Source organism: Pseudomonas sp. BF-R-30 (genome assembly GCF_019956175.1).
Taxonomy (GTDB): Bacteria; Pseudomonadota; Gammaproteobacteria; order Pseudomonadales; family Pseudomonadaceae; genus Aquipseudomonas; species Aquipseudomonas jessenii.
The window spans coordinates 1-56,642 of the sequence record NZ_JAHBDE010000007.1 but is presented as its reverse complement, the minus strand read 5'-3'; the positions used below and the strand labels follow the sequence as shown (position 1 = coordinate 56,642).

Sequence of the window (56,642 nt, the reverse complement as noted above, 5' to 3'; positions counted from 1 at the left end):
GCAGGATGATCAGGCGCATCATCTGGCCGTAAGACATGCCCAGTGCCTGGGCAGCACCCATCTGGCCCTTGGGAATCGACTGCACACCGGCGCGGACGATTTCGCAGAAGTACGCCGCTTCGAACATCATGAAGGCCACGATGCACGAAGCGAACGCGCCGATCGGCGTGTCTTCGCCGGTGATCCAGCGCAGCACGAACGGTACCGCCAGGTAGAACCAGGTGATCACCAGCAGCAATGGGATCGAGCGGAAATAGTTGACGTACGCGCCGGCGATGTTCGACAGCACTTTGTTGTGGGACAGACGCATCAACGCCAGGATGGTGCCGAGGATGATGCCGCCGATCACGCCCATGGCCATCAGCTTGAGGGTCATGATCATGCCGTTCCACAGGCCCGGCAGGGACGGGATGATGCCCGAGAAGTCGAATTCCATCATTTACCCCCTACGGAAATCAGGCCCGGTACGGCGACTTTCTTCTCGACCACGCGCATCAGCAACATCAGGCTCATGTTCAGGGTGAAGTAGATCAGCGTTGCCAGGGTGAAGGCTTCGAACAGGTTGGCGGAGAACTCGGCGGTCTGCTTGGTCTGCGCGAGCAGCTCCATCAAACCGATCAGCGAGGCCACGGAGGTGTTCTTGAAGACGTTCAGGAATTCCGAGGTAAGCGGCGGAATGATGATCCGGTAGGCCTGGGGCAGCAGCACGTTCCAGTAGATCTGCGGCAGCTTGAAACCCATGGCGCGAGCCGCGGATTCCTGGCCTTTTGGCAGGGCCTGGATACCGGTGCGCACCTGTTCGCAAACCCGGGCGGTAGTGAACAGGCCCAGGCACACGACGACGCTGAGGAAGGCCGAGGTGGTCGGGTTCAGATCCTGCTTGTACCACTCTTGCAGGTCGGCCGGCAGCAGGTCGGGTACCAGGAAGTACCAGATGAACAGCTGAACCAGCAGCGGCACGTTACGGAAGAGTTCGACGTAGCAGGTGGCGATGCCCGATACGATGCGGTTCGGCACGGTACGCATGACGCCCAGGATCGAGCCCAGTGTCAGGGCGATGATCCAGGCCGCGATGGCGATGCCGATGGTCCAGGCCAGACCGGTCACGTACCAGTCGAAATAGGTCTCGCTGCCCACGCCGGTGGACTTGAAGAACACGCCCCAGTCCCAGTTGTAATTCATTAGGGTCTCCCCTCAGTTCAATCGATGTACAAGTGCCCGCTTGGGGGAAGCTCCGTTCCCGCCCGACCTTTACGATCAGGCACACGCTCCCGGCTCGACAGCCACCGGTTCGAGTGTTTCCAAAAAATGCCAGCAGGAAGTGACCACCTCCTGAAAGGGCCAGGGCCCTCTCAGGAGATAAGGTTAGTCAGAAATCAGGACTTCTTGTCGTCAGCCGCTTTATCAGTCGGTTTGGCGATCAGGGCCTTGAGTTCGTCGCTCATCGGGAAGTTCAGGTTCAGGCCTTTTGGCGGGATCGGTTGCATGAACCATTTTTCGTAGATCTTGTTGATCTCGCCCGATGCGTAGGTGGCCTTGATGGCGTCATCCACAGCCTTTTTGAACGGCTCGTCGCCTTTGCGCACCATGCAGCCGTAGATTTCGTAGGACTGTGGAGTGCCGGTAACGGCCCAGTCACTTGCCTTCTTGGCCTTGGCTGCTTCACCGGCCAGCAGGGCGTCGTCCATCATGAAGGCCACTGCGCGGCCGGTTTCCAGCATCTGGAAGGACTCGCCGTGGTCTTTGGCGGAGATGACGTTCATGCCCATCTGCTTGTCGGCGTTCATCGCCTTGAGGATGCGCTCGGACGTGGTGCCAGCGGTGGTCACGACGTTCTTGCCGGCCAGGTCAGGGAAATCCTTGTACTTGGAGTCGGCCTTGGACAGCAGGCGAGTACCGATTTCGAAGATGCCAACGGAGAAGTCAACTTGCTGCTGACGCTCGACGTTGTTGGTGGTGGAGCCGCACTCGAGGTCCACGGTGCCGTTTTGCACCAGAGGGATACGGGTTTGCGAAGTCACCAGGTTGTACTTGACCTGGAGGTTCGGCATGTCGAGGTCTTTTTTCAGCGCTTCGACGACTTTCAGCTGGATGTCGTGGGAGTAGCCGACCGGTTTGCCGGTAGCGTCTGCAATGTAGGAGAACGGAATGGAAGCGTCGCGATGGCCCAGGGTGATGACACCGGACTCTTTGATCTTCTTCAGGGTGCCGGTGAGTTCGGCGGCGAAAACTGGCGTGCTGATCAGAGCGGCAGCAATGGCTGCGCCCAGGATGTGGGGAACGATGCGCATCAAATTTTCCTCGACATTGTTTTTTTTATGGAGCCAGTTCATCGGCCCTTTTGTGCTGCAAAACACCTGAGCGCTACGATGAGTCGGCGCAAAGGACATTCGTCGAAGAAGTGTAGAGCATGACTCGTGCCAGACCAGTCATTATTAGTTACATCATTGATTTGTAAGGAAAAATAATATTTTGTGCGCTGAAATTTCAGTGAAGTGATCCGGTTAACCGAACCGACCGTCAGGTCGCGTTCGGAAAACCGAATGGTGGCGGGGTGCTACCCGGCCATCAGGGGTATTTGCGCTTGTCCGGCGCCGGCGGGAAGTACTGGTACAACCAGGTCTCACTCAGCGTACGGTCGTTGGTGCGGATGAACAGGCGCAGTTCGACGGGTTCCACGCTGTCATTGGTCGGGTACCAGTCAAACAGGATGCGGTAGCCCTTGATGTCATCGAGCTTGAGGACGCTGAAATCCTTGACCTCGCCGTTCGAGCAAGTGACCACCGGCTCGATGCCCGCGCCTTCAGGCAAGCGGTCCAGGCCGCCGCCGGTGAAGTCCACGGCAAAACGACGGGCCCAGACTGGCGGATAGTGTTCGCCCGGCGCCCAGCCCTCAGTGAAGCCGCCCATCCCGGAGCGGGTCGCATTGACCCGTGCCAGCGGCGTTCCGACCGGCGGCAATGCGCTCCAGTACAGCTTGTAGCCGTAGTTCAGCGAGTCGCCGGCCGCCACCGGTTTCTTCGGCGTCCAGAAGGCGACGATGTTGTCCATGGTCTCGCCGGTTGTCGGGATCTCCAGCAGGTCGACCGAGCCTTCGCCCCACGCCGTGGTCGGTTCTACCCACAGGCTCGGGCGACGGCTGTACCAGTCGACGGTGTCCTGATAGCTGGCGAACTCGTGGTCGGTCTGCACCAGGCCGAAGCCCTTCGGGTCGGTATCGGCGAAGGCATTGAATTGCAGGGTGGCCGGGTTGTTCAGCGGGCGGCAGATCCACTCGCCGTTACCGCGCCACATGGCCAGGCGGTCGGAGTCGTGGATTTGCGGGTGAATGGTGTCGCACATCCGGCGCTCGTGGGTGCCGCAACTGAACATGCTGGTCATCGGCGCGATGCCCAACTGGTCGATGGCGGTGCGTGCGTTGACGTGGGCATCGACCTCCATCACCACGCGCTCGGCCTGGCAGTCGATATCGAAGCGGTAGGCACCGGTGGCGCTCGGCGAGTCGAGCAGGGCGTAGACCACGAAGCGGGTGCTGTCCTTGTTCGGTGTCTCGAACCAGAACTTGGTGAAGTCGGGAAATTCTTCGCGTTTCTTGGCGTAGGTGTCGATCGCCAGGCCGCGGGCCGACAAACCATACTGGCCGGTGGCGTCTACCGCACGGAAGTAACTGGCACCGAGGAAGGACACGACGTCGTGCTTGTCCAGTTCCGGGGCCTTGAACAGCTTGAAGCCGGAGAAACCCAGGTCGCCCTTGAGCTGTGCGGTGTCGACCGTGGTGTTTTCATAGTTGAACAGCGACGGGCGGAAATGCACCTCGCGGGCCATCCGGGTTTTCGGATCGACGCTGTACATGCGCACCGGCTGCTTGAACCCCATGCCGACGTGGAAGAACTGCACGTCCAGCTGCCCCTTGTTTTCTTTCCACAACGAATGATTGCCGTCGTAGCGAATCGCATTGAAGTTCTGCGGGGTCATGGTCGCCAGGGTCGGCGGCAACTGTTGCTTGGTGTCCTGGTAGCGATTGCTGGCGAGCTGTTTGGCCTGGAGCTTCAGCGCCTCGAAATCGAACGCGGTGGCCTCGCCATCAGCGGTGCCACCGCTGGCGGCCCAGGCCTTGGCGGCCAACAGGCCCGTGGCGGACAAACCGGTGTAGGCCGCGATGGCCATGGAGGCTTTGAGCAAGTTCCTGCGGTGCATAAATACAACCTGTCGTGAGCAATCCCGCGCCGTTCCTGGCACGTGCTGGATCAGAAATATCGGTTCGGACATGCCTTCGGCCAAACGCAACGGACTTATAAACAGATGCCCGACAGCTTAAACCGTTCGAATGCGGAGCAAAATTGATTGATGGCACTGCGCTGGCTCTGCAATGAAACAAGACATGTCGGGAAACAATTCCGACAGGGGTTTCTGATTTAGAGGGCATTTCTGCTTTTTTCGACTAATTACTCTAAAAACCGCTTTTCAGCGCCCGGATTATTTCTATTCTGTGCACATGACCGGTTTAAGCCCGAAAGACCGGTGCGGTTCAGTCGGCACGATGCGGCTGCCGAAAAGGGGTAGGGCGATGCGGTTTTTTGCAGTTTTCTTTGACGTTTAGAAGGACATCGTCCATGTCGAAAGTACAAGGCATCACCGAAATGTTGGGAATCTTTCCGTGTCTGGCCCTGGGGCGAAGAAGACGCCGGCTCAACAGCGAGGAAATGAAACTGGTGGAACGCTATCGGGAGCTGTCGGAGAGCGACAGGATTGCGATGAGGTATCTGGTGGACGCGATGAGGAGTGTTTCGCGGTTTTGAGTGGACCTGGAGCCGTAATGTAGGAGCGAGCCTGCTCGCGATGGTCGTTAACGATGACGCGTCCGTTCTGGATGTACGCGGTGTCTTTGAGTCCATCGCGAGCAGGCTCGCTCCTACAGTTTCCCTTTTTGATCGGCTCGATTTATCCCTTCAACGGCAAGTGCCCGAGATTGGAAAGGGTCGCTGCACTTGCATCAGTTCAGGCATGTCTCGCCACTTGATCCAGGCGTGGTGTTGGTAATGCAGCAAGGGCACCGAAACTCCGGCCCAATTCAAGGAACTCAGACTTGGCAGGTTTTCCACAGGCTCTGATTTCGCATCACGCAGCGAGGGTATGACTTCGTTGCTCAACCACTGACGCAGATTGCGGTTTTCCGGGACGAAGTGGTGAACCAGCAAGGCGTACACGCCTGATTCGCTGACCATCAGGGTTTCGACCGTTTTGCCGTCTTTGCGAAGCCAGACGGTGCGACGTTGGTCTGCGTCGAGTTTCAGGGTGAGCCGTTCATTCAGGGGTTTGCCCATCAGGCGCCCAAGGTCCTGAACACAGAACCAGGCCTGGTTTTCTTGCATGAAAGCGTGGAGGAAGCGGTTGTGGCGGGTGAAGACAGTGGGATCGAAATAGGGAAGAGGCGAGCCTTGAGGATGCATTGGCATGGCGTGATTTCCGTTTTGGCTTGGAAAGTCGCCACCAACCCTTCGACAGGTTGGGTGGCGGACCGAGTGGCGTTCGAAGTCGGGACACTTCCAAGTCAAAACGGAAGCCGAAAGGCCCGCGCCACACGGCCCGCCATAATGCAGAACTGAAGGCATAAAACAGCCACAGTTCTATGGGGGCACACGAGCACCGTTTTGACTTGTTCCGGCTTCGACTCCGGGCCGCTGATTTGGCAGCGACGGAACAAAGCCTATCGGTCAGGCGCTCGCGGCGCCAAGTCTACTCTGGCGACGCTTGTTGTAGGAATCGAGGGTTTTTCAGGCAGGCTGAATCTGTAGGAGTTTACTGTTTGCAGTGTGGCGGTGGCGCCATCGCGAGCTGGCTCGCTCCTACAGGGGAATGCGTTCCAAATGTGGGAGCAAGCCTGCTCGCGATGCTTTAGTGCTTGAACATCACATGCCGCACAACGGTGTAGTCCTCCAGCCCATACATGGACATGTCCTTGCCATAGCCGGACAGTTTCTGACCGCCGTGGGGCATTTCGCTGACCAGCATGAAGTGCGTGTTGACCCAGGTGCAGCCGTACTGCAAACGCGCTGACAGGCGATGGGCGCGGCCGACGTCGGTGGTCCACACGGAGGAGGCCAGGCCGTAGTCCGAATCGTTGGCCCAGCCCAGCACTTGGGCTTCATCGGTGAATTTGGTTACTGACACCACTGGCCCGAACACTTCGCGGCGCACGATTTCGTCGTCCTGTTGTGCGTCGGCCAGCACGGTCGGTTCGAAGAAGAAACCATCGCCCTCAACCGCCTTGCCGCCAGTGATCAAACGAATGTGTGGCTGGGCGATGGCGCGCTCGACGAAGCCGGCAACACGGTCGCGGTGTTGCGCGGTGATCAGCGGGCCGAGTTCGGTCGACGGATCATCCTGCAAGCCGTACTTGATGCTGCTGACGGCGGCGCCGAGCTTCTCCACGAACTTGTCGTAAATGCCTTCCTGGGCATAGATGCGGCAGGCGGCGGTGCAGTCCTGGCCTGCGTTGTAGAAACCGAAGGTGCGGATGCCTTCGATGGCGGCATCGATGTCGGCGTCGTCGAAGATGATCACCGGGGCTTTGCCGCCCAGTTCCATGTGCATGCGTTTGACGGTGTCGGCGGTGCTGGAGATGATGTTCGAGCCGGTGGCAATCGAACCGGTCAGCGACACCATGCGCACTTTCGGGTGAGTGACCAATGGGCTGCCGACGGTAGGACCACGGCCGAACACCAGGTTGAGTACGCCGGCCGGGAAGATATCCGACGCCAGCTCAGCCAGGCGCAGGGCTGTCAGCGGAGTCTGTTCCGACGGTTTGAGCACCACGGTATTACCGGCGGCGAGGGCCGGGGCGATTTTCCAGGCGACCATCATCAATGGGTAGTTCCACGGCGCAATGGAGGCGATCACGCCCACCGGATCTCGGCGGATCATCGAGGTGTGACCCGGCAAGTACTCACCACCGGTTGAACCACTCATGCAGCGGCTGGCGCCGGCGAAGAAACGGAACACGTCGGCAATTGCCGGGATCTCGTCGTTCAGCGCAGCGCTGTAAGGTTTGCCGCAGTTGTCCGATTCCAGTTTGGCCAGTTCTTCGCCGTGGGCTTCGATGGCATCGGCGAGTTTGAGCAGCAGCAGCGAGCGGTCTTTCGGCGGGGTATGCGACCAGCTGTCGAACGCAGCGTCGGCGGCGCGCACGGCGGCATCGACCTGGGCTTCGCTGGCTTCGTTGATTTCCACCAACACACTACCCAGCGCCGGGTTGAACACAGGTTGGGCGGGGCCTTCGCCGCTTTGCAGTTGGCCGTTGATCAGGAGTTTGGTTTGCATGGCTTTGTCCTCTTCGGAACTGTTGTTTTTTCTCGGTGGAAACCGGCTCTAATTGTGGGAGCGGGCTTGCTCGCGAAAGCGGTGTGTCAGGCACCATCACTGTTGAATGTGATGGCCTCTTCGCGAGCAAGCCCGCTCCCACATTGAATTCGGCTCCTACCGGGAGTAATCGTTGTCAGTTACTTACCACCACTGCCCGCAACGCTCTCACCACCACGGGTCAGGTAATAAGCGCCGAGGATCGGCAGCATGGTCACCAGCATCACCAGCATCGCCACGACGTTGGTCACCGGCACGTCCCGTGGGCGGCTGAGCTGGTTGAGCAGCCACAGCGGCAGGGTGCGTTCATGGCCGGCGGTGAAGGTGGTGACGATGATTTCGTCAAACGACAGGGCGAACGCCAGCATGCCGCCGGCCAGCAATGCCGAGCCGAGGTTCGGCAGGATGATGTAGCGGAAGGTCTGCCAGCCGTCGGCGCCGAGGTCCATCGAGGCCTCGATCAAACTGTGTGAGGTGCGGCGCAAGCGGGCGATGACGTTGTTGTAGACAATCACCACACAGAAGGTCGCGTGGCCGACGATGATGGTGAACATCCCCGGCTCGATTCCCAGGGTCTTGAAAGTCGCCAGCAATGCGATCCCGGTGATGATCCCCGGCAGGGCAATCGGCAGGATCAGCATCAGCGAGATGCCTTGTTTGCCGAAGAAGTCCCGGCGGTACAACGCGGCCGAAGCCAATGTGCCAAGGACCATGGCGATCAGGGTGGCAATCGAGGCGATCTGCAACGACAGCTTGATGGCCTCGAGCACGTCCGGCCGCGAGAACGCCACGCCGATCCACTTCCAGGTGAAACCCTTGGGTGGAAAGCTGAACGCCGCGTCTTCGGTATTGAAGGCGTACAGGAAGATGATCAGGATCGGGAAGTGCAGGAACACCAACCCGCCCCAGGCGGCGAGGCGCAGGCCCAGGGAAGCTTTGTCAGAGTGCATCGAAGGCCCCCAGTCGTTTGACGATGGACAGGTAAATGGCGATCAGCACGATAGGCACCAGGGTGAAAGCAGCGGCCATCGGCATGTTGCCGATCGCGCCTTGCTGGGCATACACCATGCTGCCGACGAAGTAGCCGGGCGGGCCGACCAGTTGCGGCACGATGAAGTCGCCCAGGGTCAGCGAGAAGGTGAAGATGGAACCGGCGGCAATGCCCGGGATCGACAGCGGCAGAATCACTTGCATGAAGGTCTGGCGCGGCTTGGCGCCGAGGTCGGCGGAGGCTTGCAGCAGCGAAGGCGGCAGGCGTTCCAGCGAGGCCTGGATCGGCAGGATCATGAACGGCAGCCAGATGTAGACGAACACCATGAAGCGCCCCAGGTGTGAGGTCGACAAGGTGCTGCCGCCAACTCCCGGAATGCCCAGTACGAACTGCAGGACCGGCTCCAGCCCCAGGTGCTGCACGAACCACTGCGCCACGCCGCCCTTGGCCAGCAGCAGTGTCCAGGCGTAGGCCTTGACGATGTAACTGGCCCACATCGGCATCATCACCGCGATGTAGAAAAACGCCTTGGTCTTGCCGGTGGTGTAGCGCGCCATGTAGTAGGCAATCGGGAACGCGACGATGGCGCTGGCAATCGATACGGCAATCGCCATGCCCAGGGTGCGCAGGATGATGTCGAAGTTCGACGGCTGGAACAGCGCGGTAAAGTTCGCCAGGGTCAGGTCGGGAGTGACCGCCATGGTGAAGTCATCGAAGGTGTAGAAACCTTGCCACAGCAGGACCAGCAATGAACCCAGGTAGATCGCGCCGAACCACAGCAACGGCGGCACCAGCAGTAGCGACAGGTAAAAATTCGGCCGGCGATACAGCAGGTTGGAAAACCTGCGCAGCAGCGAGCCGCTGGCCGGAGATTGAGGGATAGCCACGGTGTTCATCTCACACCCCGCCTGCAACGGTATCGTGCAGCGGAATCATTGCCTCGCGCGCCCAGCGTGCGCTGATGCGCTGCCCGGTCTGGTGCTGTGCACTGGTGTCCAGCCACTGGTTGTTGGCCTTGCTGATGTTCAGGGTCTGGCCGTTTTCCAGTTTCAGCTCATAGCGAGTCGCACTGCCCTGGTACTGGATGTCATGCAGCAAACCGCTGACTTCAATCTCGTGGCTGGCCAGCGGACCTTCGGCGAATCGCACGTGTTCCGGGCGAATCGAGAACGGTTGCGGATTGCCACTCAACTGTTTGGCCAGATCGCCGCGAATCACGTTGGATGTGCCAACGAATTCCGCCACGAAGGTGGTGGCCGGTTTCATGTACAGGTTGCGCGGGCTATCGACTTGTTCGATGCGGCCCTTGTTGAATACGGCCACGCGGTCGGACATCGACAAGGCTTCGGTCTGGTCGTGGGTGACGAAAATGAAGGTGATGCCGAGCTGACGTTGCAGCTTCTTCAGCTCGCCCTGCATTTGCTCGCGCAACTTCAGGTCGAGGGCGCCGAGGGGTTCGTCGAGCAGCAGCACCCGTGGACGATTGACCAGGGCGCGGGCCAGGGCTACACGCTGGCGCTGACCACCGGAGAGCTGCACCGGCTTGCGCTCGCCGTAGCCACCGAGGGCGACCATGTCGAGGGCTTCTTCGGCGCGCTTGAGACGTTCGGCCTTGCCGACGCCTTTGACTTTCAAGCCGTAGGCGACGTTGTCGCGAACGTTCATGTGCGGGAACAACGCGTAATCCTGGAACACGGTGTTCACGTCGCGCTGGTACGGTGGCAGGCCGGCGGCCTCCTCGCCATGAATACGGATGGAGCCCGCGCTCGGTTGTTCAAAACCGGCAATCAGGCGCAAACAGGTGGTCTTGCCCGAGCCGGACGGCCCCAGCATGGAGAAAAACTCGCCGTCCTGGATGTCGATGGAAACCCGGTCTACGGCTTTCACTTCGCCGAATTGACGGGAAACGTTGGTGAACTGGACTGCAAGCGTCATGGTGCGGTGCTCCAAAAAGGCGAAGGCCGTCGCAGCGGCCCTGCCTGGACTTCTGAAAAAACTGAATCGTGTTCGCGCATGTGTGGCTGGAATACTGACTGTGGCGAGGGGGCTTGCCCCCGTTGGGCTGCGCAGCAGCCCTGAAAACGGTGGACGCGGTCTGCCAGACCGCAGTGACGGACTAGGGGAGGGCTTCGCCCTCCAACGGGGGCAAGCCCCCTCGCCACAAAAGCGTTTTTGCCACAGAAACGGTGTGTTACCTGCCGCCCATGATCGCGATGTAATCCTGGGTCCAGCGGCTGTACGGCACGAACTTGCCGCCTTCAGCCTGCGGGGTTTTCCAGAAGGCGATCTTGTCGAAATTGTCGAAACCGTTGGTCTTGCAGCCTTCGGCACCGAGTAATTCACTGCCCTTGCACGCTGCCGGCACTGCTGGCAACGAACCGAACCAGGCCGCTACGTCACCCTGGACTTTCGGTTGCAGCGACCAGTCCATCCACTTGTAGGCGCAATTGGGGTGCTTGGCTTCGGCATGCAGCATGGTGGTGTCGGCCCACCCGGTGGCGCCTTCTTTCGGGATGGTCGAGGCGATTGGCTGCTTCTCGTTCATCAGGCCGTTGACCTGATACGGCCAGGCACCGGAGGCGACCACGCCTTCGTTCTTGAAGTCGCTCATTTGCACGGTGGTGTCGTGCCAGTAGCGGTGGATCAACGGCTGCTGGGCGCGCAGCAGATCGAGCACGGCCTTGTACTGGGCTTCGGTCAGTTCGTACGGGCTCTGGATACCCAGTTCCGGCTTGGCGGACTTCAGGTACAGCGCCGCGTCGGCGATGTAGATCGGGCCGTCATAGGCCTGCACGCGCCCCTTGTTCGGCTTGCCGTCCGGCAGGTTTTCCGCGTTGAACAACACGCCCCAGCTGGTGGGCGCGGTCTTGAACACGTTGGTGTTGTACATCAGCACGTTCGGGCCCCATTGGTACGGGGTGCCGTAGGTCTGCTTGTTGACCACGTACCAGGGTGCATCCTTGAGGCGCGGGTCGAGGTTTTTCCAGTTCGGGATCAACGCGGTGTTGATCGGCTGCACACGCTTGCCGACGATCAGGCGCAGGGAGGCGTCGCCGGACGCGGTCACCAGATCGTAACCGCCCTTGGCCATCAGGCTGACCATTTCATCGGAGGTGGCGGCGGTCTTGACGTTGACCTTGCAGCCGGTTTCCTTCTCGAACCCGGTCACCCAGTCGTAGGCCTTGTCGCTCTCGCCACGTTCGATGTAGCCGGGCCAGGCCACAATATCCAGTTGGCCTTCGCCCGCCCCGACAGCTTTGAGCGGCTCGGCGGCCTGGACACTGGCGCTGGCCAGCAGCGCGGTGGTGATTGCACTGAGCAGTGCGGTCTTGTGCACGAACATTGGAATTCCCTCTTCTTTAAATTATGGTCGGGGCAGTTGTGAACGTGGTGAAGCATGCCGTTGGCGGCTTGTTATTAGCTTAGTCAGAGATGCTCGCCATGGCGGGCCATGATGTGCCGCACCACGCTGTAGTCCTGAAGCGAATCGCTGGACAGGTCCTTGCCGTAGCCCGAACGCTTCAAGCCGCCGTGGGGCATTTCGCTGACCAGCATGAAGTGGCTGTTGATCCAGGTGCAGCCGTACTGCAAGCGCGCCGCGACCTGCATGGCCTTGTCGAGGTTCTGGGTCCAGACCGACGAGGCCAGGCCGTATTCCGAGTCGTTGGCCCAGTCCACCGCTTGTTCCAGCTCATCGAAGCGGGTCACGGTGACCACCGGCCCGAACACTTCGCGCTGGACGATCTCGTCACTTTGCTTGCAACCGGCGAGCAGGGTCGGCTGGTAATAGAAGCCGGCGCCGGAGTGCACCGCTGCGCCGGTTACCCGCTCGATGTGCGGCTGGCCCAAGGCACGTTCGACGAAACTGGCCACGCGGTCGCGTTGGCGGGTGCTGATCAGCGGGCCGATTTCGTTGTCGGCATCGCGCTTGCCGGCGAAACGCAGGCTGCCGACGGCCGCGCCGAGCTCGGCCACCAGGCGGTCATGAATCCCGGCCTGGGCATAAATGCGGCAAGCGGCGGTGCAATCCTGGCCGGCGTTGTAGTAGCCGTAGGTGCGTACGCCTTCGACCACGGCCTGAATGTCGGCATCGTTGCAGACGATCACCGGGGCCTTGCCGCCGAGTTCGAGGTGGGTGCGTTTGAGTGTCTTCGACGCGGCCTGGAGAATCTTTTGGCCGGTGACGATATCGCCGGTCAGCGACACCATGCGCACTTTAGGGTGGCTCACCAGGTGGCTGCCGACGCCTTCGCCGCCACCGCAAATAATGTTGATTACACCGCGCGGCAGGATCTCGGCCAGCGCTGGCGCCAGGGCCAGGATCGACAGCGGCGTGTGTTCCGACGGCTTGAACACCAGGGTGTTGCCAGCGGCGAGGGCCGGGGCGATTTTCCACGCGGCCATCATGATCGGGTAGTTCCACGGCGCAATCGACGCCACGACCCCGATAGGATCGCGCCGGACCATGCTGGTGTAGCCCGGCAGGTATTCGCCGCTGAGCTGGCCGGTCTGGCAACGCACGGCACCGGCGAAGAAGCGGAACACGTCGACCGTGGCATTGAGGTCATCCTGACGGGCCAGGTGCAACGGCTTGCCGCAATTCAGGGCTTCGAGGCGGGCGAGATGGTCGGCGTTTTTTTCGATGGCGTTGGCAATGTCCAACAGCAGGTTTGAGCGCTGTTGTGGCGTGGTCCGCGACCAACCGGCAAAGGCGCGGTGGGCGGCGAGGATGGCTGCTTCGACTTGTTCGGTGCTGGCTTCGGCGATTTGCGTCAGGATTTCGCCGGTGGCCGGATTGATGATGGGTTCGGCAAAGCCTTGCCCTGCGACTATTTCACCATCGATCAACAAGGCGGTGAACAACGGGGTCTGCGCACCAGCCATTTTTCGGGTTCTCGTTTTTTGTGTGGCTTGTTGTGTAGACATGGCAGCGCTCCCTGTGACTGGGGCCCGGCCGTCTTATTAGATGCAACAAGACTAGTTCGCGGACCCGAGGACAACAAATACTAAATACTGAAGGTAGCGTTCGATTAAATAGATGGCTTGCGCCCGCCATGGGGTTGTTCGCGCGCGACCGTGAGGAAGGGGTCCACCAATGCCGGACGAGCGGTGCCGCGACGCCAGGCCAGGCCGACATCCAGGGTCTGGCCGAGGTCGGCGATCGGCCGCGCTTCGATGATGTCGCCCTCCAGTGACCACGGGCGATAGGTCATGTCGGGCTGGATCGATACGCCCAGGCCAGCGGCCACAAGGCTTCGCACCGCTTCGGTCGAGGCCGTGCGCAGGGTGATGCGCGGTTGCAAGGAGGCTGCCGACCACATGCGTTGGGCGTTGCGGTCCATTTCATCGACGTTCAGTTGAATCAATGGCTCGCGGGCCACGTCGGCGAGGTTGATGCTGTCGTGTTCCAGCAGCGGGTGCTGGGCCGGCAGCCATAGCCGGTGCGGCGAGCGGGTCAGCACTTCGGTCTGCAATGCGTGGCGGTCTTCGAGGTTGGACAGGATCAACACGCCGACATCGATCTCGCCGCTGACCAGCAAATGCTCGATGTACGGGCGCTCATCCTCCATCACGCGGATTTCCACGTTGGGGTAGGCGCGCTGGAAACGGGTGAGCAAATCCGCCAGGTAATAACCGGCCACCAGGCTGGTCACGCCGACGATCAGTTGCCCGGCGACCTGGTCGGTGCTCTGTTGCAGGCTGCGCTTGGCGTTATCCACCGTGGCCAGGATCAAGTGCGCCTGACGCAGGAATTGATGCCCCTGGTGGGTCAGGGTCATACCCTTGGCATGGCGGCTGAACAGGCTGACGCCGATTTCCTCCTCCAGTTGCTGGATCGCCAGGGTCAGGGTCGACTGGGAAATGAATGCGGTTTGTGCGGCGGCCGAGATCGAGCCGGTCTCGGCCACGGCGATGAAGTGACGGATCTGACGCAAGGTCATCATGGGGAAGTACCCGGTGGGCTGTTTTTATCGATTGGCGAGAGTGTATATCGTTTTTTCTGATAGGCCGGCGCAAGCGGCAAGTGGCGCATTGAGGGAGTGCAACATCTGGAAGCACTCTCGCCCACGGGGCGTGGGCACTTTCGTTTTAGGCTGGTGGTCTTGGTTTCAGGTTAAACGTCTTGTGGAGGCGGTAAATGAATACCCGTGGATTGCTCGATCAACTACTCAAGTCCGGTCAGGACCTGTTGCAGAACAAGGCCGGCAGCCCGCAGCAAAAGGGTGCGAGCGGTGGCAACGGAGGCCTCGGCAGTTTGCTCTCCGGGGCGAGTGGCGGGGCATTGGCGGCAGGCGCCATGGGCTTGCTGCTCGGCAGCAAAAAGGCCCGTAAAGTCGGGGGCAAGGTCGCGGTCTACGGCGGTCTCGCCGCGTTGGGCGTGCTGGCCTATAAAGCCTACGGTAACTGGCAGGCGCAGCAGGGCGGTGCGGCCGGTGCGCAACCGCAAACCCTGGACCGCGTACCGGACGCGCAAGTCGAGCTGCACAGTCAGGCGATTCTCAAGGCGCTGGTGGCTGCGGCCAAGGCTGACGGTCATGTCGATGAGCGTGAGCGTGCCTTGATCGAAGGCGAATTCACCCGGCTCGACAGCGATCAGGAGCTGCAACACTGGCTGCACGCCGAGCTCAACAAGCCACTGGATCCGAGCGATGTCGCCCGCGCCGCCCGCTCCCCGGAAATCGCCGCCGAGATGTACATCGCCAGCGTGATGATGGTGGACGAGGAAAACTTCATGGAGAAGGCCTATCTCGATGAGCTGGCGCGCCAGCTCAAGCTGGAGCCGGGGTTGAAGGCCGAGCTTGAGAAGCAGGTTCGCCAGGCTTCCCTGTAATCCTTCAGACTGTATTCGCGAGCAGGCTCGCTCCCACATCAGGTCTTCAGTGATCACAGATTCTGCATACACCAGAGACTCAATGTGGGAGCGAGCCTGCTCGCGATGGCGTTTTCAGCCACACCACCTTCCGAATGGTCATTCCACGGCCCCTTTCTGCCCAATCACCCCTGGCACCCATCCCGCCTTTTTTTGACGGGATGAGAAGTAGCGCGCAACCGTCTTATAAATGAAACACCGCCCTCGGCTATACTCCCCGCATTTCGAATCGGCTCCGAGGAATGACTGTGAAGAACTGGACGTTACGCCAACGCATTTTGGCGAGCTTTGCGGTAATTATCGCCATCATGTTGCTGATGGTGGTTGTCTCGTATTCGCGGCTGTTGAAGATCGAAAAAAGCGAGGCCAGCGTGCGTGAGGACGCTCTGCCAGGGTTGTATTACAGCTCGATGGTTCGTGGCGCGTGGTCCGACAGTTATGTACGCATTCAGGCCATGCTCGGCCTGGAGGAAGGGCAGAGCTTCACTGCCGAGGATGCCGCGAGCTTCAAGGGCTACGCCGAGCGGTTGAAAGAGCAGATGGAGCTCTACCGTGGAACGATTGCCGACGAAGAAGACAGAGTCGAGTTCGCCGCGTTCGAAAAGCTTCATGAGGACTACCACCGGATTCTGGCCGCGGTGATCGAGTTGTATAAACGCAACCAGAACGCCGAGGCCGTCAACATGTTCAAGGGTGAACTGACCCCGACCTGGACAGCGGGTCGAATGAAGGTCAATGAAATCCTGCGTCACAACAAGTCTGTGGCGGACACAGACATCGCGGCCATTGACGATGCAGTGCTCACAGCCAAAGTCATCATGGGTATTTCCCTGGTGATCGCGGTGCTGGCGGCCGCTCTCTGTGGTCTGTTGCTGATGCGCGCCATCATGGCGCCGATGAACCGCATCGTGAGAATCCTCGAAATCATGCGCACCGGCGACCTCAGCAGCCGCCTGAACCTGGAGCGCAAGGACGAATTCGGCGCGGTAGAGACCGGGTTCAACGACATGATGACCGAGCTCACTTCTCTGGTGTCCCAGGCCCAACGCTCGTCGGTGCAGGTGACCACGTCGGTGACCGAGATCGCCGCGACGTCCAAGCAGCAACAAGCCACCGCCACCGAAACCGCCGCCACCACCACGGAAATCGGCGCGACCTCCCGTGAGATCGCCGCCACTTCCCGGGATCTGGTGCGCACCATGACCGAGGTCTCCACCGCCGCCGATCAGGCTTCCGTGGCTGCCGGTTCCGGTCAGCAAGGCCTGGCACGCATGGAAGAAACCATGCACTCGGTGATGGGCGCGGCCGATCTGGTCAACGCCAAGCTGGCGATCCTCAACGAGAAGGCCGGCAACATCAATCAGGTGGTGGTGACCATCGTCAAGGTCGCCGACCAGACCAACCTGTTGTCGCTCAACGCCGCCATCGAGGCCGAGAAGGCCGGGGAATACGGGCGCGGCTTTGCCGTGGTTGCCACCGAAGTGCGGCGCCTGGCGGACCAGACGGCCGTGGCCACCTACGACATCGAGCAAATGGTGCGCGAGATCCAGTCAGCGGTGTCGGCCGGGGTCATGGGCATGGACAAGTTTTCCGAAGAGGTGCGTCGCGGGATGTCCGAGGTACAGCAAGTCGGCGAGCAGTTGTCGCAGATCATCCATCAGGTCCAGGCGCTGGCGCCGCGGGTGCTGATGGTCAACGAAGGCATGCAGGCCCAGGCTACCGGCGCCGAGCAGATCAACCATGCGCTGGTGCAGTTGGGTGATGCCAGCAGCCAGACGGTCGAGTCTCTGCGCCAGGCCAGTTTCGCCATCGATGAACTGAGCCAGGTGGCCGTCGGGCTGCGCAGCGGCGTTTCGCGATTCAAAGTCTGATGAGCGAAATCACGGCCAAACGCTCTGCCGTGAAGCAGGCGCTGCATGCCTTGTTTCTGGTGTTTCGCATCGGCAACGAGCGCTATGCCTTGAAGGCTATCGAAGTGGCTGAAGTGCTGCCGTGCCTGCCGTTGAAGCCCATTCCCCATGCCCCCGCCTGGGTCGCCGGGGTGTTCGCCTATCGGGGCACCGTGGTGCCGGTGATCGACTTGAGCGCACTGACCTTTGGCATGCCTGCACAGGCCCGTACCAGCACGCGACTGGTGCTGGTCAACTATCGCCCGGATGAAACCGCCGAGACACAACTGCTCGGGCTGATTCTGGAACAGGCGACTGACACCTTGCGTTGCGATCCGGCGGATTTTCAGCCCTATGGCCTGGACAATCGCCAGACGCCTTACCTCGGGCCGGTGCGCAAGGACGAGCGGGGGTTGCTGCAATGGGTGCGGGTCGGCGATCTGCTGGACGATCAGGTGCGCGCATTGTTGTTTCCCTCGCCGCCAATGGATCCGGCACTGCTGCAGGAGCGGCCATGAACAGCGATCAGCGTTTTTTCGACTTTCTCAAGGAAACCATCGGACTCGACGTGACCTCGGTAGGGCCTGCGATCATCGAGCGAGCGGTGCGCCAGCGCAGCATCGTTTCGCAAGCAGTGTCGGCCGATGAGTATTGGCACACCTTGCAGGGCTCGCGGGACGAGCAGCAGGCCTTGATCGAGGCGGTGATCGTTCCGGAAACCTGGTTCTTCCGCTATCCGGAGTCCTTCGTCACCCTGGCGAAACTGGCGAGCAAGCGTCTGGCCGAAATCAACAACCTGCGCGCCCTGCGAATTCTCAGCCTGCCATGCTCCACGGGCGAAGAACCGTACTCGATCGCCATGGCGTTGCTCGATGCCGGGCTCAAACCGCACCAGTTCAAGGTCGACGGCCTGGACGTCAGCCCGTTGTCAGTGGAAAAAGCCCGTCGGGCGTTGTACGGCAAGAATTCCTTTCGGGGTGACGACATTGCGTTTCGCGACCGTCATTTCATCGCCGAAGGCGAGAGCTATCGCCTCGATCAGCGGGTGCTCGAGCAAGTGCGCCTGCAGGTAGGCAATCTGCTGGATCCGGCCTTGCTGGCCGGTGAACCGCCATTCGATTTCGTGTTTTGTCGCAACCTGCTGATCTACTTCGACCAGCCGACCCAGAAGCTAGTCTTCGAAGTGCTCAAGTGCCTGACCCACGTTGACGGCGTGCTGTTTATCGGCCCGGCCGAAGGCGGTCTGCTGGGGCGTTTGGGGATGCGCTCGATTGGTATCGCGCAGTCCTTCGCGTTCAGTCGACAGGGAACTGCGGACCCTGATCCCTTGCCGACGTTCGTTCCTGCGCCATTGCCGGTGCCGCAACCGTTGCGCAATCCACCACCTGCGCCAGTGCGCAGCCGTCCGTTTGCCCGGGTTGCGCCGCTGCGGCCTGCACCTGCGCCTGCAACCTCCGGCTCCGACACTGCCGCGCTGCTGGCCAATATCGCCGTGCTGGCCGATGAAGGCAAAAGCGCCGAGGCGCGAGCGGCGTGTGAAAGCTACTTGCGCAGCCATGAACCGGTGGCTCAGGTCTTTTATTGGTTGGGGCTGCTCAGCGATGTGGCTGGCAATACCCTTGAAGCACAGGGTTTTTACCGCAAGGCGTTGTACCTGGAACCGCAACATCCTGAAGCGTTGATGCACCTGGCCGGCTTGCTGCAGGCCCAGGGTGACGCGATGGGAGCCAGACGATTGCAGGAGCGTGCCGCCCGCAGCGCACGTTCCGTCGACAGTGAGCGTAAACGATGATCGCCTCCGATACCTTCAGCGTCACCCGGGATGCCCAGGCCATCGACGATTGCTGGAACCGCATTGGTATCCACGGTGACAAGTCCTGCCCGCTGCTCAGCGACCATATTCATTGCCGCAATTGTGCGGTGTATTCGGCGGCCGCCACACGCTTGCTCGATCGTTATGCATTGCAGCAGGAAGATCGCGGGACTGTGTCTGTCGCGGTCGAGAGCGAGGTGAAAACCCGCTCGCTGTTGATGTTCCGTCTGGGTGAAGAGTGGCTGGGACTTGCGACCCGTAGCCTGGTAGAGGTGGCGCCGTTGCAAGCGATTCACTCGTTGCCGCATCAACGTTCCCGGGCCTTGCTCGGCGTGGCGAATGTACGCGGAGCGCTGGTTGCCTGCCTGTCGCTGGTGGAACTGCTCGGGCTCGACGGCGTCAGCAGCGTAGCCACCGGTGCACGGGTCATGCCACGCATGCTGATCATCGCCGCCGACGGCGGGCCGGTGGTGGTGCCGGTGGACGAAGTCGACGGGATTCACGCCATCGACGAGCACATCCTCGATACCGCATCGCGCTCAGGTGCTCAGGCCAGCGCCAAATACACCCGTGGCGTGTTGCAATTCAAAGGTCGCAGCCTGCGTTGGCTGGATGAAGAGCAGCTGTTGTGCGCCGTGACCCGGAGCCTCACATGACCCCCGAGCAAATGCGCGACGCTTCGTTGCTTGAGCTGTTCAGTCTGGAGGCCGAAGCCCAGACCCAAGTCTTGAGCGCCGGCCTGCTGGCGCTTGAGCGCGACCCGACCCAGGCCGATCAACTTGAATCGTGCATGCGTGCCGCGCACTCGCTCAAGGGTGCGGCGCGGATCGTCGGTGTCGACGCCGGAGTCAGCGTCTCCCATGTGATGGAAGATTGTCTGGTCAGCGCCCAGGAAGGCCGCCTGTTGCTGCGCCCCGAGCATATCGATGCGTTGCTGCAAGGCACCGATCTGCTGATGCGCATCGCCACACCGAGCAACAACCCGGAAGTCTCGGACATCGAGGCCTATGTGGCGTTGATGGCGCGGTTGCTGGACCCGGCGGCCCCGCTGGTTGCGCCTGCCGCACCGGTGATGGCCGAACTTCAGCTCGAAGCACCCGCGCCGAAGGTCGAGTCGCCGGCGCCTGTCGTCGAACCGCCATCGGCGCCAGCTCCACACAAGACCAAACGCACCACCGAAAACGGCGAACGTGTGCTGCGTGTCACCGCCGAGCGCCTGAACAGCCTGCTCGATCTGTCGAGCAAATCCCTGGTGGAAACCCTGCGGCTCAAACCGCACCTGGCGACCATGCAGCGACTCAAGCGCATGCAGAGCAACAGCCTGCGCGCACTGGAGAACCTCAATGTGCATCTCAAGGATCACGCCTTGAGCCTGGAAGCCCAGGAAGCCCTTGAGGATGCGCGGCGCTTGCTCGCGCAATCCCAGCAACTGCTCATGGAAAAGAACGCCGAACTCGACGAGTTCGCCTGGCATGCCAGCCAACGGGCGCAGGTGTTGTACGACACGGCGCTGGCCTGTCGCATGCGGCCCTTTGCCGATGTGCTGACCGGGCAAGTGCGGATGGTCCGGGATCTGGGGCGCGATCTGGGCAAACAAGTGCGCCTGGAGATTGAAGGCGAAAAAACCCAGGTCGATCGCGACGTGCTGGAAAAGCTCGAAGCGCCGCTGACTCACCTGTTGCGCAACGCGGTCGACCACGGCATCGAAACCCCGGAGCAGCGCCTGCTGGCCGGCAAGCCGGCTGAAGGTTTGATTCGCCTGCGCGCGTCCCATCAGGCCGGTCTGCTGGTGCTTGAACTGAGCGACGACGGCAACGGCGTGGACCTGGAAAAGCTCCGTCGCAGCATCGTTGAACGAAATTTGTCCCTCGCGGAAACCGCCGCTCAGTTGAGCGAAGAGGAATTGCTGACGTTCCTGTTCCTGCCCGGTTTCAGTCTGCGCGACAAGGTCACCGAGGTGTCCGGTCGCGGCGTCGGCCTGGATGCGGTGCAGCACATGGTCCGGCAGCTGCGCGGCGCGGTGGTGCTGGAGCAGACGGCGGGCGAGGGCAGTCGTTTCCACCTTGAGGTGCCGCTGACCCTGTCGGTGGTGCGCAGCCTGGTGGTGGAAGTCGGCGACGAAGCCTATGCCTTCCCGCTGGCGCACATTGAGCGCATGTGCGACCTGGAGCCGGCGGATATCGTGCAGGTCGAAGGCCGCCAGCATTTCTGGCACGAAGGCCGGCATGTCGGCCTGGTGGCGGCCAGTCAGTTGCTGCAACGTCCGGCCAGCCAGAACAGCGGGCAAACCCTGAAGGTCGTGGTGATTCGCGAGCGCGATGCCATCTACGGCGTGGCCGTGGAGCGGTTCATCGGTGAGCGGACGTTGGTGGTGCTGCCGCTGGACGAGCGTCTGGGCAAGGTGCAGGACATTTCCGCCGGGGCCCTGCTCGACGACGGTTCGGTGGTGCTGATCGTGGATGTCGAAGACATGCTGCGTTCGGTGGAAAAACTGCTCAACACCGGGCGTCTGGAGCGCATTGCCCGTCACAGCAATCAGGTGGTCGAGGCGGCCCGCAAACGAATTCTGGTGGTGGATGATTCCCTGACCGTGCGAGAGTTGCAGCGCAAGCTGTTGCTCAATCGCGGCTATGACGTGGCGGTTGCGGTGGACGGCATGGATGGCTGGAACGCGCTGCGTTCGGAGGATTTCGATCTGCTGATCACCGACATTGATATGCCGCGCATGGACGGCATCGAACTGGTCACGCTGCTGCGTCGGGACAATCGCCTGCAATCGCTGCCGGTGATGGTGGTGTCCTACAAGGATCGTGAAGAGGACCGGCGCCGTGGACTGGATGCCGGGGCCGACTATTATCTAGCCAAGGCCAGTTTTCATGACGACGCCTTGCTCGATGCAGTGGTCGAGCTCATCGGAGGAGCGCGGGCATGAGGATCGCAATCGTCAATGACATGCCCATGGCGGTGGAGGCCCTGCGCCGCGCCCTGGCTTTCGAGCCGGCCCACGAGGTGGTCTGGGTCGCCGGCAATGGTGCCGAGGCGGTGCGCCAGTGCGCGCTGGACACACCGGACCTGATTCTGATGGACCTGATCATGCCGGTGATGGATGGCGTCGAGGCCACGCGGCGGATCATGGCCGAGACCCCGTGTGCCATCGTCATCGTCACCGTGGATCGCCAGCAGAACGTGCACCGGGTGTTCGAGGCCATGGGCTACGGTGCGCTGGACGTGGTCGACACCCCGGCCCTCGGCGCCGGCAATGCCCAGGAAGCGGCGGCGCCGTTGTTGCGCAAGATCTTGAACATCGTCTGGCTGATCGGCGACAAGGGTAACCGCCCACGCCCGGTGCCGGCACCCTTGCGCAGTTCGGGCTCACGCCAGGGCCTGATCGCCATTGGCTCATCCGCCGGTGGGCCGGCAGCGCTGGAAGTCTTGCTCAAGGGGCTGCCGCGTGATTTCTCTCCGGCCATTGTGCTGGTGCAACACGTTGACCAGGTGTTTGCCGCCGGCATGGCTGAATGGCTCGGCACTGCCAGCGGCCTTGATGTGCGCCTGGCCCAGGAGGGCGAGCCGCCGCAAAGCGGCAGGGTATTGCTGGCCGGCACCAATCACCATATTCGCTTGTTGAAAAACGGCACGCTGGCCTACACCGCCGAACCGGTCAACGAAATCTACCGGCCCTCCATCGATGTGTTCTTCGAGAGCGTGGCCAGTTACTGGAGCGGTGACGCCGTGGGGGTTTTGCTCACCGGCATGGGGCGTGATGGCGCCCAAGGGCTTAAACTCATGCGCCAACAGGGCTACCTGACCATCGCACAAGACCAAAACAGCAGTGCGGTGTACGGCATGCCGAAGGCGGCCGCAGCCATCGACGCTGCCGTGGAGATTCGCCCGCTGGACAAGATAGCGCCACGATTGCTGGAGATTTTCGCCAAATGAGCACCTTTTTCCTCATTCCTGGCTCAGGTAGTACTCAGGTGACCGCACATGACTGAATTACAGCTCGACGACTTCAAGACCGACGAAAACGCCGCCATGGTGTTGCTGGTGGACGATCAGGCCATGATCGGCGAAGCCGTGCGTCGCGGCCTGTCGAACGAAGAGAACATTGATTTCCACTTCTGCTCCGACCCGCACCAGGCCATCGCCCACGCGGTGCGCATCAAGCCGACAGTGATCCTGCAGGATCTGGTCATGCCCGGTCTTGACGGTCTGAGCCTGGTGCGCGAATACCGCAATCACCCGGCGACCAAGGACATTCCGATCATCGTTCTGTCGACCAAGGAAGACCCGCTGATCAAGAGCGCGGCCTTTGCGGCCGGGGCCAACGATTATCTGGTCAAGCTGCCGGACAATATCGAACTGGTCGCGCGCATCCGCTACCACTCGCGCTCCTATATGACCCTGCTGCAACGGGATGCGGCGTACCGCGCGTTGCGGGTCAGCCAGCAGCAACTGCTCGACACCAACCTGGTGCTGCAACGCCTGATGAACTCCGATGGCCTGACGGGGTTGTCGAACCGTCGGCACTTCGATGAATACCTGGAACTGGAGTGGCGCCGTTCGCTGCGTGAGCAGAGCCAGTTGTCATTGCTGATGATCGATGTCGACTACTTCAAGGCCTACAACGACAGCTTCGGCCACCTGGAAGGCGATGAAGCCCTGCGCAAGGTCGCCGCGGCGATCAAGGACGCCAGTGCCCGGCCTTCGGACCTGCCGGCCCGCTACGGCGGCGAAGAGTTCGCCCTGGTGCTGCCCAACACCTCCCAGGGCGGTGCACGGTTGGTGGCCGAGAAGCTGCGCCAGACCGTGGCAGCCCTGAAGATCCCGCACAACTCGCCGGCCGAAGGTTCGAGCCTGACCATCAGCATCGGCCTGTCGACTATTACCCCGAAAGCGGGCAGCAACTGCCGCGACCTGATCCTGGCGGCGGACAAGGGGCTGTATTCGGCGAAGAACAATGGGCGTAATCAGGTGGGCATCGGCTGAACAGCCTCCCCCCTGTAGGAGCGAGCCTGCTCGCGATGGTCGTCAACGATGACGATGGCTATCTGAATAAACGCGGTGCCTGAGCGTTTTTCGCGAGCGAGCTCGCTCCTACAAGGGCTTGGCTTTTCGGCCAGGCGGACTGCCGTTTTCGGCTGTTTCCCGGTATACTCGCCGGCTTTCAAAAGTTCGCCAACGAGTGCTGCCCGTCATGGAAATCAACCCGATCCTGAACACCATCAAGGACCTGTCCGAGCGCTCCGAAACTATTCGGGGGTATCTTTGACTACGATCAAAAGCATGAGCGTCTGACCGAAGTCAATCGCGAGCTTGAAGATCCGAGTGTCTGGAACAAACCTGAATACGCCCAGGAACTGGGCCGCGAGCGCGCTGCACTGGCGCAGATCGTCGATACCCTGGACGAGCTGAACACCGGTCTGGCCGATTGCCGCGACCTGCTGGACATGGCCGTCGAAGAGAACGACGAAGGCGCAGTGGGCGATGTCGTCGCCGAGCTGGCCCGTCTCGAGGAAAGTCTGGCCAAGCTGGAATTCCGCCGCATGTTCAGCCACGAAATGGACCCGAACAATGCCTACCTGGACATCCAGGCCGGTTCCGGCGGCACCGAAGCCCAGGACTGGGCCAATATCCTGCTGCGCATGTACCTGCGCTGGGCCGACAAGCGCGGCTTCGACGCGACCATCATGGAACTGTCCGCCGGTGAAGTCGCCGGGATCAAGGGCGCGACCGTGCACATCAAGGGCGAATACGCGTTTGGCTGGTTGCGGACCGAAATCGGCGTGCACCGTCTGGTGCGCAAGAGCCCGTTCGACTCCGGCAACCGTCGCCACACCTCTTTCTCGGCGGTGTTCGTCTCGCCAGAGATCGATGACAAGGTGGAAATCGAGATCAATCCGGCAGACCTGCGAATCGACACCTATCGTTCCTCCGGTGCCGGTGGTCAGCACGTAAACACCACCGACTCGGCCGTACGTATCACCCACGTACCGACCAACACCGTGGTCAGCTGCCAGAACGAACGTTCCCAGCACGCCAACAAGGACACCGCCATGAAAATGCTGCGGGCCAAGTTGTACGAGCAGGAAATGCAGAAGCGCAACGCGGCGTCCCAGGCGCTGGAAGACACCAAGTCCGATATCGGCTGGGGTCATCAGATCCGTTCGTACGTGCTCGATGCTTCGCGCATCAAGGATCTGCGCACCAACATCGAACGCAGCGACTGCGACAAGGTGCTCGACGGCGACATCGACGAATACCTGGAAGCGAGCCTGAAGTCCGGGCTGTAAGCAATGCAATACAGGATCGGCTGACCCGGCGCGATCCTTGTAGGAGCCAGCTTGCTGGCGATCCCCAGGCCGCAGGCCTGGGGGCAACGAACCTGTGATGGAATATTTAAAGACATGAGCGACCTAGAACTCGACCCGCAAGCCCTGCAACAGGAAGAAAACTCCCTGATCGCCCTGCGCAAGGAAAAGCTTGCTGCCGAGCGCGCCAAGGGCAATGCCTTCCCGAACGACTTCCGCCGCGAAAACTACTGCGAACAACTGCAGAAACAGTACGCGGACAAGACCAAGGAAGAGCTGGCAGAGGCTGCGATCCCGGTCAAGGTTGCCGGTCGTATCATGCTCAACCGTGGCTCGTTCATGGTGATCCAGGACATGACCGGTCGTATCCAGGTCTACGTCAACCGCAAAACCCTGTCCGAAGAAACCCTGGCCGCGGTGAAAACCTGGGACATGGGCGACATCATTGCTGCCGAAGGCACCCTGGCCCGTTCCGGCAAGGGCGACCTGTACGTCGAAATGACCAGCGTGCGCCTGCTGACCAAATCCCTGCGCCCGCTGCCGGACAAGCACCACGGCCTGACCGACACCGAACAGCGCTACCGCCAGCGTTACGTCGACCTGATCGTCAACGAAGACGTGCGCCAGACGTTCCGCGTGCGTTCGCAAGTCATCGCCCACATCCGCAGCTTCCTGATGAAGCGTGACTTCCTGGAAGTGGAAACGCCGATGCTGCAGACCATTCCTGGCGGCGCGGCAGCCAAGCCGTTCGAAACCCATCACAATGCGCTGGACATGGGCATGTTCCTGCGTATCGCGCCGGAACTGTACCTCAAGCGCCTGGTTGTTGGCGGGTTCGAGAAAGTGTTCGAGATCAACCGCAACTTCCGTAACGAAGGCGTTTCGACTCGTCACAACCCTGAATTCACCATGTTGGAGTTCTACCAGGCCTACGCCGACTACGAAGACAACATGGACCTGACCGAAGAACTGTTCCGCGAACTGGCGCAGCTGGTTCTGGGCAGCACCGACGTGCCGTACGGCGACAAGGTGTTCCACTTCGGCGAGCCGTTCGTGCGTCTGTCGGTGTTCGACTCGATCCTCAAGTACAACCCTGAGCTGACCGCCGATGATCTGAACGACATCGACAAGGCTCGCGCCATCGCCAAGAAGGCCGGCGCCAAGGTGCTGGGCTTCGAAGGCCTGGGCAAGCTGCAGGTGATGATTTTCGAAGAGCTGGTCGAGCACAAGCTGGAGCAGCCGCATTTCATTACTCAGTACCCGTTCGAAGTGTCGCCGCTGGCCCGTCGTAACGACGACAACCCGAACGTCACCGACCGTTTTGAGCTGTTCATCGGTGGTCGTGAAATCGCCAACGCCTACTCCGAGTTGAACGACGCGGAAGACCAGGCCGAGCGCTTCATGGCTCAGGTGGCCGACAAGGACGCCGGCGACGACGAAGCCATGCACTACGACGCCGACTTCGTTCGTGCGCTGGAGTACGGCATGCCGCCAACGGCGGGTGAAGGCATCGGTATCGACCGTCTGGTGATGCTGCTGACCAACTCCCCGTCGATCCGCGACGTGATCCTGTTCCCGCACATGCGGCCGCAAGCGTAAGTGTTTCAAATAAAAAGCCGCCTTTGAGGCGGCTTTTTATTGCCTGTCTGGTACAAACGTATCAACTTGTTAGTTTCATCTGAGAGGAAATACCTGTCGTGATTCGTGCAATGGCTCAAGAAGGTGCAGCGGGTATCGCCACTGCGGTCGCTGAAAGCGTTCAGTACCAGGGTCGCAAGGCCAGCCGACAGGGCAGTGAACAGCGACGACAGGACATTCTCGACGCCGCGATGCGCATTGTTGTGCGCGATGGCGTGCGTGCCGTCCGGCACCGTGCGGTGGCCGCCGAGGCGCAAGTGCCGTTGTCGGCGACCACTTACTATTTCAAGGATATCGATGACCTGCTCACCGATACCTTCGCCCAATACGTGGAACGCAGTGCGGCGTACATGGGCAAGCTGTGGGTGAACAACGAGGGCCTGCTGCGCGACATGATCGCCAGTGGCGACGGCAGCCCGCAGGCACGCTCGAAACTGGCGGACGACATTGCACGGCTGATGACCGATTACGTTCACCGGCAATTGGTCAATCGTCGCGAACATTTGATGGCCGAGCAGGCGTTCCGTCAGGAGGCGTTGCTCAACCCGCGCCTGGCCGAACTGGTGCGCTCGCATCAGCAAATCCTGCTGCAGGGCTCTTGCCAGCTGTTCCAGGTATTGGGCTCGCGCGAGCCGCATCAGGATGCCAAAGTGTTGACGGCGATTATCGGCCGGATGGAATATCAGGGCCTGCTCAACGTAGACGAGCCTGCCGCCGAAGAGGAAATGCTCGGCATCCTGACGCGCTACATGCACCTGGTGCTGGCGTCGGTGTAGTCCGGCTGGTGCATGACCTGTGGGAGCGGGCTTGCTCGCGAAAGCGGTGTGTCAGTCAAAGTTGATGTCGACTGATGTACCGCCTTCGCGAGCAAGCCCGCTCCCACAGGGTGAAGCCGTGTGATCTTCAAGGGAGTATTGAATGAAAGCCTGGCGTGTCGTTGTGATCGCCTTGTCGTTCCTGCTGCTCAGTGGCTGTCTGGTGACCTTCAAGGAACCGCTGCCCACGAGCGAGCCCGCGCCCAAAGGGTTGCTCGGCAAGTGGACCAGCACCAGCGCCTGGGGCGAGCCCGTCAATCTGGAGTTGACCCGCATCGCCGACAATCGCTACCAGGCCGTCAGCTACTTCAAGGCCAAACCCAAGGAGCGTGAAGCCTACCCCTTTACCGTGTCGCGCCATGGCAACCGTTGGTACTTGTCGGCGAAGGTGCCGGCGCAGTTCGGCGGGTATTTCATCATCGGCGGCTTCGAGCTGACCGACCAGCGTGAACTGGTGCTGTACAACCTCGACCCCGAACAGGTCAACCAGGCGCTGAAGCAAAACGCCCTGAGCGGAGAAGCGTTTCAGACTGACGACGGCGCAGGCGTGCTGATCAACAGCTCCATGGATCAAGTCACCGCCTACCTCGACGACCCGGCCAATTCCGATGTGTTCGTCGAAGCCGTGCGCTACCAGCGTCAGGCCAAAGCCAAATAAGCAGCACAATCAGGTTTCTACAGGAGTTTCGGGTGGACGATTACCAACAGTCGATACGCATTTTGTCCGATCGCATCGTGCTGGCGCAGACGCCGATCCGCGTCCTCGATGCGGTCAAGTGGGACGACAACATTCGTAAGGGCTTCCTCAAGGCCAAAGGCAAGGAAATGCCGGCGGTGGACCGCGACTACTACCTCAACCGGCCGCTGGCGTTCGATTCCAGCAAAGTGAAGCTGGAGTTCCAGAACATAGAGCGCGACATCACCCGCCAGCTCGGCCAGTTCAACCCGGTCGGCCAGATCATGCGTCGCATGTGCAAGGAATACCGCATGGTGGTGCGCATGCTCGAAGCGCGCGGCACCGAGGATTTCGGCCTGATCTCGCAGGAATTGTATGGTGCTGCCTCCGACGCGTTCCACGCCGGCGACCCGACGCTGTCCGACCTGGGTATGATGTTGTCCGAATACCTGAACAACATCGACGGCCGCGGCGACCTCAAGGATGAGCCGAAGACGCTGACGGCCAAGGATGCGGTCGACCTGTTGCAGCATCGCTTGAACAAGGTATTTGGCGAAGCCGAGGAAACCATCCGGGTGTTCGAGTCCGACGGGATCGTCGCCGATGCGGCGGCTGGCGCCGACTACATCAAGATCCGCTCCGATGCGATGTTCAATCAGCGCGATGTGCGCGCCCTGGAGGTCCACGAAGGGCTGGTGCATGTCGGCACCACCCTCAACGGCCTGAACCAGCCGATTTGCACCTTCCTCTCCAAGGGGCCGCCCTCGTCGACGGTGACCCAGGAAGGCCTGGCGATCCTGATGGAAATCATCACCTTCGCCTCGTACCCCAGTCGCCTGCGCAAACTGACCAACCGCACGCGGGCCATTCATATGGTGGAGGAGGGTGCCGACTTCCTGCAGGTGTTCGAGTTCTTCCGCGAGCAAGGCTTCGAAATGCCCGAGAGCTACAGCAACGCCAGTCGCGTTTTCCGCGGCTCGGTGCCGACAGGTCTGCCATTTACCAAAGACTTGTCCTACCTCAAGGGCTTCATCATGATTTACAACTACATTCAACTGGCCGTGCGTAAAGGCAAGCTGGAGCAGATACCGCTGTTGTTCTGCGGCAAGACCACCCTGGAAGACATGCGTACCTTGCGCCAGTTGGTGGATGAAGGTCTGGTGGTTCCGCCCAAGTACCTGCCGGAACAGTTCCGCGACATGAACGCGCTGTCGGCGTGGATGTGCTTCTCCAACTTCCTCAACCACCTGAGCCTGGACCGGATCGAGGCGGATTACTCGAACATCCTTTAAGGATCACGCGGACTCAATGTGGGAGCGGGCTTGCTCGCGAAAGCGGTGTATCAGATAGCAGAGATGGTGAATGTCAGTCCGCATTCGCGAGCAAGCCCGCTCCCACATTGGGTCGTATTCCAATCCCATTTTCGCGAGGTTTCAACGGATGAGAATCCTCGGCATCGTCTGCCTTCTCCTGGCCCTGAGCGGTTGCAGCTCCTTGCTGTTTTATCCCGAACCCGGCCAGTTGTTCACGCCGGAAAAGGCCGGGCTCGAATACCGCACCGTCACCTTGAACACCGCCGATGGTCTCAAGCTGAACGCGTGGTGGCTGCCGGTGAAGCCGGGTGTCGAGGTCAAAGGCACGGTGCTGCACCTGCACGGTAACGGCGGCAATCTGCCAATGCATCTGGGCGGGAGTTGGTGGTTGCCGGAACAGGGCTATCAAGTGCTGCTGGTGGACTATCGCGGTTATGGCTTGTCCGAAGGCAAACCGAGCCTGCCGGCGATCTATCAGGACATCGATGCGGCGTTCAAATGGCTCGACCAGGCCCCCGAGGTCAAGGGCAAGCCGCTGATCCTGCTCGGCCAAAGCCTTGGCGGTTCGATGGCTGTCCACTACCTCGTTCAACACCCCGAGCGGCAGAAACAACTCAAGGCTGTTGTCCTCGACGGCGTGCCCGCCAGTTATCGCAGTGTCGGCCGGTATGCGCTGAGTAATTCATGGGTGTTCTGGACGTTCCAGGTGCCGCTGTCGTGGCTGGTGCCGGACGGCGACAGCGCGATCAACTCCATGACGCAACTCAAGGACGTGCCGAAACTGATCTACCACAGCATCGACGATCCGATCGTGCCTCTTTCCAACGGCATCCGACTGTATCAAGCTGCGCCGCCGCCGCGGGTGCTGCAACTGACCCGTGGCGGTCATGTGCAGACGTTCGCCGACCCGGTCTGGCGCAAGGTCATGCTGCGTTATCTCGATGACCCGCAACATTTCAACGGCCTGCGCCGCCTGGGTGAAATCCCCAACTACCCGGCGCCCCCGAATTCAGAAGATGAACCACCAGAGAGTCCGCAATGAGTGAAGAACGTAACGCCATCCCGCTGATCATCACCGGTATCTGCAGCATCCTCGGCACCGTCGGTGCCCTGTGGTGGTACGGCTACCTGCACTTCGCCAAGCCCGAGGATGCGTTGCTGCTCAGCGACTTCACCATGCTCAAGACCGTGCCGGGCGAGGACTACAAGGTTTCCCTGGCGCCGGCGGCCCAAGTGGCCCAGTGCATCGATGGCGTGCTGGTGCTGTTCGACACCGAACAGAAAGGCCTGACCGGCGTGCTGGTCGACAGCAAGAAAAAAGCCGTGCGCTGCATGGGGCAGGAGACGCCGCAGAAGCTGGAGCCGTAAACCGGTTCTAACTAACAACACAGATCCAATGTGGGAGCGGGCTTGCTCGCGAAAGCGGTTTAACTTTCAACAATAATGTTGACTGATACACCGCCTTCGCGAGCAAGCCCGCTCCCACATTGGTTTGTGTTGTGGATTACTGGGTGTATGAACTCACCGCCGAACGCGGCATTACCGGCTGATTGTCATTGGAGATGGTCACCTCCACCCGACGGTTCATCGCCCGGCCCGAAGTGCTGCTGTTATCCGCCACCGGATATTCCTTGCCGTAACCCTGGGCGACGATACGCGCAGGATCAACGCCCATCTTCACCAGTGCCGCACGCACGGAACCCGCGCGACGTTCCGACAGCGACTGGTTGTGCGACGCCGTACCGGTGCTGTCGGTATAGCCCTCGACAATCACTTTGCGCTCGGGGTTTTCCTGTAGGTACTGCGCCAGTTTGTTGATGTTCGCCAGGCCGTTGGATTTCAGCTCGGCCTTGTCGGTGGCGAACAGCACATCACCGAAGGTCACCAGCGTCCCGCGATCGGTCTGCCTGGCGTTGAGGCTGTCCTTCAACTGTTTGATCTGCTGATCACGGGCGTCAAGGCGCGCCTGAGCCCGTTGCGCCGAGGCATCTTTCAGGCTGGCCTCGGCGGTGCGCAGGGCGATGGTCTGCTTGGCCACTTCGACGCGCTGGTTGGTCAAATAGGCAAGCTGGTCGACAGTGGCCACGTCCTCCTTGTCCCTGTAGGCCTTATCGGCCTTGTCCAGATAGTCGCTGGCTTCCTTGGTTTCCAGGGCCGCAATCTTGGACGCTTGCGGATCGGATTGCAGGCCGGTGTAGTTGGTGCGGGCCTGTTCGAGGTTGGCGTTCGGTGGTGTGGAGCAGGCTGCCAGGGTTACGGTGACAGCCAGCAGGGCAGGGATCATCAATTGACTGGATTTCATGATTTCGTCCTTTTAGTCGAGTGGGAATGCGTAGTGCCGCGCCGCTTACTGCACGGTGCGCTGGCTTTCCTGACGCAATTCCTGAACGCCTTTCTGCGCGTCCTTCACTGATTGTTCGGCCTTCATCGCCTGGGCCTTGCGCTCGGCCACGCGAGCGTCCCACTCGGCCTGTTCGGCGAGCATCCGGGCCTGGTCGTATTTTTTGTCGTGCATGGCGATTTCGGCTTGCTTGAGCTTGTCCTGGGCCGACTTCATTTCCACGGCGGCGAACTCGGTGCCGCCGGCGCTCACGGCGTCGTTGACGGCCGATTGGGTGACAGCGTACTGCTCGGTCGGCGGGTTACCAGCGCAGCCGGCCAGGACCAGGCTGCTGCCCAGAGCCAACGCCGCCAGTTTGAGGCTACGCGAACAGGTGAATGAGGGACTTCCGATTCGGGTTTTCATGGTCTTCAACTCCATTGGGCCAGTTCCTGAAAAACGTCGAAGTCCACCCTGGGCAGGGCGCTGAAACCATCAATTGCGGGGTATTTTGAAACGCTCGTCCCAGGCGTGGTTACTTGGGTTGACCCGAGGCTTTTTTTGAAAGTTCAGAGAATTTAGCCGGCTATCGAAAAACCTGGATCGAGTCGACAGCGCCCTATAGGGCAGGACAAGCGCAATTTTTTGAATTGGCACACGGGCTGATGTGGGAGCGGGCTTGCTCGCGAAAGCGGTCTATCAGTCAACGTAGATGTCGAATGTTAAACCGCTTTCGCGAGCAAGCCCGCTCCCACAAGTTCTGTGGAAAATCAGTGTTTCTGTTTGTCCTCAGGCACCGACAAATCGTGCAAATGCCGACGGGACAGCGCCAGAAAGCGCGGGGTCGGCCCAATGTCTTCATACAGTGGATCGCCTTCTTCATCGGTGGCGACCACGGTTGTGCCCTTGACGTACGGGAAGCTTCTTTCCAGCTCTTCCAGCGCGGCGCCGATCAGATCGCCGAGCAGTTCTTCAGGATGCCGCTTGGGATACATCTCGACGAGCGCGGCCAGGCGTGCGGCAGACTCCACGTCCAGATGAATCGAGTAGCCGGTGTCGGTCAGGCGACCCTTGGCGTTTTCTTCCCAGTGGTGGGCAAGCTCGCGGATTTTCATATTGACCTCATTGCGCTCCCGCTCGTGGCAGGCAGGGTGAGTGTGCGGCATTGGCCGGCGATAGCCGTTGTACGGTTAATCTTCAGACTAGCTTCAACAGGCAAGGTTTAAAGGCCCTTCGTCGTCTTGCTTGTAAGAACCTGTCTGGGGCGGCACTCTCTTGTTTCTTAGCCGTCCGGATTTTTTGCTGGAGACCTGCTGATGACCGATATTGATGCACGCTTGCGCGAGGACGTTCACCTGTTGGGTGAGCTGTTGGGCAACACCATTCGTGAACAATATGGCGACGGTTTTCTCGACAAGATCGAGCAGATCCGCAAAGGCGCCAAGGCTGACCGGCGCGGCTCCATGGACGCCGAGCTCAGCGCCAGCCTCAACCAGTTGACCGAAGACGAGTTGCTGCCGGTGGCGCGGGCGTTCAACCAGTTCCTCAACCTGGCCAACATCGCCGAGCAATATCAGTTGATTCACCGTCGCGAGGAATCCCGGGAGGCGCCGTTCGAAGCCCGGGTGCTGCCGGAGTTGCTCGCGCGCCTGCGCGCCGAAGGGCATGGCGCCGACGCGTTGGCCCGGCAACTGGGTCGGCTGGAGATCGAGCTGGTACTCACTGCGCACCCTACCGAAGTTGCACGCCGCACACTGATCCAGAAGTACGACGCCATCGCCGCGCAACTGGCGGCTCAGGATCACCGTGATCTGACCAGTACCGAGCGCGAGCAGATCAAGACCACCTTGCAACGCCTGATCGCCGAAGCCTGGCACACCGAGGAGATCCGCCGCACGCGCCCGACGCCGGTGGACGAAGCCAAGTGGGGTTTCGCGGTGATCGAGCATTCGCTTTGGCAAGCCATTCCCAATTATCTGCGCAAGGCCGATCAGGCCCTGTACGCCGCCACCGGCCTGCGCCTGCCACTGGAGGCAGCACCGATTCGCTTTGCCTCGTGGATGGGCGGCGACCGCGACGGCAACCCGAACGTGACGGCGGCGGTGACCCGAGAGGTTTTATTGTTGGCGCGCTGGATGGCGGCCGATTTGTACCTGCGCGATGTCGATCGCCTGGCCGCTGAGCTGTCGATGCAGCAGGCCAGCGATGAGTTGAAGGCCAGGGCGGGAGACAGCGCCGAGCCGTACCGGGCAGTGCTCAAACACCTGCGCGAACGCCTGCGGGCAACGCGTAACTGGGCACATGCCGCCTTGTCGACGTCCGCGCCGGCACCGATCGATGTGCTGCAGGACAACCGCGAACTGCTTGATCCACTGGAGCTTTGCTACCGCTCCCTGCACGAGTGCGGCATGGGCGTGATCGCCGATGGGCCGTTGCTCGATTGCCTGCGTCGGGCAGTGACATTCGGTCTGTTCCTGGTTCGTCTGGATGTACGCCAGGACTCGTCGCGGCACACCGCCGCAATGACTGAAATCACCGACTATCTTGGCCTCGGCCGCTACGAAGACTGGAGCGAAGAAGAGCGCATCGCCTTCCTGATGCGCGAATTGAGCAATCGTCGGCCCTTGTTGCCGAACTACTTCAAACCTTGCGCCGACACCGCCGAGGTGCTGGCGACCTGCCGGGAAATCGCCGCTGCGCCGCCTGCATCCCTCGGTTCCTATGTGATCTCCATGGCCGGTGCGGCTTCTGATGTACTCGCCGTGCAGTTGCTGCTCAAAGAGTCCGGCGTGTTGCGGCCGATGCGTGTGGTGCCGCTGTTCGAAACCCTGGCCGACCTCGACAACGCGGGGCCGGTGATCGAGAAGCTGCTGCTGTTGCCGGGCTATCGCGCGCGCCTGCAAGGGCCGCAGGAAGTGATGATCGGCTACTCCGACTCGGCCAAGGACGCCGGCACCACCGCGGCGGCCTGGGCGCAGTACCGGGCGCAGGAGCGACTGGTGGATATCTGCCGCGAGCAACAAGTCGAGCTGCTGTTGTTCCACGGTCGCGGCGGCACGGTGGGGCGTGGCGGCGGCCCGGCCCACGCGGCGATCCTGTCGCAGCCGCCGGGTTCGGTGGCGGGGCGTTTCCGCACCACCGAGCAGGGCGAAATGATTCGATTCAAATTCGGCCTGCCGGACATCGCCGAGCAAAACCTCAATCTGTATCTGGCCGCCGTGCTTGAGGCGACCTTGCTGCCTCCGCCGCCACCTACGCCCGAGTGGCGCCATTTGATGGACGAACTGGCTGCGGATGGTGTCAGCGCCTACCGTGCCGTGGTGCGGGAAAACCCGCAGTTCGTGGAGTATTTCCGCCAGTCCACGCCGGAGCAGGAGCTCGGCCGTTTGCCGCTGGGCAGTCGTCCGGCCAAGCGCCGGGCCGGGGGGATCGAAAGCCTGCGGGCGATCCCATGGATTTTCGGCTGGACCCAGACGCGCCTGATGCTGCCGGCCTGGCTGGGTTGGGAAGCGGCCCTGAGCAAGGCGCTGGAGCGTGGCGAAGGCGAACTGCTGGGGCAAATGCGCGAGCAGTGGCCGTTCTTCCGCACCCGCATCGACATGCTGGAAATGGTCCTGGCCAAGGCCGATGCCGACATTGCACAGTCCTACGATGAGCGTCTGGTAGAGCCGAATCTGTTGCCATTGGGTGCGCACTTACGCGACCTATTGTCGCAGGCGTGCACCATCGTTCTCGGCCTGACCGGGCAGTCGCAGCTACTGGCACATAGCCCAGCGACCCTTGAGTTCATCCGCTTGCGCAACACCTACCTCGACCCGCTTCATCTATTGCAGGCCGAGTTGCTGGCCCGTTCAAGAGTGCAGGACGTGGCGCAGGGCAGCCCGGTAGAACAGGCCTTGCTGGTGTCTGTGGCGGGGATTGCCGCCGGTTTGCGCAACACCGGCTAAGGTCTTTGCCATGGGGTCAGGCATCCGGCAGGTGAGCCGGATGCCGCCGTTTGACGGGTGCAAAAGTGCTGCCAGGCGACAGTTAATGACGGGGTTGCGACTTGGGAAACTGTGCGCAATGGTCGCAGGAGGCAGCGGTTTCTCCGACTTTTGGCGTCTTGTGTGGGCGCAGCCTGCTGTGTATCTTGATCAGCCTTTGACCGTTTGGGCGGTCACGACCCTATTTTTGAGATTGGCCCCACGAGGCGAATCTGACGTTATCCATATAAAAAATTGAGGAGCACATCGATGCGCGTCATTCTGCTGGGAGCTCCCGGGGCCGGTAAAGGTACTCAGGCACAGTTCATCACCGAAAAATTCGGCATTCCACAAATCTCCACCGGCGACATGTTGCGTGCAGCGGTCAAGGCCGGCACCGAGCTGGGCATCAAGGCCAAGAGCATCATGGATGCCGGTGGCCTGGTGTCCGATGACCTGATCATCGCACTGGTCAAGGACCGCATCGCCCAGTCCGACTGCGCCAACGGTTTCCTGTTCGATGGCTTCCCGCGCACCATTCCCCAGGCTGAAGCCCTGGTGACTGCAGGCGTCGAGCTCGATGCCGTGGTTGAAATCGCCGTTGAAGACGAAGAAATCGTCCAGCGTATCGCCGGTCGCCGTGTTCACGAGGCCAGCGGCCGCGTGTACCACATCGTCTACAACCCGCCGAAAGTGGCTGGTATTGACGACGTCACCGGTGAAGAGCTGGTACAGCGCAAGGACGACACCGAAGAAACCGTGCGTCATCGCCTGTCGGTCTACCACTCCCAGACCAAGCCGCTGGTGGACTTCTACCAGAAGCTGTCGGCTGCCAATGGCAAGCCGAAGTACAGCCACATCGAAGGCGTTGGCTCGGTTGAAGCGATCACCGCCAAGGTGCTTGCAGCCCTGAGCTGAAAAGTCTGACCCGCTGCATCATCCACGGCCCGCTTGCGGGCCGTAGTTGTTTATACTGACGCACTTTTTTCTGATCTCTCTTGTGGATACATCGATGAGCACCTTGCTGGCCCTGGACACCGCGACTGAAGCTTGCTCCGTTGCCTTGCTGCATGACGGCAAGGTCACGAGCCATTACGAGGTGATCCCGCGCCTGCACGCGCAGAAGCTGTTGCCGATGATCAAGCAATTGCTGGCCGATGCGGGCACCACGCTGCAAGCGGTCGATGCCATTGCCTTCGGCCGTGGCCCGGGCGCCTTCACCGGTGTGCGCATCGCCATCGGCGTGGTGCAAGGCCTGGCGTTTGCCCTGGATCGCCCGGTGCTGCCGGTGTCGAACCTGGCCGTGCTGGCGCAACGTGCGCTGCGCGAACACGGCGCCACTCAGGTCGCCGCCGCCATCGATGCGCGTATGGATGAAGTGTATTGGGGTTGCTACCGCGAAACGGCCGGGGAGATGCGCCTGGTGGGGGCGGAAGCGGTACTGCCGCCGGAGTCCGCTGCATTGCCGGCCGATGTCGGCGGCGAATGGTTCGGCGCAGGCACCGGTTGGGGCTATGGCGAGCGTATCGCCGTCAGCCTGAGCGGGCAGGACGCGGGCATGTTGCCCCACGCGCAAGACTTGCTGACACTGGCGCGATTTGCCTGGGCGCGCGGCGAGGCGATCGTGGCCGATGAGGCGCAGCCGGTGTATCTGCGCGATAAAGTGGCGACGCCCAAGGCGCGTTGATTCACGCAGTACCTGTGGGAGCGGGCTTGCTCGCGAAGGCGGTATAACATTCAACATTTCTGTTGCCTGGCACACCGTCTTCGCGAGCAAGCCCGCTCCCACAGGGTTAGTGTTCTGCACCAGTTCTGCCAATCGTCATTTTCTAACCCCAGCTTTTAAACCTTTTGCCTTTTATGTGTTCTAGTTATCACTCGGCGGTTTGCGAAGTGGATTTTGCGCCACTAAACTGCCATCACTGATTCCGAGTATGCACTTATGCGTATAGACGGCGTTTCCTCTCAGTCCTACCCCATCAAGCGCAAACCCCGCAAAGGCCGCGTGGTGGAAGACGACGCCATTGATATCGAAGGCGAGCTGGAATTCCCGACTGAAGAGCAATTGGCTGCCCGCGCCGCTAAAGCCTCTGCGCAAAAACTGAGCAATCTTCCCGCCCGTCAGCAAGACATGATTTACCACCGTGCCATGAGCAAAAGCGTAGCGACAGCCCTGGCCAGCTACCTGAGCACCGCCGGTTTCGTCGATTGGGAAGCGGATGTGCTGGGTCTCGACCTGTACATCTGATGGTGCTGCCGTATTACCTCGGTTGCCCATCCTGGAGCGAAAACGCCTGGCGCGACTACCTGTATCCGCCGGACGCCAAATCCGCCGACTTTCTTGATCTCTATTGCCAGGTTTTCAATGCCGTGGAAGGCAACACGACCTTCTACGCGAGCCCGGCTGCCAGCACCGTGCAGCGTTGGGCCGAAACCATGCCCGAACATTTTCGTTTCACTGCCAAGTTTCCCGGTGAGATCAGCCACGGTGGCGATCTGCGCGAGCAACTGACCGCCGCCGAAACCTTTCTGCAATTGCTCGGCCCTCTGGGTGAACGGGTGTCGCCGTTGTGGTTGCAGTTGTCGAAAAGCTTCACGCCCCAACGTTTGCCTGAGCTGGCCGGGTTTATCGATGCCCTGCAGCGACCACTGGCCGTTGAAGTGCGGCATGACGAGTTTTTCGCCAAGGGTGACAGCGAACGAATGCTCAACCGGCTGTTGCTGGATCGCGGTGTCGAACGCATCTGTCTCGATCCCCGTGCGCTGTTCAGTTGCACCTCGACCGAGCCTTCGGTGCTCCACGCCCAGTCGAAGAAACCCCGTGTGCCACCGCGGCCGGCGGCATTCACGCAATTTCCGCAGGTGCGTTTTATCGGCCATCCGACGCTTGAGGCCAACGATACGTTCCTGGAACCATGGGTCGAGAAAATCGCGTTATGGATCGAAGAAGGTCGTACGCCGTACATCTTCCTGCACACGGCCGACAACCTGCTGGCCGCGAAACTGGCGCAGCGTTTTCACGCCCGGCTGATGCTGCGTTTGCCTGGCTTGCCAGCGCTGCCTGAGCTATACAGAGAACCCGTCGCCGAGCAACTTGGCCTGCTCTGAGGCGGATTCTTTCCCCTCTTCAGGAGCCTGCCCAATGGATGCGCAAACCCTTCGAGCCCAGGCGTTCAAAGCCCTTCACGAACGCCTCGGGGCATTTGTGATTCCCAATCCGTGGGATGCCGGTTCGGCAAAAATGCTTGCCAGCCTCGGCTTCGAGGCGCTGGCGACTACCAGTGCCGGTTATGCCTTTTCCCAGGGGCGTGCCGATGGCGGATTGACCCTCGACGATACCCTGATGAACGTTCAGGCGATTGTCGCCGCCACCGACCTGCCGGTTGCCGTCGACCTGGAAAACGGTTTTGCCGACAACCCGGCTGATTGCGCCAAAAGTATCTTGCGCGCGGCAGAGGTCGGAGCGGTCGGCGGTTCGATCGAAGATGCCACCGGCCGCGAAGAAGGCCCGATCTACTGTTTTGAACACGCCGTGGCGCGCATCGAAGCTGCTGTGGCTGCCGCTCGCAGTCTGCCGTTCCACTTTACGTTGACTGCCCGGGCGGAAAACTTTCTGCACGGCAATCCCGATCTGGCCGACACCATCCGCCGTTTGCAGGCATTCGCCGAGGCCGGTGCCGATGTGCTCTACGCACCGGGCTTGCGCAGTGCCGAGGATGTGCTGGCGGTGGTGCGCGCCGTGGCACCAAAACCGGTGAATGTGTTGATGTCGGGCGGCTTGAAGCTGACGGTCGCGCAGTTGGGTGAAATGGGCGTCAAACGTATCAGCGTCGGTTCGGCGCTGGCCTTGGCGGCCTATGGCGAATTCTTCCGCGCCGCCGAAGAAATCCAGACCTCAGGCACGTTCGGTTTCACGTCCCGGTCGATGCCGTATCAGAAGGCGAATCAGTTTTTCAAAGGTTGAGGGAAGAGGGCGCGGCTGAGGATCAGGCGGCGATGCGCAGGTTCTGCAGGATGATCGGGCGCGCCCAGCCATTGTCGAAATCGAGTTGTTTCTGCTGCTCCACCCGTTCTTCTGGCGAGAACGGCGGGAACGGCTTGTCGAGCAGCTCGAGTTCGAACTCGGCGATGGGCAGGTGCAGCGGACGCGGTTGCAGGGCAGGGCCAGCTTCTGGCAGCGGTTGACCGGCGTTCAATACGATCGGGCGAACCCAGCCGCTTTCGAAGTCCTGCTGTTTTTGCTGGGCGACGATTTCGTCCGCCGGGAACGGTGGGAACGGCTTGTCCGCCAGGTCCATTTCGAATTCGGCAATCGGCAGGAACAGCGGCTCGGGCGGGCGGATTATGTTGTCCTTCACGTCGCATTCACGCTGGGACACGATGTGGGCCAGCAGGTCGCTGCCGACCGTGGGTTCGACTGGGCTTTCGAGATCGACCGGTGGAAAATTCAGAGACTCAGGTAGCACTTCACCCGACTGTTCGGCCAGCGCTCGGGCAAAGAAATCCTGCCAGATGTGGCTGACGCCGCTCAGTGCCTGGGTGTTTCGCAGGTTGTAGTCGCCGTAGGGCGAGATAAAACCTGTGATTGTGGGTTGAATGTCTGACATTTCTCTCGGTAGACGCTCAGCTCTGGCAAAATGCTCGATAGTTTTGTTATCGGCAGTTTTTGCCGATCATTAATTTTTTGAGCGTGTTTTCCGATGATTGATCAACCTGCGGCCTGCCGCATCCATGTTCAGGCCCTCGACGCGGCTTTCGAGCCACAAGCCGAGCAATGGGCCGAGCGCCTGGGCTTGCCAATGCAAGTAGCGGACGGCGAATTTGCCTTGCAGGTGGGTGACATGGGCTTGCAGCTGCAACAGCTGGGGCCGGATGCGCCGGGGCCGGTGCGGGTGGACTTCGTCGAGGGTGGTGCGGCCCATCGCCGACTGTACGGCGGCGGCAGCGGGCAGATGATCGCCAAGGCTGTTGGCGTCGCCCAAGGCGTGCGCCCACGGGTGCTGGATGCCACGGCGGGGCTGGGCAAGGATGCGTTCGTGCTGGCCAGCCTCGGTTGCGAGATGAGCCTGATCGAGCGTCAGCCGCTGATCGGTGCCTTGCTGGAAGACGGCCTGGCCCGTGGCGCGGAAGATTTCGACGTGGCCCCGATCGTGGCGCGCATGCGCTTGCTCAAGGGCAATTCGATCGAGGTCATGCGCAACTGGGAGGGCGAACCGCCCCAGGTGATCTACCTCGACCCGATGTTCCCGCACCGCGAGAAAACCGCGCTGGTGAAGAAGGAAATGCGCCTGTTCCGGCCGCTGGTGGGCGATGATCCGGATGCGCCGGCATTGCTCGAAGCCGCGCTGGCCCTGGCCAGCCACAGGGTGGTGGTCAAGCGCCCGCGCAAGGCGCCTTGCATTGAAGGGCCGAAGCCGAGTCATGCGCTGGATGGCAAGTCCAGTCGGTATGACATCTATCCGAAGAAGGCGCTCAAGCCTTAAGACCGCAGCGCCTGCTTTCGCGAGCAAGCCCGCTCCCACATTCGACCGCGTACTGTCTGACGGAACCAGGTCACCTGTGGGAGCGGGCTTGCTCGCGAAAGCGTCAGTATAAACGCTGCAAGTTCATCTGCCTCAATCAGGCCGATAAGCCCGCATAAACAACCCCACCACCTCCCGCACATGGCTCTCCGCCTCTTCGCCAACCGGTGGCTCGCCGCAGCCATACAGCAAACGGAAATTCCCGGCGCCCTTGAGCAGGCAGAAGAAGTGCTCGGCCGCGTTGTGCGGCTTGTCGATGCGCAGCACACCACTTTCATCGATCTTGCTCAGCAGGCGCTCCATGCCATGCAGCATGCGCTCTGGGCCGGCCTCAAAGAAAATTTGCGCGAGTTTCGGGTCCTGGCTGCCCAGGGTCATCATCAGCCGGTGCAGGTTCACTGATTCATCACTGTTGATCAGTTGATGAAAACCGCGCGCGATGTTCAGCAGCACGGTTTCCACGGCCACGCCTTCCGGCAGTTCGAAGAACAGCGGTGGCAACTGTTCCTCGCACTTGGCCATCACGGCGGAGGAGAACAGCGTCTCCTTGTCGTTGAAGTGGCTATAGACCGTCAGCTTCGACACGCCGGCCTCGGCCGCGACGGCATCCATGCTGGTATTGGCATAACCCTTACTCAGAAACAGCACTTTCGCTGCATCGAGAATTGCCTGGCGCTTGACCAGGTCCTTGGGTCTGCCTGGGCCATTGGGTGCTGAAAGATTGTTTGGCATATTCGTTTTTATTACTGGACTGGTGAGTTTGCTATTAATAACATACTGCTCAGTATAATTATTCAAAGCACCATTAGCGAAAGGTCCTTCACCATGTTCCGCTATGCCTTGTCCCTCGCGTTGCCAGTCACCCTGGCTTTTTTATTGTCTGCGTGTGGTCATGAAGAAGCGCCGCAAGTCAGCGTGCGTCCGGCCATGGTGGTCCAGCCAGAGCCTTCGGCGCAGGCCATGGAAAGCTATCCCGGTGAAGTTCGCGCGCGGTATGAACCGGATCTGGCGTTCCGCATCGGCGGCAAAGTCAGCCGACGACTGGTCGAGGAGGGGCAGCGGGTCAAGGCCGATCAACCCTTGGCGGAGCTCGATCCCCAGGACGTGCGCCTGCAACTGGAGGCCACTCGCGCCCAGGTCGCAGCCGCCGAAGCCAATCTGAACCTGGTGCGATCCGAGCGTGATCGCTACAAGACCCTGATGGAGCGCCAACTGGTCAGTCGTTCGCAATACGACAACGCCGAAAACCTCTACCGTTCCGGTGAAGCGCGCCTCAAGCAAATCAAAGCCGAATTCAACGTTTCCAATAACCAGGCCAGCTACGCCGTGTTGCGTGCGCCGCAGGACGGCGTCGTGGCCAAGCGCCTGGTGGAAGTCGGGCAAGTCGTGGCAGCCGGGCAAACGGTGTTCACACTGGCAACCGATGGCGAGCGTGAGGTCTTGATCAGCCTGCCGGAGCAGAACTTCGGCCGCTTCAAGGTCGGTGAACCGGTGTCGGTGGAACTCTGGACCCAGCCCGACCAGCGTCTCGCCGGGCGCATCCGTGAATTGTCGCCGTCAGCCGATCCCAAGTCGCGTACCTTCGCGGCGCGTATCGCCTTCAAGACCGGCACTGTGCCTGTCGAACTGGGCCAGAGCGCCCGAGTGTTCGTGCAGGCCGCCGACGTGGTTCCACTGTCCGTTCCGCTGTCTGCGCTGACGGCGGAAAACGGCGTGACCTATGTCTGGGTCGTCCGCGCCAATAACACCTTGCAAAGGACCCCGGTGCGGGTCGGTGCCTTCGGCGAGAAAACCGTACCGGTGCTTGAAGGGCTCAGCGCCAGCGACTGGGTGGTGGCCGCCGGTGTTCATGTGCTTCTCGAAGGGCAGCAGGTGCGCCCGGTGGATCGCTCCAATCGCGTGGTCAATCTGGCGGACAAGGAGTAAGCCCCGATGCGCTTCAACGTTTCCGAATGGGCGCTGCGTAATCGCCAGATCGTCCTGTTCCTGATGCTGTTGCTGGCCATCGTCGGCGCACTTTCCTACACCAAGCTCGGCCAGAGTGAGGACCCGCCGTTCACCTTCAAGGCCATGGTGATTCGCACCAACTGGCCGGGGGCGACCGCCGAGGAAGTCTCGCGCCAGGTCACCGAACGCATCGAAAAGAAACTGATGGAAACCGGCGAATACGAACGCATCGTGTCGTTCTCCCGCCCCGGCGAATCCCAGGTGACCTTCATTGCGCGCGACTCCATGCACTCGGTGGAGATCCCGGAGCTCTGGTATCAGGTGCGCAAGAAGATCAACGACATCCGTCATACCCTGCCGCCGGGGATTCAGGGACCGTTTTTCAACGATGAATTCGGCACCACTTTCGGCAATATTTACGCCCTGAGCGGCGAGGGCTTCGACTACGCCGTGCTCAAGGATTACGCCGACCGCATCCAGATCCAGCTGCAACGGGTCAAGGATGTGGGCAAGGTCGAGCTGCTGGGGTTGCAGGACGAGAAAATCTGGATCGAACTCTCCAACGTCAAGCTCGCCACCCTCGGCTTGCCGCTGGCGGTCGTCCAGCAAGCCCTTGAAGAACAGAACGCGGTGTCGACGGCAGGTTTCTTCGAAACCAGCAGCGAGCGCTTGCAGCTACGGGTGACGGGGAATTTTCAAACGGTCGACGAGATCAAGAACTTCCCGATCCGGGTCGGTGATCGCACCTTCCGCATCTCCGACGTGGCTGACGTGCGCCGTGGTTTCAACGATCCACCGGCGCCGCGCATGCGCTTCATGGCGCAAGACGCCATCGGCCTGGCGGTGGCAATGAAGAACGGCGGTGACATCCTGGTACTGGGCAAGGCGCTGGAAATCGAGTTCGCCCGCATACAGAAAAACCTCCCGGCCGGCATGGAGTTGCGCAAAGTCTCCGACCAACCGGCGGCGGTGAAAACCGGTGTTGGTGAGTTCGTGCAAGTGTTGGTCGAGGCGCTGGCCATTGTGTTGCTGGTGAGCTTCTTCTCCCTTGGCGTGCGCACTGGCATGGTGGTGGCGCTGGCGATTCCGCTGGTGCTGGCGATGACGTTCGCGTGCATGTATTACCTGGGCATCGGCCTGCACAAGATCTCCCTCGGCGCGCTGGTACTGGCCCTGGGTTTGCTGGTGGACGACGCGATCATTGCCGTGGAAATGATGGCGATCAAAATGGAGCAGGGCTTCGACCGGGTCAAAGCGGCGAGTTATGCCTGGACCAGTACCGCGTTCCCGATGCTCACCGGTACGCTGATCACCGCGGCCGGCTTCCTGCCGATTGCCACGGCGCAATCGGGCACTGGCGAATACACCCGCTCGATCTTCGAGGTGGTCACCATCGCGCTGTTGGCGTCGTGGGTGGCCGCGGTGGTCTTCGTGCCGTACCTCGGGGAAAAACTCCTGCCGGACCTGGCGAAGATTCATGCCGCCAAACACGGTGCCGGCCAGCCCGATCCCTATGCCACGCCGTTTTATCAGCGCGTCCGGCGTCTGGTGGAATGGTGCGTGCGCTGGCGCAAAACCGTGATCCTGGCGACCGTGCTGTTGTTCATCGCTTCCATCGTGCTGTTCAAGTTTGTGCCGCAGCAGTTCTTCCCGGCATCGGGGCGCCTGGAGTTGATGGTCGATCTGAAACTGGCCGAAGGCGCTTCGCTGAGCAATACCGCCGACGAGGTCAAACGCCTTGAAGCGCTGCTCAAGGACAAGGCCGGGATCGACAATTACGTGGCCTACGTCGGCACCGGTTCGCCACGATTCTACCTGCCGCTGGATCAGCAACTGCCGGCTGCGAGCTTCGCCCAGTTTGTCGTCCTGGCAAAAACCATCGAAGAACGGGAAGCCCTGCGCACCTGGTTGATCTCAACCCTTAACGAGCAATTTCCCGCTCTGCGTTCGCGGGTCACGCGCCTGGAAAACGGTCCGCCGGTTGGCTATCCGGTGCAGTTCCGCGTGACCGGGGAGCACATCGAGGAGGTGCGGGCGCTGGCGCGCAAGGTCGCGGCCAAGGTTCGCGAGAACCCGCATGTGGTCAACGTCCACCTGGATTGGGAAGAACCGAGCAAGGTGGTGTACCTGAACATCGATCAGGACCGTGCGCGGGCGCTGGGCGTGAGCACGGCCAACCTGTCGAGGTTCCTGCAAAGCTCCCTGACCGGTTCCAGTGTCAGCCAGTACCGTGAAGACAACGAGTTGATCGAGATCCTGTTGCGCGGCACCGTGCATGAGCGCACCGAGTTGTCATTGCTGCCGAGCCTGGCGGTGCCGACCGATAACGGTCGCAGCGTCGCGCTGTCGCAGATCGCGACCCTGGAATACGGCTTCGAGGAGGGCATCATCTGGCACCGCAACCGCCTGCCCAACGTGACGGTTCGCGCCGACATCTATGGCAAGGAGCAACCGGCGACGCTGGTGCAGCAGATCATGCCGACCCTCGATCCGATTCGCGCTGAACTGCCCGACGGGTACTTGTTGGATGTCGGCGGCACGGTGGAAGACTCGGCGCGCGGACAGAACTCGGTGAAGGCCGGTGTGCCGTTGTTCATCGTGGTGGTGTTGACCTTGCTGATGCTGCAGCTGCGAAGTTTTTCGCGCACGGCGATGGTGTTCCTGACGGCGCCGCTGGGGTTGATCGGGGTGACGCTGTTTCTGTTGGTGTTCCGCCAGCCCTTTGGTTTCGTGGCCATGTTGGGGACTATCGCCTTGTCCGGGATGATCATGCGTAACTCGGTGATTCTGGTGGATCAGATCGAGCAGGATATTGCGGCGGGGCTCAAGCCTTGGCAGGCGATCATCGAGGCGACGGTGCGGCGGTTCCGGCCGATCGTGCTGACGGCGCTGGCGGCGGTGTTGGCGATGATTCCTCTGTCGCGCAGTGTGTTTTTCGGGCCGATGGCGGTGGCGATCATGGGGGGGTTGATTGTTGCTACGGCGTTGACGCTGCTGTTTTTGCCGGCGTTGTATGCGGCCTGGTTTCGGGTCAGGAAGGAGTCCGTTTGACCGGGTACATATCCATTTCTTCGGTAACGGCCACTGGCGGTTTCGCCCTTACGGCGAGTCCCTTTTGGCAAACGCCCCAAAAGGAACCAAAAGGTCTCGCCCCTTACGTACGGCCCCTCGCTTAGGCTCGGGGTTCCTTCGCTCCGGTATTCATCCGGGGGCATTGCCCTCCGGTCGGCTTCGCTTCGACCTACATGCAATGAGTTCGACTGCGTCGAACGGCGCTGCGCGCCAATCCCCGGATGAACACCTCCACTCAGCCTCCCGAGGGGGCGGGCAGATCAAAAGCAACCGAGGCGGCCTACCGGCCGGCCTAGTTGTCTGGTCCGTGCGCAGACCAAATTGTGGGAGCGGGCTTGCTCGCGAAGGCGGCCTGCCAGCCAACCAATTCCTTGAAGATGTCCCCAGCCCAACTGTAGGAGCGAGCTTGCTCGCGATGACGGCCCGCCAGCCAACCAATTCCTCACAGATGTACCCAGCCCAATTGTGGGAGCGGGCTTGCTCGCGAAGACGGCCCGCCAGCCAACCAATTCCTCACAGATGTACCCGGCCCAACTGTGGGAGCGGGCTTGCTCGCGAAGGCGGCCTGCCAGCCAACCTATTCCTCACAGATGTACCCAGCCCAACTGTGGGAGCGGGCTTGCTCGCGAAGACGGCCCGCCAGCCAACCAATTCCTCACAGATGTACCCAGCCCAATTGTGGGAGCGGGCTTGCTCGCGAAGGCGGCCTACCAGCCAACCCATTCCTTGCAGATGTCACCCAGCCCAACTGTAGGAGCCAGCCTGTTCGCGATGACGGACTTACAGTCAACGCTGTTTATCGCCCAAGCCATTCATTCAGACCATTCCCACAAGACTTTCAGCTTGCTCGTCGGAAGCCCGATCTCTAGCCTTTGCTCGTCGCTGTCAATTCAGCGACCGGGACTGCAAGCCCGCCAATAGTTTGTTAGGCGCCCACTGGCGCACCTATAATCGTGGCGCTTTTTTAGCGACCACCGATTTATGGTGGCTGTGTGCGGGAGATCTTCGGATCTGCCGAGGTTGCCTAACGACTCGGTCTTGCAGACCTGCACACAGCTGCCACCCATCATCTGCAAGTGATGCTGGCTGCTCCAACTTTCGTTAGGAGCTTCACAATGATCAAACCCAGCCCAAACCCCCCGGCTTCAGAAACCGCAGAACATATCGGCGCTTCAAGTCGCCCCTGCCCAATTTTCACCATCCGCCCAGACGTCGATTCCGAAACCCTGCTGGTCCACGCCTACGAAACCCTCGCCTCAGCCAACGTGATGGCGACCGAACTGTCGTCCATCCTGACCGGCCCCACCTGCAATCTGGCACTCGGCATTCAGCAGATGATCGTCCTGGCGCAGCTATCAGTGAATCGCGTCCTCGATCAGCTGGATCCGCAGCAATAGTCAAAGGAAAAAGCCCGCTGAACCTGTACCAACCAGCGGGCCTTCATTGTTCCTACATTGATCTCGGCCCCGTCTGATATTGAGGCTAAAAAGCTCAGGTGTTGTACTCAGAGCCAAGTTTCACGCATGTTTGAGACAGCGCCATGAAAAATCCACCCACATTGAGAGGCCGGTCCGATCCGGTGTTTGATCGGCTGTTGCGATCGCCCCACAAGGAACGCCTTTCGGAGTACCTCGCCTTGCTCAAGCCCCTGGACGATCAGGGGCGTTACCTGCCGTTCGATTCATTGCGCTACCGCTGGGCGCCCGGGCTGGATTCGAACCTGTGCTGGGCCTTGGTCAAGAAAGCGCGGACTGCACAGTATTCGAGCCTTTTGCCTTTGGGTGAACCGGCCTGCTGGCTGAAGTTCATGCTGACGCCGCAGGCGCAAAAAGCCATTTCCGTAGTGGATCGTCAGGCGACAACCGCAGTGCTGGAATACATGACCGGCCAGATTGGCGAGCGCGCTCATTTCAGCTATTTGCTCAATGATCTGATCGAAGACGAGGCCATCAGCAGCAGCCAGCTTGAAGGTGCGGCCACCACGACGCGGGTGGCCAAGGACATGCTCAAGCGCCATCGTTCGCCGCGCACACCGGATGAACGAATGGTCATCGGTAACTTCAAGATGATGAACTTCGCCTGGGAGCAGCGTTACGAGCCACTGAGCGTTGAGCTGATTGCGGCCATGCATCGAGTTGGCGTCGAGGGTATCGACGATTCGCAGTACTCGCCTGGAGCATTCAGGACCAACGATGACGTCGTAGTCCAGGATGGCGAGGGCAACACCGTGCATTCGCCACCACCTGCAACAGGGCTCGTGTCACGTTTGCAGGGGCTGGCGAAGTGGATCAATCAACCCCACAACAACCCTCATCAAGCGGACTACCTTCATCCATTGATCAAAGCCATCGCGCTGCATTTTGTCTTGGGTTACGAGCATCCTTTTCGCGACGGCAACGGTCGGGTAGCGCGTGCGTTGTTTTACTGGTTCATGTTCAAAAATGACTACTCGGCGTTTCGCTACATCGCCATCAGTGTTTTGTTGCGCAATGCGCCGTTGAAGTACGGGCGGTCGTATTTGAATACCGAAGCGGATGAGCTGGATCTGACGTACTTCATCGATTTCCAGTGTTCGGTGGTGTTGCGGGCTGTGGGCAGTTTTACCGGGACTTATCGGAAAAGTCTGGACGATGCTGAGCAATTTGATTGCTGGTTGCGTGAAAGTGGTTTTCTCGACCAGCTCACCGAGAAACAGCGGGCATTGTTTCAGGTAGCCAGGAGCGGAATGGCCAAGGAGTTCACGGCGGTCAATGTGAAGGAAAATCTCGGTTGCTCTTACAACACGGCATCAGCCACGCTAAATGGGCTGGTCGCGTTGAAGTTGTTCGAGAAACGCAAGATGGGGCGCGAGTGGGTGTTCTTTCTAAGACCCGTATCAGCGGCCTGAACCTTTGTGGGAGCAAGACTGCTCCCACAGGTTTTGTGTAGCGGCTCAGAGCGTGCCAAACACTTTCTTCGCCAAACTGGTCGCTGCAGCCGCCGGGTTCTGGCGGATGGTTTCTTCCTGTTTGCCGATCATCTCGAACAAGCCATTCAGCGCCTGCTCGGTGACGTAGTTTTCGACGTTGGCGTTTTTCGCATCCACTACGCCCATGGTCGCCGCTTGCCCGGCGAAGGAGTTGTACTGCTGGGCCAGGCCAACCTTGTCGGTGGCTTGCTTGACGATGGGCAGGAACCTGGCGCGGATCTGTTCGCGGCTGGTCTTGTTCAGGTATTGGGTGGCCGAGTCATTGCCGCCGCTGAGGATGCCCTTGGCATCTTCCACGGTCATTTTCTTAACGGCATCGACCAGGATCGGCTGGGCCTGGGTCACGGCGGTTTCCGCCGCTTTGTTCATGCTGGCTTCCAGTTCATCGACCTGATCACCCATGCCGAACTGCTTCATTTTGCTGGCGACCTTGCCCAGTTTGCCCGGCAGTTCGATTTTTACGTCAGGGTTGTTGCTGAACCCGCCTGGGGTGCCAAGTTGTTTTACGGCCAGTTGCGCGCCTTGGGTCAGGGCGTCCTTGAGACCGCCGGTGGCGTCTTTTTGCGACAGGTCGCTGAGGGACAGCGCGAGTGCGCTCGCGGAAATCATCAGGCCTGCGCACAGGCCGGCAAAGCGAAGGGTAGGGCGGAGCATGAGAGCTTCCTTGTTCGAAGAATGAATTTAGCGGACTGCGTCGACGCGGATTTTCAGGAGCTGCGGGTCTTTGCCATCGAGTTGCACGGCATGATGTTCAGTGGTGATGAACAGCAACTTGCCGTCAACTTCAATGCGCGCGCTGACGGAGTAGCGATGACCCGGTTTGACCTGGCCGGATCGTAACTCAGATGGAATGGCAGGGGCACCTGGCCTTTGACCTGAGACTTCTGTTCGTCGATGACCACTGCCGGCGCGTCGGCCAGGGACACGTCCTGCAAGCTCACGCTCAGGATGGCGGTGGGGGGCAGGGCGCTGCGTTGCAAGTAAAAGACTTCGCCGTCGAGGCTGGCCTTCGGAGCAGATTGCATGGATTGACAGGCGCTTAGCAAGACAGCAAGTCCGAGTAGGGAGAGTTTTTTCATGAGGCGGATCCTTGTCATTGGCGTTTAAAAAAGATCGGCGCCGACATTCGCCAGTTTGCAGATAAAAACTTTACCATCCAGCGATACTTCAAGTCCGGATGTTGGGTGTTGCCAGGCCGTTTTCGTCGATAGTCTTTTCAGCCAGCGTCACAGACAACTTTGAATTGGCGGGTTAACCAATTCCGGGCATCCAGTTTTTTTCGACTGCAATGCAGTCCACGGGACTCAAGAAGATGTCGGTATCTTCTTGGGCAATTGGTTTGTAGTGTGAATAAAACGGAAATAGCCATGCTTTCCGTCAATTATAAGGAAAATGTCAGGTTTCAGGTGCTATTGCTGTTTTCGCCGCATCAATTGTCCAATGACCGGCGTGTCCAACTCAGGCCGTGTTGGACACGTGGTGTCGTTGGCACCTGGAGGCGCCAACGACAATTTCAGCAAAACTGCCGGTTATGCGCCTGGCGAAACACTAACGATGCTCACCACCACATCTTTGACCCACAAAAACTCCGCGCTCAAATCCAGCGGGGCATGTTCCGTGGAGGTGAAGACCACTTGGTCTTCATAGAGGATGCTTGCACTGATGGAGTAGGTGTGCCCGTACTGCAGTTTTGCAAGCTCGCAACTCAATGTGTAGTCCATGCCATTTTGATTCACATTGGAATAGATCTCTGTAGCCAGTGTTTTTAGAGCATTTGGCTGAGTGACATCCACTAAGCTGACATGGAGGGTCGAGCCAGGCAGAAGGCCAACTTTTTCGAGATAAATCACGTTGCCGGTAATTTCTTTTTCGCTATTCATATTGACTTCCTTTTCAAAGAATCGTCGGTATTGACGAGTGCTAACCATAGAGTCGATACCAAAATTTTTATGTAGGGTAATTCCTGCAATCCGGGACGAAGAGTGGGTTTGATCTGGGAGGAACTTTCTTACTTCTGCCAAATACTCGAGGGGCATAGTGGCGTTACCAACTCCGCCGCATCTTCACTGCGATGTAACGCAAAAAAAAGCCGCTGGCCTTCACAGGTTCAGGGGGGGCTCTGGCGTTGCCGTCAGTTAAAAATTACAACGTCCCAAATATCTTCTTCGCCAAACTGGTCGCAGCCGCCGGGTTCTGGCGGATGGTTTCTTCCTGTTTGCCGATCATCTCGAACAAGCCATTCAACGCTTGCTCGGTGACGTAGTTTTCGACGTTGGCGTTTTTCGCATCCACTACGCCCATGGTCGCCGCTTGTCCGGCGAACGAGTTGTACTGCTGGGCCAGGCCAACCTTGTCGGTGGCTTGCTTGACGATGGGCAGGAATTTGGCGCAGATCTGTTCGCGACTGGTCTTGTTCAGGTATTGGGTGGCCGAATCGTTGCCGCCGCTAAGGATACCCCTGGCGTCTTCCACGGTCATTTTCTTCACGGCATCGACGAGGATTGGCTGGGCTTGGGTGACTGCGGTTTCCGCCGCCTTGTTCATGCTGGCTTCCAGCTCATCGACCTGATCACCCATGCCGAACTGTTTCATCTTGCTCGCGACTTTGCCCAGTTTGCCCGGCAGTTCGATTTTCACGTCCGGGTTGTTGCTGAAGCCGCCCGGGGTGCCGAGTTGTTTTACGGCCAGTTGCGCACCCTGGGTCAGGGCGTCCTTGAGATCGCCGGTGGCGTCTTTCTGCGACAGGTCGCTGAAGACAGTGCGAGTGCGCTCGCGGAAATCATCAGGCCTGCGCACAGGCCGGCAAAGCGAAGGTTAGGGCGGAACATGGCAGCTTCCCTGTTAAAAAATGAATTAGCGAACGGCGTCGACGCGGATTTTCAGTGGCTGTGGATCACTGCCATCAAGCTGTACGGCGTGGTGTTCGGTGGTGATGAACAGCAACTTGCCGTCAACTTCGATGCGCGCGCTCACCGAGTAGCGATGACCCGGCTTGACCTGGGCGGGATCGTAACTCAGATGGAATGGCAGAGGCACCTGTCCTGTGATCTGGCCCTTCTGTTCGTCAAGGACCAAGGCTGGCGCGTCGGCCACCGATACATCCTGCAAGCTGACACTCAGCGTGGCAGTGGGTGGCAGCGCAATGCGTTGCAAGTAAAAAACTTCACCATCGAGTGATATTTCAGGCGCGGGCGAAGGCGTTTGGCAGGCTGTCAGCAAGGCAAGCGAGGCGAGCAGAGTCAATTTTTTCAAAAGTATTTCCGTGTAGAAAGCGCCAGTAGAGTACTGGCGCCTGTGGGATGACGTAAGCGGCGTTTTCGCTAAGCGTCGATCTGTACGTTGAATTCAGCCACCGAAAACCGGGGGCTGAACAATTTCAGGCATTAGTATCAATTTCGCCGGTTTAAGACCCAGCGACAGTCGGTGCTGACCATGGCTCTCGAATGAGCCGGTCAGTGCGTAAAGTTGGCCTGGCTTGATCATGGACGGGTCATATTTCACGTAGATGGGGGTGATTTGCGCGGTCAGGCCTACACCCTCACTAATAGTGATCTCAGCCTGGTCATCGGTAGTCATTTCAATCAATTTAACAAACAGCTTTGAGTCAGCAGGGTAACCAATTCGGGGCATCCAGGACTTTTCCACAGCGATGTAGCCCACAGGGCTCAAGTGAATGTCCGTATCGTGATCGCCTCCCGCCCACCAGAAATTCTGCTCCAGATCCAGGAGCAGTGCGGTCCCTTGATGGGAGATTTTTACATTGATGGAGAAGCGGCTTCCGATTTTGTTCAACTCAGAATCGACCATAACCGGGAAGCTGAGCGGACGCGTCGATGGAAGTTGGTTGCTCCCCCACCGGCTGTGAAGTCTGGGCGCATCCCTGTTGGTAATGTCTTGTACTCGAATGCTTATTTCGCAGGCCTCCGGTAGTTCAAAGTCTGGAGGAAAGTGCAGGAAGGTATTGATTGTATGTTGGGGCATGATGATTTCCTTATCAATGGACTCGTCGGAAATGACGAGCGCTGAGCATATCTCCCGGGTATTCGAGCGTTATGTAGGAGGCGTTCGCTAGATGAAAGCGAATTGATGACGGGAAGTGTCAGCAAGCGTCCTTGCTTCTGACATATTAATGGGTCATACCCGCTCGACAAGGTCGGCTGCATCTTCACTGCGATGCAACGCCACCTGCCGGATCGACAAGCGAATCTCCGCCGGCAACACCCGCTTGGCCGCGCCTTCAGCCAGTTCACCGAGCAGTTCGTGATAACTCAGCTTGCCCGCTTCATCGCGCTTGAGCACCTCAAGGTCGAGCATGGTCTGGATGAAGTGGCGAAACAGGCTCTTGTCGAAGAATTCCGGGGCGTTCAGGCCATGCAGGATCGACAGGCGTTGGGCCATGACCGTGCACAGGTCTTCCAGTTCTTCGGCGCTGATGCTGTTCTGGCCGCTGTTGAGCAGCAGGGATACGGTCATGTAGAAGCGCTGCAAGGTCTGGGCGATGCTTTTCGACAGCAAGGTCAGCAGCACGAAATGCCGCGAGCTTGGCGCCGGGCGCAAGTACACGTCGTTCTCGAAGCGCAGCAGGCCTTGCTCGACGAACGCCTCCAGCCATTGATCGATCACCGCATCCAGTTCGTCCAGTGACCAGCGAATGAACAGCTCCGCTTGCAGGTAGGGATACAACGCGCGGGTATAGCGCAGGATCTGTTCGCGACTCATGCGCGAGGCGCTCTGGAAGAAGCTCGCCAGCAACGCCGGCAGCGCGAAGATGTGCAGTACGTTGTTGCGGTAGTAGGTCATCAGGACGGCGTTTTGTTCGTCCAGATAGAGAATCTTGCCCAGGGCATCGCTTTGCTCGGACAGCAGGTCCATGTCCTTCACATGCTCGATCAACGCCCGGCCATCGCCTTCCGGCAAGGTGGTGTGTGGCGAATAGGGGACCTTGCGTAGCAGCGCCAGGTACAGATCCAGCACACGCGCCATGGCCCGGTCATCCAGCGCCAGTCGGGTGGTCGACAGCAGCGCCAGCGCCACCAGGTTGACCGGGTTGATCGCCGCCGCTTCGTTGAGATGCTGTGCGACTTTCTCGCCGAGGCGGTTGGTGGTTTCGTTGAGCCAGGCCGGTCTGAACTGCGGGCCGAGTTCCTGTTTGCGCCAGTCCGGCTGTTCGCTGTCGAGGAATTCCGCCAGTTTGATCGGCTCACCGAAGTTCACCGCCACCTGGCCGAAGCGCTGCTTGAGTGCGCCAATGACTTTGAAAATATCGAAGATCGACTCTTTTTTCTTGGCCGCACCGCGCAGTTCGCCGAGGTAGGTCCGGCCTTCCAGCACACGCTCATAGCCGATGTACACCGGCACGAAGACGATGGGCATGCGCGACGAACGCAGGAAGCTGCGCAGGGTGATCGCCAGCATTCCGGTTTTTGGTTGCAGCATGCGCCCGGTGCGCGAGCGGCCACCCTCGACGAAATACTCCACCGGGAAGCCCTTGGTGAACAGGGTGTGCAGGTATTCGTTGAACACCGAGGTGTACAGCGGGTTGCCCTTGAACGTGCGGCGCATGAAGAACGCACCGCCGCGACGCAGCAGGCCGCCGATCACCGGCATGTTCAGGTTGATGCCCGCGGCAATGTGCGGCGGGGTCAGGCCGTTGCGGAACAATAGATAGGACAGCAGAAGATAGTCGATGTGGCTGCGATGGCACGGCACGTAGATCACTTCGTGACCCTGGGCGACCTTCTGCACGCCTTCGATGTGGTTGACCTTGATGCCGTCGTAGATCTTGTTCCAGAACCAGCTCAGCACCACTTCCATAAAACGGATCGCAGTGTAGGTGTAGTCCGAGGCGATTTCGTTGCCGTAGCGTAACGCTTGAGCTTTGGCTTTCTCTGGCGAGATGTTCTCGCGCTCGGCTTCGTCGAGGATCGCTTGTTTGACCTGTGGCTGGTTCAGCAGGCCTTTGACCAGGTTGCGGCGGTGGGAAATGTCCGGGCCGATCACCGCAGCCTTCAGGTTGCGAAAGTGAACCCGCAGGATGCGCTGGGCCATGCGTACGGTGCGCTCGTGACCCTTGTCGTGCTCGATCAGTTCGCGCAGGTGGATCGGCGCGGAGAACTGCACGCGGGTCTTGCGTCCCAGGACGATGACGCTCAGTAACCGACGCAGACGCCCGGTAACGGCCCAGCTGTCGGCGAACAGGAGCTTCCATGGGCTGTTTTCGCTGTCCGGCGACTGCCCCCAGAACACGCTGACCGGAATGATCTGCGCATCTTCGGCGGCGTTCTGGCTCAGGGCGCTGACCAGGCGGGTCAGTGTCGGCGGCGCTCCGCGCTTGTCCTGGCGGCCGAGCCAGTCCGGGTCCGGCGTCAGGTAGAAGAACGCGGCAGGTTCCAGCAGATTGCCCACCGAAACCGGCAGCACCGGACGCGGCAGACCGGCCTTGCTGCATTCGGTGTCGACCACGGCAAGGTCGGTCAGCGAAGGGTTTTGCAGGACGTAGAACACCGGACGACTGCGGTCGAGGTCAAGGGTGAACGACGACTGGTTGATCGTCTCGGAGCGAACCCAGAGGTACAACAGTCGGCGCAGGGTGCCAAACACAAGACGGCGGAACGGGGAGCGGGTCATACGGCTTCTGCGTGAGTGGAAAAAACCAAGCGTTTGCTCGGGCGGTCGATAGTGTGCCGGATTCGTCGAAAATCGGCAAAAAAGCGTGGAAGTAAACTCCTGTTGAGAGTTTTAACGTCTGTCATATACTCGGCGCTCTGTCGCCGTTGCCCTCATGGGACCGGTATGCGCAGGCTGACGTTCCCGAGGCTTTCCTGCGAAAAGCCCGACCAATAATAAAAAGGGAGTATGAACAAATGGCAACACGCGAAACCGGCAACGTGAAGTGGTTCAACGACGCCAAGGGCTACGGCTTCATTCAGCGCGAGGACGGGGTGGATGTGTTCGTGCATTACCGCGCGATTCGCGGTGAAGGCCACCGTTCGCTGACCGAAGGCCAGCAGGTTGAATATGCGGTGGTGGAAGGGCAGAAGGGGTTGCAGGCTGAGGATGTGGTGGGGTTGTAATCCACTCTTCAGATCACGCAAAACTACTGTGGGAGCGGGCTTGCTCGCGAAAGCGGTGTGTCAGTCAAAGCTGATGTCGACTGATGTACCGCTTTCGCG

At 60.3% G+C, this 56,642-nt stretch carries 50 protein-coding genes and 2 pseudogenes (1 of these 52 running past the window's edge); 28 read left to right on the top strand and 24 right to left on the bottom strand.

Annotated features, from left to right (window positions below; translation table 11 throughout):
• The 4 genes from KGB20_RS05285 to KGB20_RS05270 all read right to left on the bottom strand — a co-directional run.
• Positions 1–436 carry the 5' portion of an amino acid ABC transporter permease gene (locus tag KGB20_RS05285; protein ID WP_057716226.1) on the bottom strand. It extends 236 nt beyond the left edge of the window, so 436 of the gene's 672 nt are visible here — the first part of the coding sequence; the start codon lies at positions 434–436; its stop codon lies off the left edge, out of view.
• Positions 436–1,182, bottom strand: coding sequence for an amino acid ABC transporter permease (locus tag KGB20_RS05280; protein ID WP_057716225.1), 747 nt, complete (start codon positions 1,180–1,182; stop codon positions 436–438). Before KGB20_RS05280 ends, KGB20_RS05285 begins: the two co-directional genes overlap by 1 nt.
• Before the next feature lie 194 nt (positions 1,183–1,376).
• Positions 1,377–2,291: a glutamate/aspartate ABC transporter substrate-binding protein gene (locus KGB20_RS05275; protein ID WP_150815324.1), complete on the bottom strand. Its 915-nt coding sequence runs from the start codon at positions 2,289–2,291 to the stop codon at positions 1,377–1,379.
• Between the two features lie 277 nt (positions 2,292–2,568).
• The gene (locus KGB20_RS05270; protein WP_150815323.1) at positions 2,569–4,197 is read right to left on the bottom strand and encodes a glucan biosynthesis protein D; all 1,629 of its coding nucleotides are present in this window, start codon (positions 4,195–4,197) and stop codon (positions 2,569–2,571) included.
• A 416-nt stretch (positions 4,198–4,613) separates the two neighbouring features.
• Between KGB20_RS05270 and KGB20_RS05265 the strand changes: the two genes are divergently transcribed.
• Positions 4,614–4,799, top strand: a complete 186-nt coding sequence (locus tag KGB20_RS05265) for a hypothetical protein (protein ID WP_046041279.1) — start codon at positions 4,614–4,616, stop codon at positions 4,797–4,799.
• A gap of 150 nt (positions 4,800–4,949) precedes the next feature.
• On the opposite strand, the gene KGB20_RS05260 is transcribed toward KGB20_RS05265, so the two are convergent.
• The 8 genes from KGB20_RS05260 to KGB20_RS05225 form a co-directional block, all read right to left on the bottom strand.
• Positions 4,950–5,456, bottom strand: a complete 507-nt coding sequence (locus KGB20_RS05260; RefSeq protein WP_154947635.1) for a Bro-N domain-containing protein — start codon at positions 5,454–5,456, stop codon at positions 4,950–4,952.
• Positions 5,457–5,895: 439 nt separating this feature from the next.
• A complete protein-coding gene (locus tag KGB20_RS05255; RefSeq protein WP_154947634.1) occupies positions 5,896–7,320 on the bottom strand; it encodes a gamma-aminobutyraldehyde dehydrogenase in 1,425 nt (474 codons plus the stop codon).
• 179 nt (positions 7,321–7,499) lie between these two features.
• Positions 7,500–8,309 carry an ABC transporter permease gene (locus KGB20_RS05250; protein ID WP_057716221.1) on the bottom strand — a complete coding sequence of 270 codons (810 nt, stop codon included), beginning with the start codon at positions 8,307–8,309 and terminating at the stop codon, positions 7,500–7,502.
• Entirely contained in the window at positions 8,299–9,246 is a 948-nt protein-coding gene (locus tag KGB20_RS05245; RefSeq protein WP_015093713.1) for an ABC transporter permease, read from the bottom strand. The genes KGB20_RS05250 and KGB20_RS05245 overlap by 11 nt, the downstream gene beginning before the upstream one ends.
• Position 9,247: 1 nt before the next feature.
• Positions 9,248–10,285, bottom strand: a complete 1,038-nt coding sequence (locus KGB20_RS05240) for an ABC transporter ATP-binding protein (protein ID WP_102670121.1) — start codon at positions 10,283–10,285, stop codon at positions 9,248–9,250.
• A 256-nt stretch (positions 10,286–10,541) separates the two neighbouring features.
• Positions 10,542–11,693: a putative ABC transporter substrate-binding protein YdcS gene (gene ydcS / locus KGB20_RS05235; RefSeq protein WP_057716218.1), complete on the bottom strand. Its 1,152-nt coding sequence runs from the start codon at positions 11,691–11,693 to the stop codon at positions 10,542–10,544.
• 83 nt (positions 11,694–11,776) lie between these two features.
• Positions 11,777–13,234, bottom strand: a complete 1,458-nt coding sequence (locus KGB20_RS05230; RefSeq protein WP_223473733.1) for a gamma-aminobutyraldehyde dehydrogenase — start codon at positions 13,232–13,234, stop codon at positions 11,777–11,779.
• Positions 13,235–13,380: 146 nt separating this feature from the next.
• A complete protein-coding gene (locus KGB20_RS05225) occupies positions 13,381–14,295 on the bottom strand; it encodes a LysR family transcriptional regulator (protein WP_154947633.1) in 915 nt (304 codons plus the stop codon).
• Between the two features lie 194 nt (positions 14,296–14,489).
• Between KGB20_RS05225 and KGB20_RS05220 the strand changes: the two genes are divergently transcribed.
• The 15 genes from KGB20_RS05220 to KGB20_RS05150 all read left to right on the top strand — a co-directional run bounded on the left by KGB20_RS05220 (position 14,490) and on the right by KGB20_RS05150 (position 31,044).
• Complete coding sequence (locus KGB20_RS05220; protein ID WP_057716215.1) at positions 14,490–15,182, top strand: tellurite resistance TerB family protein; 693 nt, start codon at positions 14,490–14,492, stop codon at positions 15,180–15,182.
• Positions 15,183–15,469: 287 nt separating this feature from the next.
• A complete protein-coding gene (locus tag KGB20_RS05215; RefSeq protein ID WP_150812974.1) occupies positions 15,470–17,092 on the top strand; it encodes a methyl-accepting chemotaxis protein in 1,623 nt (540 codons plus the stop codon).
• On the top strand, positions 17,092–17,628 hold the full coding sequence (locus tag KGB20_RS05210) for a chemotaxis protein CheW (protein WP_150812872.1): 537 nt from the start codon (positions 17,092–17,094) through the stop codon (positions 17,626–17,628). Before KGB20_RS05215 ends, KGB20_RS05210 begins: the two co-directional genes overlap by 1 nt.
• Complete coding sequence (locus KGB20_RS05205; RefSeq protein WP_154947632.1) at positions 17,625–18,902, top strand: CheR family methyltransferase; 1,278 nt, start codon at positions 17,625–17,627, stop codon at positions 18,900–18,902. Before KGB20_RS05210 ends, KGB20_RS05205 begins: the two co-directional genes overlap by 4 nt.
• On the top strand, positions 18,899–19,579 hold the full coding sequence (locus KGB20_RS05200) for a chemotaxis protein CheW (RefSeq protein WP_154947631.1): 681 nt from the start codon (positions 18,899–18,901) through the stop codon (positions 19,577–19,579). Before KGB20_RS05205 ends, KGB20_RS05200 begins: the two co-directional genes overlap by 4 nt.
• The gene (locus KGB20_RS05195; RefSeq protein ID WP_154947630.1) at positions 19,576–21,855 is read left to right on the top strand and encodes a hybrid sensor histidine kinase/response regulator; all 2,280 of its coding nucleotides are present in this window, start codon (positions 19,576–19,578) and stop codon (positions 21,853–21,855) included. The genes KGB20_RS05200 and KGB20_RS05195 overlap by 4 nt, the downstream gene beginning before the upstream one ends.
• Positions 21,852–22,862 (top strand): chemotaxis response regulator protein-glutamate methylesterase, encoded by a 1,011-nt coding sequence (locus tag KGB20_RS05190; protein ID WP_150812875.1) that lies wholly within the window; start codon positions 21,852–21,854, stop codon positions 22,860–22,862. Before KGB20_RS05195 ends, KGB20_RS05190 begins: the two co-directional genes overlap by 4 nt.
• 48 nt (positions 22,863–22,910) lie before the next feature.
• Positions 22,911–23,912, top strand: coding sequence for a PleD family two-component system response regulator (locus KGB20_RS05185; RefSeq protein ID WP_057716208.1), 1,002 nt, complete (start codon positions 22,911–22,913; stop codon positions 23,910–23,912).
• A gap of 208 nt (positions 23,913–24,120) precedes the next feature.
• Positions 24,121–25,216 (top strand): peptide chain release factor 2 gene (prfB, locus tag KGB20_RS05180; RefSeq protein WP_109790603.1). Its coding sequence is split into 2 segments (ribosomal slippage): positions 24,121–24,192 and positions 24,194–25,216, totalling 1,095 coding nucleotides; the frame shifts between segments, so codons are not numbered across the junction.
• A 114-nt stretch (positions 25,217–25,330) separates the two neighbouring features.
• Positions 25,331–26,833 (top strand): lysine--tRNA ligase, encoded by a 1,503-nt coding sequence (lysS, locus tag KGB20_RS05175; protein WP_057716207.1) that lies wholly within the window; start codon positions 25,331–25,333, stop codon positions 26,831–26,833.
• Between the two features lie 98 nt (positions 26,834–26,931).
• Complete coding sequence (locus KGB20_RS05170; RefSeq protein ID WP_174245502.1) at positions 26,932–27,648, top strand: TetR/AcrR family transcriptional regulator; 717 nt, start codon at positions 26,932–26,934, stop codon at positions 27,646–27,648.
• A gap of 142 nt (positions 27,649–27,790) precedes the next feature.
• Positions 27,791–28,345 (top strand): hypothetical protein, encoded by a 555-nt coding sequence (locus KGB20_RS05165; protein ID WP_154861827.1) that lies wholly within the window; start codon positions 27,791–27,793, stop codon positions 28,343–28,345.
• Between the two features lie 32 nt (positions 28,346–28,377).
• Complete coding sequence (locus KGB20_RS05160) at positions 28,378–29,655, top strand: flavohemoglobin expression-modulating QEGLA motif protein (RefSeq protein ID WP_057716204.1); 1,278 nt, start codon at positions 28,378–28,380, stop codon at positions 29,653–29,655.
• A gap of 148 nt (positions 29,656–29,803) precedes the next feature.
• Positions 29,804–30,718 carry an alpha/beta hydrolase gene (locus KGB20_RS05155; RefSeq protein WP_154861826.1) on the top strand — a complete coding sequence of 305 codons (915 nt, stop codon included), beginning with the start codon at positions 29,804–29,806 and terminating at the stop codon, positions 30,716–30,718.
• A complete protein-coding gene (locus KGB20_RS05150; protein ID WP_102669805.1) occupies positions 30,715–31,044 on the top strand; it encodes a hypothetical protein in 330 nt (109 codons plus the stop codon). The genes KGB20_RS05155 and KGB20_RS05150 overlap by 4 nt, the downstream gene beginning before the upstream one ends.
• 136 nt (positions 31,045–31,180) lie before the next feature.
• On the opposite strand, the gene KGB20_RS05145 is transcribed toward KGB20_RS05150, so the two are convergent.
• The 3 genes from KGB20_RS05145 to KGB20_RS05135 all read right to left on the bottom strand — a co-directional run bounded on the left by KGB20_RS05145 (position 31,181) and on the right by KGB20_RS05135 (position 33,111).
• Positions 31,181–31,978, bottom strand: a complete 798-nt coding sequence (locus KGB20_RS05145; protein ID WP_150812878.1) for an OmpA family protein — start codon at positions 31,976–31,978, stop codon at positions 31,181–31,183.
• Positions 31,979–32,023: 45 nt separating this feature from the next.
• A complete protein-coding gene (locus tag KGB20_RS05140) occupies positions 32,024–32,437 on the bottom strand; it encodes a DUF4398 domain-containing protein (protein WP_057716200.1) in 414 nt (137 codons plus the stop codon).
• Between the two features lie 329 nt (positions 32,438–32,766).
• Positions 32,767–33,111, bottom strand: a complete 345-nt coding sequence (locus tag KGB20_RS05135) for a hypothetical protein (protein ID WP_056721034.1) — start codon at positions 33,109–33,111, stop codon at positions 32,767–32,769.
• Positions 33,112–33,312: 201 nt separating this feature from the next.
• Here KGB20_RS05135 and ppc point away from each other — a divergent pair, with 201 nt between their 5' ends.
• From ppc to KGB20_RS05105, 6 genes are all read left to right on the top strand, one after another.
• The gene (gene ppc / locus KGB20_RS05130; RefSeq protein ID WP_150812879.1) at positions 33,313–35,943 is read left to right on the top strand and encodes a phosphoenolpyruvate carboxylase; all 2,631 of its coding nucleotides are present in this window, start codon (positions 33,313–33,315) and stop codon (positions 35,941–35,943) included.
• A gap of 288 nt (positions 35,944–36,231) precedes the next feature.
• Positions 36,232–36,879: an adenylate kinase gene (adk, locus tag KGB20_RS05125; protein WP_057716198.1), complete on the top strand. Its 648-nt coding sequence runs from the start codon at positions 36,232–36,234 to the stop codon at positions 36,877–36,879.
• Between the two features lie 94 nt (positions 36,880–36,973).
• On the top strand, positions 36,974–37,648 hold the full coding sequence (gene tsaB / locus KGB20_RS05120; protein ID WP_150812880.1) for a tRNA (adenosine(37)-N6)-threonylcarbamoyltransferase complex dimerization subunit type 1 TsaB: 675 nt from the start codon (positions 36,974–36,976) through the stop codon (positions 37,646–37,648).
• 255 nt (positions 37,649–37,903) lie between these two features.
• A complete protein-coding gene (locus tag KGB20_RS05115; protein ID WP_057716196.1) occupies positions 37,904–38,209 on the top strand; it encodes a hypothetical protein in 306 nt (101 codons plus the stop codon).
• Positions 38,209–39,069 (top strand): DUF72 domain-containing protein, encoded by an 861-nt coding sequence (locus KGB20_RS05110; protein ID WP_150812881.1) that lies wholly within the window; start codon positions 38,209–38,211, stop codon positions 39,067–39,069. The genes KGB20_RS05115 and KGB20_RS05110 overlap by 1 nt, the downstream gene beginning before the upstream one ends.
• Positions 39,070–39,103: 34 nt before the next feature.
• Positions 39,104–39,925, top strand: a complete 822-nt coding sequence (locus tag KGB20_RS05105; protein ID WP_154947629.1) for an isocitrate lyase/phosphoenolpyruvate mutase family protein — start codon at positions 39,104–39,106, stop codon at positions 39,923–39,925.
• A gap of 22 nt (positions 39,926–39,947) precedes the next feature.
• Here the strand turns inward: KGB20_RS05105 and KGB20_RS05100 are convergent, their stop codons facing one another.
• Positions 39,948–40,568 (bottom strand): energy transducer TonB, encoded by a 621-nt coding sequence (locus tag KGB20_RS05100; protein ID WP_154861823.1) that lies wholly within the window; start codon positions 40,566–40,568, stop codon positions 39,948–39,950.
• Between the two features lie 93 nt (positions 40,569–40,661).
• On the opposite strand from KGB20_RS05100, the gene KGB20_RS05095 reads away from it, so the two are divergent.
• A complete protein-coding gene (locus KGB20_RS05095; protein ID WP_057716192.1) occupies positions 40,662–41,444 on the top strand; it encodes a class I SAM-dependent methyltransferase in 783 nt (260 codons plus the stop codon).
• 132 nt (positions 41,445–41,576) lie between these two features.
• Here the strand turns inward: KGB20_RS05095 and KGB20_RS05090 are convergent, their stop codons facing one another.
• Entirely contained in the window at positions 41,577–42,215 is a 639-nt protein-coding gene (locus KGB20_RS05090; protein WP_154861822.1) for a TetR/AcrR family transcriptional regulator, read from the bottom strand.
• A 93-nt stretch (positions 42,216–42,308) separates the two neighbouring features.
• Here KGB20_RS05090 and KGB20_RS05085 point away from each other — a divergent pair, with 93 nt between their 5' ends.
• The 4 genes from KGB20_RS05085 (at position 42,309) to KGB20_RS05070 (ending at position 49,389) form a co-directional block, all read left to right on the top strand.
• Entirely contained in the window at positions 42,309–43,409 is a 1,101-nt protein-coding gene (locus KGB20_RS05085) for an efflux RND transporter periplasmic adaptor subunit (protein ID WP_057716190.1), read from the top strand.
• Between the two features lie 6 nt (positions 43,410–43,415).
• The gene (locus KGB20_RS05080) at positions 43,416–46,481 is read left to right on the top strand and encodes an efflux RND transporter permease subunit (protein ID WP_057716189.1); all 3,066 of its coding nucleotides are present in this window, start codon (positions 43,416–43,418) and stop codon (positions 46,479–46,481) included.
• Positions 46,482–47,617: 1,136 nt separating this feature from the next.
• Complete coding sequence (locus tag KGB20_RS05075; RefSeq protein ID WP_154861820.1) at positions 47,618–47,899, top strand: DUF6124 family protein; 282 nt, start codon at positions 47,618–47,620, stop codon at positions 47,897–47,899.
• A 143-nt stretch (positions 47,900–48,042) separates the two neighbouring features.
• Positions 48,043–49,389 carry a Fic family protein gene (locus KGB20_RS05070; RefSeq protein WP_154861819.1) on the top strand — a complete coding sequence of 449 codons (1,347 nt, stop codon included), beginning with the start codon at positions 48,043–48,045 and terminating at the stop codon, positions 49,387–49,389.
• 45 nt (positions 49,390–49,434) lie between these two features.
• Here the strand turns inward: KGB20_RS05070 and KGB20_RS05065 are convergent, their stop codons facing one another.
• The 7 genes and pseudogenes from KGB20_RS05065 to plsB all read right to left on the bottom strand — a co-directional run bounded on the left by KGB20_RS05065 (position 49,435) and on the right by plsB (position 56,097).
• Positions 49,435–50,124: a DUF4197 domain-containing protein gene (locus tag KGB20_RS05065; protein ID WP_150812889.1), complete on the bottom strand. Its 690-nt coding sequence runs from the start codon at positions 50,122–50,124 to the stop codon at positions 49,435–49,437.
• 27 nt (positions 50,125–50,151) lie between these two features.
• Positions 50,152–50,549 (bottom strand): annotated as a pseudogene (locus KGB20_RS05060) (YbaY family lipoprotein).
• 450 nt (positions 50,550–50,999) lie between these two features.
• Positions 51,000–51,350, bottom strand: a complete 351-nt coding sequence (locus KGB20_RS05055) for a YbaY family lipoprotein (RefSeq protein WP_159389528.1) — start codon at positions 51,348–51,350, stop codon at positions 51,000–51,002.
• A gap of 262 nt (positions 51,351–51,612) precedes the next feature.
• Positions 51,613–52,298: pseudogene (locus KGB20_RS05050) on the bottom strand (DUF4197 domain-containing protein).
• 25 nt (positions 52,299–52,323) lie between these two features.
• Positions 52,324–52,722 carry a YbaY family lipoprotein gene (locus KGB20_RS05045; protein WP_150812891.1) on the bottom strand — a complete coding sequence of 133 codons (399 nt, stop codon included), beginning with the start codon at positions 52,720–52,722 and terminating at the stop codon, positions 52,324–52,326.
• 93 nt (positions 52,723–52,815) lie between these two features.
• Positions 52,816–53,451 (bottom strand): hypothetical protein, encoded by a 636-nt coding sequence (locus KGB20_RS05040; RefSeq protein WP_150812892.1) that lies wholly within the window; start codon positions 53,449–53,451, stop codon positions 52,816–52,818.
• A gap of 153 nt (positions 53,452–53,604) precedes the next feature.
• On the bottom strand, positions 53,605–56,097 hold the full coding sequence (gene plsB / locus KGB20_RS05035) for a glycerol-3-phosphate 1-O-acyltransferase PlsB (RefSeq protein ID WP_150812893.1): 2,493 nt from the start codon (positions 56,095–56,097) through the stop codon (positions 53,605–53,607).
• Between the two features lie 236 nt (positions 56,098–56,333).
• Here plsB and KGB20_RS05030 point away from each other — a divergent pair, with 236 nt between their 5' ends.
• Complete coding sequence (locus KGB20_RS05030) at positions 56,334–56,543, top strand: cold shock domain-containing protein (protein ID WP_007954750.1); 210 nt, start codon at positions 56,334–56,336, stop codon at positions 56,541–56,543.
• Positions 56,544–56,642 lie beyond the last annotated feature (99 nt).

What these genes read in the sequence shown, in the direction of transcription:
- KGB20_RS05280 (WP_057716225.1), bottom strand. Translation starts at nt 1,182, where the DNA reads ATGAATTACAACTGGGACTGGGGCGTGTTCTTCAAGTCCACCGGCGTG.
- KGB20_RS05275 (WP_150815324.1), bottom strand. Translation starts at nt 2,291, where the DNA reads ATGCGCATCGTTCCCCACATCCTGGGCGCAGCCATTGCTGCCGCTCTG.
- KGB20_RS05270 (WP_150815323.1), bottom strand. Translation starts at nt 4,197, where the DNA reads ATGCACCGCAGGAACTTGCTCAAAGCCTCCATGGCCATCGCGGCCTAC.
- KGB20_RS05265 (WP_046041279.1), top strand. Translation starts at nt 4,614, where the DNA reads ATGTCGAAAGTACAAGGCATCACCGAAATGTTGGGAATCTTTCCGTGT.
- KGB20_RS05260 (WP_154947635.1), bottom strand. Translation starts at nt 5,456, where the DNA reads ATGCCAATGCATCCTCAAGGCTCGCCTCTTCCCTATTTCGATCCCACT.
- KGB20_RS05255 (WP_154947634.1), bottom strand. Translation starts at nt 7,320, where the DNA reads ATGCAAACCAAACTCCTGATCAACGGCCAACTGCAAAGCGGCGAAGGC.
- KGB20_RS05250 (WP_057716221.1), bottom strand. Translation starts at nt 8,309, where the DNA reads ATGCACTCTGACAAAGCTTCCCTGGGCCTGCGCCTCGCCGCCTGGGGC.
- KGB20_RS05245 (WP_015093713.1), bottom strand. Translation starts at nt 9,246, where the DNA reads ATGAACACCGTGGCTATCCCTCAATCTCCGGCCAGCGGCTCGCTGCTG.
- KGB20_RS05240 (WP_102670121.1), bottom strand. Translation starts at nt 10,285, where the DNA reads ATGACGCTTGCAGTCCAGTTCACCAACGTTTCCCGTCAATTCGGCGAA.
- ydcS (WP_057716218.1), bottom strand. Translation starts at nt 11,693, where the DNA reads ATGTTCGTGCACAAGACCGCACTGCTCAGTGCAATCACCACCGCGCTG.
- KGB20_RS05230 (WP_223473733.1), bottom strand. Translation starts at nt 13,234, where the DNA reads ATGGCTGGTGCGCAGACCCCGTTGTTCACCGCCTTGTTGATCGATGGT.
- KGB20_RS05225 (WP_154947633.1), bottom strand. Translation starts at nt 14,295, where the DNA reads ATGATGACCTTGCGTCAGATCCGTCACTTCATCGCCGTGGCCGAGACC.
- KGB20_RS05220 (WP_057716215.1), top strand. Translation starts at nt 14,490, where the DNA reads ATGAATACCCGTGGATTGCTCGATCAACTACTCAAGTCCGGTCAGGAC.
- KGB20_RS05210 (WP_150812872.1), top strand. Translation starts at nt 17,092, where the DNA reads ATGAGCGAAATCACGGCCAAACGCTCTGCCGTGAAGCAGGCGCTGCAT.
- KGB20_RS05205 (WP_154947632.1), top strand. Translation starts at nt 17,625, where the DNA reads ATGAACAGCGATCAGCGTTTTTTCGACTTTCTCAAGGAAACCATCGGA.
- KGB20_RS05200 (WP_154947631.1), top strand. Translation starts at nt 18,899, where the DNA reads ATGATCGCCTCCGATACCTTCAGCGTCACCCGGGATGCCCAGGCCATC.
- KGB20_RS05195 (WP_154947630.1), top strand. Translation starts at nt 19,576, where the DNA reads ATGACCCCCGAGCAAATGCGCGACGCTTCGTTGCTTGAGCTGTTCAGT.
- KGB20_RS05190 (WP_150812875.1), top strand. Translation starts at nt 21,852, where the DNA reads ATGAGGATCGCAATCGTCAATGACATGCCCATGGCGGTGGAGGCCCTG.
- KGB20_RS05185 (WP_057716208.1), top strand. Translation starts at nt 22,911, where the DNA reads ATGACTGAATTACAGCTCGACGACTTCAAGACCGACGAAAACGCCGCC.
- lysS (WP_057716207.1), top strand. Translation starts at nt 25,331, where the DNA reads ATGAGCGACCTAGAACTCGACCCGCAAGCCCTGCAACAGGAAGAAAAC.
- KGB20_RS05165 (WP_154861827.1), top strand. Translation starts at nt 27,791, where the DNA reads ATGAAAGCCTGGCGTGTCGTTGTGATCGCCTTGTCGTTCCTGCTGCTC.
- KGB20_RS05155 (WP_154861826.1), top strand. Translation starts at nt 29,804, where the DNA reads ATGAGAATCCTCGGCATCGTCTGCCTTCTCCTGGCCCTGAGCGGTTGC.
- KGB20_RS05150 (WP_102669805.1), top strand. Translation starts at nt 30,715, where the DNA reads ATGAGTGAAGAACGTAACGCCATCCCGCTGATCATCACCGGTATCTGC.
- KGB20_RS05145 (WP_150812878.1), bottom strand. Translation starts at nt 31,978, where the DNA reads ATGAAATCCAGTCAATTGATGATCCCTGCCCTGCTGGCTGTCACCGTA.
- KGB20_RS05140 (WP_057716200.1), bottom strand. Translation starts at nt 32,437, where the DNA reads ATGGAGTTGAAGACCATGAAAACCCGAATCGGAAGTCCCTCATTCACC.
- KGB20_RS05135 (WP_056721034.1), bottom strand. Translation starts at nt 33,111, where the DNA reads ATGAAAATCCGCGAGCTTGCCCACCACTGGGAAGAAAACGCCAAGGGT.
- ppc (WP_150812879.1), top strand. Translation starts at nt 33,313, where the DNA reads ATGACCGATATTGATGCACGCTTGCGCGAGGACGTTCACCTGTTGGGT.
- adk (WP_057716198.1), top strand. Translation starts at nt 36,232, where the DNA reads ATGCGCGTCATTCTGCTGGGAGCTCCCGGGGCCGGTAAAGGTACTCAG.
- tsaB (WP_150812880.1), top strand. Translation starts at nt 36,974, where the DNA reads ATGAGCACCTTGCTGGCCCTGGACACCGCGACTGAAGCTTGCTCCGTT.
- KGB20_RS05115 (WP_057716196.1), top strand. Translation starts at nt 37,904, where the DNA reads ATGCGTATAGACGGCGTTTCCTCTCAGTCCTACCCCATCAAGCGCAAA.
- KGB20_RS05110 (WP_150812881.1), top strand. Translation starts at nt 38,209, where the DNA reads ATGGTGCTGCCGTATTACCTCGGTTGCCCATCCTGGAGCGAAAACGCC.
- KGB20_RS05105 (WP_154947629.1), top strand. Translation starts at nt 39,104, where the DNA reads ATGGATGCGCAAACCCTTCGAGCCCAGGCGTTCAAAGCCCTTCACGAA.
- KGB20_RS05100 (WP_154861823.1), bottom strand. Translation starts at nt 40,568, where the DNA reads ATGTCAGACATTCAACCCACAATCACAGGTTTTATCTCGCCCTACGGC.
- KGB20_RS05095 (WP_057716192.1), top strand. Translation starts at nt 40,662, where the DNA reads ATGATTGATCAACCTGCGGCCTGCCGCATCCATGTTCAGGCCCTCGAC.
- KGB20_RS05090 (WP_154861822.1), bottom strand. Translation starts at nt 42,215, where the DNA reads ATGCCAAACAATCTTTCAGCACCCAATGGCCCAGGCAGACCCAAGGAC.
- KGB20_RS05085 (WP_057716190.1), top strand. Translation starts at nt 42,309, where the DNA reads ATGTTCCGCTATGCCTTGTCCCTCGCGTTGCCAGTCACCCTGGCTTTT.
- KGB20_RS05080 (WP_057716189.1), top strand. Translation starts at nt 43,416, where the DNA reads ATGCGCTTCAACGTTTCCGAATGGGCGCTGCGTAATCGCCAGATCGTC.
- KGB20_RS05075 (WP_154861820.1), top strand. Translation starts at nt 47,618, where the DNA reads ATGATCAAACCCAGCCCAAACCCCCCGGCTTCAGAAACCGCAGAACAT.
- KGB20_RS05070 (WP_154861819.1), top strand. Translation starts at nt 48,043, where the DNA reads ATGAAAAATCCACCCACATTGAGAGGCCGGTCCGATCCGGTGTTTGAT.
- KGB20_RS05065 (WP_150812889.1), bottom strand. Translation starts at nt 50,124, where the DNA reads ATGCTCCGCCCTACCCTTCGCTTTGCCGGCCTGTGCGCAGGCCTGATG.
- KGB20_RS05055 (WP_159389528.1), bottom strand. Translation starts at nt 51,350, where the DNA reads ATGAATAGCGAAAAAGAAATTACCGGCAACGTGATTTATCTCGAAAAA.
- KGB20_RS05040 (WP_150812892.1), bottom strand. Translation starts at nt 53,451, where the DNA reads ATGCCCCAACATACAATCAATACCTTCCTGCACTTTCCTCCAGACTTT.
- plsB (WP_150812893.1), bottom strand. Translation starts at nt 56,097, where the DNA reads ATGACCCGCTCCCCGTTCCGCCGTCTTGTGTTTGGCACCCTGCGCCGA.
- KGB20_RS05030 (WP_007954750.1), top strand. Translation starts at nt 56,334, where the DNA reads ATGGCAACACGCGAAACCGGCAACGTGAAGTGGTTCAACGACGCCAAG.